This window comes from Streptomyces sp. NRRL S-646 (genome assembly GCF_000720765.1).
In the GTDB taxonomy this organism is placed as follows: domain Bacteria; phylum Actinomycetota; class Actinomycetes; order Streptomycetales; family Streptomycetaceae; genus Streptomyces.
Genome location: NZ_JODC01000029.1, coordinates 1 through 56,433, shown reverse-complemented (window position 1 = coordinate 56,433; position 56,433 = coordinate 1). Strand labels below are relative to the sequence as shown.

Below are 56,433 nucleotides of genomic sequence, written 5' to 3'. Positions count from 1 at the left end.
GTTCGCCCGCAAGAACTTCAACCTGGAGGAGATGCCGCACGACGGCCGGCACGCCTGGGTGCGGCTGACCCCGGAGAAGATCGTGTCCTGGGACTTCCGCAAGCTGGGACCCGCCTAGCCCACCTCGCGCCCCGCGTCCTGGAGCGCCTCCACCGCCGCCCGGATCGACGGGCGGCGGTCGGCGTCCGCACGCCAGACGGCGTAGATCTGGCGCCGTACCGACTGCCGCACGGGCACGGCCCGCACGCCCTCCGGGAGCGGTCCACGCCCGAGTCTCGGCGCTACGCACACTCCCAACCCCGCACCGACCAGGGCGAGTTGAGTGGGGTGTTCCTCGGCGCGGTGGGCGACGCGCGGCTCGATGCCCTTGGAGCGCAGGGTGTGGATCAGCCACTCGTGGCAGAACTCGCTCTCGCCCCAGGTGATCCAGTCGTCGTCGGCGAAGTCCTCCAGGTCGACCTCGGCCCGCTCCGCGTACCGGTGCCCGGCCGGCATCGCCACATCTGCCGTGTCGTCGAGGAGGACGGCCTTGACCAGCCCCTCGGGCGTGGGCAACGGTCTGTTGTACCAGTCCAGGACGACGGCGAGGTCGAAGTCGCCGCGCATCACGGCGAGGACGGCGGGCTCGGGCTCCGTCTCCCGGGAGGTGACGCGCAGGCCCGGATGTGCCTTGCGCAGCCGGGACAGGGCGGCCGGGAACAGGCCGCGCGCCGCGGTCGGGAACGCCGCCAGCCGCAGCTCCCCCACCACCTCCCCGCGGTGTGCCTCCAGGTCGGACTGGGCGAGCTCGACCTGCGACAGGATGCGGGCCGCGTGCTCGGCGAGCAGCCGGCCCGCGTCCGTGAGCCGCACGCCCCGCCCGTTCTTGGCGAGCAGCTGCTGGCCGACCTCCCGCTCCAGCTTGGCCAGCTGCTGGGATACGGCCGACGTCGTGACGTGCAGCCCCTCGGCGGCACCGCTGACGGAGCCGTGCCGCGCGAGGGCGTCGAGCGTGCGCAGACGCTCCAGATTCAACATATAAGCAATGCTACGAGGTACCACGCTCACATTCTCGACGTGCTACGAGGTGGGGTGCGCCCCCTCACACGTAGTTCCGGGTCGGCGATGGACCCAAGGCTCTGGCGATCGCGTCCGCCAGGAGGCCGGCCTCCTGCGGTGCCAGGGTCGCGACCGTGATGCGGATGCCCGGTGGGGCGCTCATGCGGAAGCGGGCGCCCGGCGCGACTGCCCAGCCGGCGTGGAGGAGGGCGGCCACGGCGGTGGTTTCGTCGGGGACGGGGATCCAGACGTTCAGGCCGGTGCGGCCGTGGGCCTCCACACCACGTTGCGCGAGGGCGTCGATCAGGAGGTCGCGGCGGGCGCGGTAGGCCGCGGCGACCGCGCGGGTGTCCAGTGCGTCGTCGGCCCACAGCCGTACCACCGCCCGCTGGACGAGGCGGCTGACCCAGCCGGGGCCGAGGCGGTGCCGGCCGCTCACCCGGTCGACCGTGGTCGTGTCGCCGGTGAGGACGGCCAGGCGCAGGTCGGGGCCGTACGCCTTGGCGACCGAGCGCACGAAGGCCCAGTGCCGGGTGATGCCGGCCAGGGGGTGCAGTGGGAGGTCGACGATGCCGTGACCGTGGTCGTCCTCGATCAGGAGGATCTCCGGGTGGTCGCGGAGCACGGCGCGCAGGGCACGCGCGCGCGTGGCGCTCACCGCGGCGCCGGTCGGGTTCTGGGCGCGGTCCGTGATGATCAGGGCGCGGGCGCCGGCCGTCAGGGCCTGCCGTACGTCGCCGGGGAGCGGACCCTCGTCGTCGACGCCCACCGGGGCCGTGCGCAGGCCAAGTGCCGGGACGAGGTCGAGCAGGCTGCCCCAGCCGGGGTCCTCCACGGCGACGGTGTCCCCCGGTTTGAGGTGCGCCGCAAGGACGCGCTCGATGGCGTCCAGCGAGCCGGACGCGACCGTCAGCGGTCCGTCCGGCACCCCGTCGGCCTCCAGGTCCGCGCGCGCGATCCGCTCCAGCTCCGGTTCGACCGGGGCATCTCCGTACAACACGGGCTCCCGGTCGCCCTGCTCGCCCGCCGCCGCGAAAACCTGCGCCAGCGAGGGCAGCAGCGCCGGGTCGGGGTTGCCGTTCGCCACGTCCCGCACCCCCGCGGGCACATCCATCCGGACGTAGTCGCGCCCCGTGGTGGCCGGCTTGGACCGCACCCGGCTGCCGCGACGCCCGGACGTCTCGATGACCCCGCGCTCCCGCAGAATCCGGTACGCGGACGCGACCGTGTTCGGATTCACGCTCAGCTCGATCGCCAACTCCCGCATGGGAGGCAGCAGTTGACCCGGCTCCAGCTCGCCGGACCCCACCGCACGCTCGACGCTCGCCGCAATCTCTGCTGCGCGCCGCCCTTTGATCCGATATCCTCCTAGCACAAAGAACATTATGCACTAGTGCAATACAGGAACGCAACACCGACAGCGGACGACACACAGCAATGGAGATCGCAATGCAGGGGACCCGGCAGCAGCCGACGTCGCAGCCCGCCGCCTACACGCCGACCGACCGCACCGTCCCCACCCGCGCCGCGGAGCGGGCGTCGTACGACAAGGAGCTGGTGCACGCGATACTCGACGAGGGGTACGTCTGTCATCTGGGCTTCGTGAGGGACGGGGCCCCGGTGGTGCTGCCCACGCTGTACGGGCGCGTCGGCGACCGCCTTTACGTGCACGGCTCGACTGGCTCGCGCCCGCTGCGGATGACCGGCAAGGCCGACCCCGGGCTCGCCGTGTGCCTGACCGTCACGCATGTCGACGCACTGATCCTGGCCCGCTCGGCCTTCCACCACTCGATCAACTACCGGTCCGTGGTGGTGCACGGCATCGCCCACGACGTGACGGACCCCGAGGAGAAGCGGGCCGCCCTGGACGCGCTGGTCGACCACGTCGTACCGGGCCGGGCGGCCGACTCCCGGCCCGCGAACAAGAAGGAGCTGGCCGCAACCGCGGTGATCCGCCTCGACCTGAACGAGGTCTCCGCCAAGCTCCGCACGGGCGGTGTGAACGACGAGCCCGAGGACCTGGCCCTGCCGCACTGGGCCGGCGTCGTCCCGCTGCGGAAGGGCTACGAAACCCCGGTGCCCGACGCCGACCTGGCGGCCGGCACCGCGGTCCCCGACTATCTCGCGGTGCCGTGACGGTTCCGACGGGTGCGGGGTCCGGTGACCGGGCCCCGCACCCCCGCCTCACACCCGCACCGGGTCCTCCGCCGCCGCGCCGCGTGCCTCCGCCAGTGCCAGGCCCGCCACCGAGCCCAGCATCAGCAGCGTGCCCGCCAGGGTTGCCGGAGTGAGCCGTTCGCCGAGCAGGGCGACCGCCAGGACCGCCGCGCCGACCGGTTCCAGGAGCATGATCACGGACACCGTGGCGGACCGGACGGCGGCCGCTCCCGCGAAGTAGAGGCCGTAGGCGAGGGCCGTGGGGACAGTGGCGAGGTAGGCCAGCAGCCATACGGTCCGGGCGGGATGGGCCGCGTGCGGGACGATCCCCTCGGCCAGGGCGAACGGCAGCAGGCAGAGGCTGGTGACCGCGAACGCCCCCACCGACGTGGTGGACGCGTCGACCTCACCGTCCCTCCCCCACCAGCGCGTGAGCAGGGTCAGCACGCTGTATCCGACTGCGGACAGCAGGGCGAACAGCACACCCGACAGGCGTACGGTCGCTCCGCCGCCGCCGAGGACGAGCACTCCCAGCCCTGCCAGGGCTCCGGCGACGGCGGTCAGGCCGCCGCGGCCCAGCCGCTCCCCCATCGTCAGCCGGGCGCCCAGCGCGATGAGCACAGGGCCGGTGCCGAGCGTGACGACGGTGGCAACGGCGAGGCCGGTGGTGGACACGGCCGCGAAGTAGGCGGTCTGGAACACGGCGAGCCCGACGCCCGAGACACCGAGCCGCAGCACCCTGCGCCGGAGCGGTTCGCATACGGCGGTGCGCCGGCGCGGACGCAGCAGGCGGGCGGCGAGCAGCAGGACGAGGCCGGCCGCGCAGCGCCAGAAGGAGAGCGCGGCGTAGCCCATGTCACTGGCCCGGAAGACCAGGGAGGCGGCCGCGCCCGCGGTGCCCCAGGCGGCACCGGCGACGATCAGACAGAACAGGCCTCGCCCGACGGGCAGGCCGAAAGCAGCATTCGACGACACGAATGTCTCCGCAGAAGTTTCGGAAGGGGCCCGGCATCGACCGGGCCGTGGACTTCTTCTGCGGGCAGCACCGTTCCGCCCGGCACCGGGCCGGGCGTGGATTCCGGAGGGCCCGCCTCAGGCGGCCGGAGGCGGAAGAACGAGTGCGTTCGAATGCATGATCAGCACCCTAGGCGGGGCTTTCGCGGGACGACAACTCCCTTTCCGGGCCGCCGCTCGCCACCGGCTCCGGGGAGCCCTTGGCGGGTGCCGAGGACTGGGCGATGAACGCGCCCACCAGGACGACCGCACCGCCGACGATCTGCGGCGCCGACAGATGCTCGCCCAGCAGCACCCAGGCCAGGACCGTCGCGACGACCGCTTCGAGGCAGGCCACGACGCCCGCGACCTGCGGGGAGAGCCGGCGCACCGACAGGACGCCGGTGACGTAGGCGAGGACGGTGGCGATCAGGACGATCCAGGCCAGCAGGAGGAGGGCGGCGACCGGAGTGCCGTCCAGGTGCGCGGTGCCGGTCAGCACGGACCAGTGCATGTTCCAGGGGCGGGCCACGGCGGTCAGGACGACGGCGCCGATCAGCAGGCCGTAGGCGATGACGCCGAGCGGGTCGGGTGCGTCGTCACCGGCGTCGCTGCCCTGGTCCGACAGGACGAAGTAGCCGACCTGACAGCAGGCGGCACCGAGGGCGAGCAGCAGGCCGACGGCGTCGAAGCTCAGCCCCGACCAGACCTCGACCACACAGGCGAGCCCGCAGGCCGCGAGGACCACACCGAGCGCGGCGGCCCGGGTCACCGGCCGCCGCTGCACGAACCGCACCCAGCCCAGGACCAGGGCCGGCGCGAGGTACTCGACGAGCAGCGCGACGCCGACGGGTATGCGGGAGATCGCGGCGAAGTAGCAGGCCTGCACACCGGCCACGGCCAGCAGTCCGAACCCGGCGAGCAGCGCCGGGCGGCGGCGCAGCAGCGCGCGGTGGCGCACGGCGACCGGCAGCATCACCAGCGCGGCGCCCGCGACGCGCAGCCACACCACGTGGAGCGGGTCGAGGCCCGCCTCGATCAGGGGTTTCGCCGCGACCCCGGATCCTCCGAAGGCGACCGCGGACCCGAGGGCGAGACCGAGCCCGGCACTGCTGCGGCGGCTGCCCCGGCTGCTGTCTGACGTATGCACGGGCACATGATGACAGGCGACGACATGAGCGTCACCCCCGATGACACCTGTCTCAGCGGCTGGACCACCTGGAGCGTGCCAGCCGGTTCTCGATGCGTGTCAGCACGGCGCCCGTTTCGATGCCGGCCCGGTCGAGGACCTCGACGGCCCGTGCCTGCGGGTCGACGACGATCGCCGCGAGGAGATCGATGCCGCTTGCCGGTCCGGCGCCGCGGGCGGCGGCGCGCTCGCAGGCGTGGCCCATCGCGGCCGCGGCCAGCGGCGAGAAACCCTCGGCCGCCGCGACCACGGGCACGGCGCCGGAGTCCTCGACGGAGCCCTGCCAGCGCAGGCCGTAACCGATACTGCGCTGCACCAGGTAGCCGAGCAGCCGCGCGATCTCGGGCCCGTCGTCGAAGACGGCCCGCACCTCGGGGTCCTGCTCCAGGAGCGAGTGCAGCAGATGGGCCGTGTCGATCTGCCGGTCCCCGTCGCGCACCGCCCGGCGGCGGGCGCCGGAGACCACCGCTGCCAGCTCGGCTCTGAGCCTGGCATCGTTGTCCACGCGGGGGCCGGCGGCCTGTTCGCCGACCGACTGCCGGGGGATACGGGGTTGCACAACCCCTACCCCATCAGCCTCCTCGCCTCCGGTCATCCCCGAGGGGGAGCATTTTGGCGTCCCACAGAGAGTGGACCCGGCGGGCCGGAATCTCCTCCTTACGGATGAGATCTGGCCGTTCTGCCCGCAGGGGCGCGCGCCGCCTTGCCGCGCGCCCGGCGTGCAACCACAGCGCCCCGTCGCACGTCCTGAAAATGCGTGGAGAGCAGGTGCTGGCTGGTGTCCCTGCCGGCCGTCGACGGCAAGCAGTACGTGTACCGGGTGTACGCCCCGGAGGACGCACTGCCCGCCGACCTGTTCTGGGACGCCTGGCACTGCCACGAAGAGAGCACCTTCCCGCGCGCCTGCGATCTCTTCGACGCCGCATTGATCCGCCGGGTCGGCTGACCGCCCGGGGCGCACGGAGGAACACTCACACTTCCTGACGGTTCATCAGTATTGAATGTTCCAGGCCCTGCGGCTACGTTCCGCGACACCACAGCCCGACACGAAGAGGTGGTCGCATGCCCGAAATCAACGCGGAGGCACGGATCGAGGCGCCCGCCGAGAAGGTGTGGGCACAGCTCATGGACTGGCCCGCGTACGGCGAGTGGAACGCCACCCACACCAGCTTTCCGCAGGGCGGCCCGGCGGCGCTCGAAGTGGGCGGGACCTTCCAGGAGAACATGAAGCTGATGGGCTTCCCGGCCGAGGTCGAATGGACCATCTCGGAGCTGGAACCGGCCCGGGTCTTCGCCATCAAGGGCAAGGGTCCGATGGCCGTGAGCCTGGCCACGCGCTACACCCTGACCCCTGAGGGCGACGCCACGAAGGTCCGCATCGACGGCGAGTTCACGGGCGCCGCGGTCACTTTGATGGCGGGCCGGCTGAAGGACTCGGGGACCGCCGCGTTGAACGAGTCGCTGCGCAAGCTCGCCGGGCTGGTGTCCTGACCGCCGGACACGGAAAGGCGCCCCGCGGAGCACTCCGCGGGGCGCCTTCGTCGCCGTAGGGCCGTCAGTCCTCGTCGGCGAGGATCAGATACAGCTTCTTGCGGGCTTCGTTGATGACCGTCAGCGCCTTCTCGCGCTGCTCCTTGTTGCCGGTCTTCCAGACCTGGCCGAAGGCCTCCATCAGACCGAAGCCTGCCTGGCGGATCTCACCGAGCGCCTCGAAGTCGATACCGCGGGACGCTTCCTCCCAGGGCGCGTCCGGGCCCTCGTCTGCCGCGCTGCGGCCGGACTCGGTGAGCGAGAAGAGCTTCTTGCCGCCCTCGCTCGCACTGGCGATCAGGCCCTCGTCCTCCAGCAGCTGGAGGGTGGGGTACACCGAACCGGGGCTGGGCTTCCACGCCCCGCCACTGCGCTCGGCGATCTCCTGGATCATCTCGTAACCGTGCATGGGCCGGTCCTTCAGCAGGGCCAGGATCGACGCCCGTACGTCGCCTCGCCGTGCCCTGCCCCTCGGTCCGCCGCGCCCTCGTGGCCCCCAGGGGCCCGGACCGAAGCCGGGTCCGCCGAAGCCGAAGCCGCCCGGACCACCGCCGGGGCCACCCGGCCCGAAGGGACCGAAGGCGCCGCGCAGGCCCTCGAAACCACCCCGCCCGCGAGGGCCGGGTCCACCGTGTCCACGTTCGAATCCATGGGAACGCATCGCAATCACTCCATTCCATCGTTGATCTGTCGCGATGCGTCAACGATATATCGGAACAGTTCGCATGGCAAGGCCCGCCGAGGGGACGATGTTGACCTGTGCCAGTGAACGTTGATCGATTGCCACTGAAGGACGATCGATGGCCGTCTGTGTCAGTGAAGGATGACCACTTGCAGATTCGTGTCAGCCAAGGGCAACCGTTAGTAGCTCTGTCGTCTCGCAATGGCAGGGCTCGTTAGGATCTCCTGATCATGGACGTGATGATGGGGAACGAGATGATCGCCATCCCGCCGGGGCAGGTGACGCTGTCGGACCGGCGGACACAGCGCAGTTGGTCGGTCGAGCTTGCGCCCTACCAGCTCGCGGCATTCCCGGTCACCCAGGCGTTGTACGCACAGATCACAGGCCAGCGGCCGAGTACCGCCCCTGGGGACCAGCTGCCCGTCGAGTGCGTCTCCTGGTGGGACGCGGCGCGGTTCTGCAACGCCCTGTCCCAGTGCACCGGCCTCACGCCCGCGTACCACTTCCGTGCCGAGGCCGAAGACATCGAGTGGGACGCGTCCGCCGACGGGTATCGACTGCCGACCGAAGCCGAGTGGGAGCACGCCTGCCGTGCCGGGACGACCGGGCCGCACTACGGGGATCTCGACGAGATCGGCTGGTACCGCGGTAACTCGCACGAGCGCATCCACGAGGTGGGCGGCAAACGCCCCAACTCGTGGGGGCTTTACGACATGCTCGGCAACGTCTGGGACTGGTGCTGGGATGTCTACGACGCCGAGGTCTATGGCGCCTACCGGGTGCTCCGTGGCGGTGGTTGGTTCGATGAGCACTGGAGTTGCCGGGCCTCCGCGCGGCGCCGCAGCCACCCGACTTTCCAGGTCGACGACGTGGGATTCCGCGTCGCGCGTTCCGTCGTGAGCTGATCCACGTCGTGTGCAGCCCGGCCCGCGCGGGATCGGTCGGGCGTTAGCGTGATCCTCATGACGGCTGAAGACGAGGCGCTGACCGGCGGCATGGCGAACGCGGGGGCAGTCTTCCGCCGAGGGGAGTTGGTGGAGCGACCGGCACCGCGCAACGCGCGCGCCCTCCATGCCTATCTCCTTGCGCTGAAGGAGCACGGCTTCGACGCGGCGCCGACCCCTGTCGGTCTCACCTCGGATGGCCATGAGCAGCTGACTTTCATCCCTGGCGACGTGGCTCTGCCGCCGTTCCCGGACTGGGCGATGGCAAGTTCTGCCCTCGCATCGGTGGGTAGCCTGCTGCGGCGTCTGCATGAGACCAGCGCGGCCGTCGCGGTCGACACCCGTGCCGAGTGGCCCCCGGACCTCGCCGACCCGGAGGGGGGAACGATGTTGTGTCACAACGATGTGTGCCCGGAGAACGTCGTCTTCCGCGACGGTCGTGCCGCGGCCCTGATCGATTTCGACTTGGCGGCCCCGGGCCGTGCCCTCTGGGACGTCGCCATGACCGCCCGCTATTGGGTGCCCATGCTTGATCCCAAGTCCGCGGCCGCTCTCCATCCCCCCGGACTGGATGCGGCCGCACGGCTGCGGATTCTTGCCGACGGTTACGGCCTCTCGGCGGGGGACCGCGCCGAGTTGCCCGTCGTCATCGAGCAGGCCGCGGAGGTCTGCCGGGCCTTCGTCGCCCGCCGCGTGGCCGACGGAGACCCCGTCTATCTCCAGGCGTTGGCAGAGCGTGGTGGATGGGAACGCTGGGACCGCATGCAGACCTGGCTGGTGGACCACCGTCAGACGTTCAAAGCTGCCCTGCTGAACTGACCGGCCTGGACGTTCGAGGACAGACTCACAAAAGCATCGCCTTGCGTTGGCGGTATGCCTTCTGACGGCAACGCTGGGAGCACGTCCGGCGCTGTGACCTGCTGCGTCCTTCGGGCAGGGGGCCCAAACAGACTGTGCAGGGCGGCTTTTCCAGTGACTCGTTGCGGTTCGGGGCGAGGGCGTCAGCCCTCGCCCCGACCGTGGTGGGTGAAGCCGCGGGTTCAGGCGGTGGGTCGGGGTTCGGGGACGCTGGGGCTGCTTGTTGAGTGCGGTGTTCTTCGGATGACCGGTAGGCCCGCTGGCGACACCGAGCCGAGCATGTGCGGCGTCGTGGCTGTCCGCGCCCGGGAGGCAGCGGTTGCCCGCAGACTTCGCATGTTCGGGCGGACATCAGTGTCGGGTTCCGGGGTTGGGTCGGTGGGAGATCTGGACGCGGTGGTGTCGTCCGCCAGCGATATGCCGCTTGTCGGCAGCGTTGAGAACAGGTGCGGCGCCCGCTCCTGACAGCATTCGGCGGCAGAGGAACTTCGCAGATCAGACAGGCCGGTGATGAGTCGGCCTGTGGTCCGGAAGGTGCTTCGGGTTGTGGCGTGCGTCGCTGTTGCCGTTCGAGGTAGGCGGCTCGTCGGCAGGCCGACGAACAGAGAGGGCGACGCTGTCCGATACGCATGACCATGACCTTTCGGCAGATCCGGCAGCGTTCCCGGCGCCACTGGCTGGCGGGGTGGCGCTTGCGGTATCTCTTCTGTCGGCAGGCTCTCGAACAGGTCAGCGGCTTGACGCCGAAGCTCGCTTTGGACTGTATGGGGGCCCCGCATTCCTCGCAGTTGACCGTGTTCAGGATCTGCCGGAGCTCGGCCGGTTCGCGGCCAGCGGCGGCGGCAACGCGGGGCCAGGTCGGACTGCCCCGGTGCATGGGCGGTTCTGCGAGGTATTTGCGCAGGTAGGCGGGAGGAAGGTAGTTCGCCTTGGCGAGGCGGGTGATGAACGAGGCGACTCCTTCTCCCTGTCGTGGACGAACCTTGAACGGAAGGCGGGCGACCTCGGTGTCCGGGGCCGACGACGTCATCTGTCGGTGCCGGGCTGCTTGCGGCGGGAGGCGATGTCGAGGTCGACGGCCAGCAGTCCTGCTTTGGTGATCTTTTCGGTGCCGGTGAGGATGGCGTCGACGGCGGCCCCGCGGAGCTGGTGGGACAGGGTGCCGATCATGCCGCCGGTGCGGGTGTGCAGGAACCGGTCCAGGCGGGTGAGGGTGCCGGGCTTGTGCTGGTGCAGCAGGAGGTTCGCCTCCAACTGGGCGACCAGGGCCTTCCATTCCGCGTTGTAGGGGAAGGGATGGGTGTCCACTGCCGTGAACCGGGCGGCGATCTGGTCGCCGCGGGTTCCGGTCAGGAGACTGCTGTCCTCGATGTCGATGCCCGCGTAGGCGAAGGTCGCCGGGACCCGCTCGGAGAAGTACTTGAGTGTGTCGGACGCGTCGGCTCCGGTGCGGGTCTGCAGCGAGATGTTGTGGATCTCGTCGACCAGGACGAGGCCGGTGCGGGCCTTGGTGCAGACGCCGACCACGGCTTCAGTGAGGTCGGTGATGTTGGAGCTTCGCAGCACTGGGAGGCCGAGGAAACGGGCGAACTCGGCGGCGATCATGCGAGGTGTCGCGGCGGGCGGGACGGTGATGTAGATGACCGGTATGCGCTCGTCCTGCCCGGGGTGCCGGCGGCGGTCCTGGAGTTCGTGGGCCAGGCCGAGCTGGGTCAGAGCGATCGTCTTGCCGGTGTTGGCCGGACCGGTGACGATCAGGCCGCGGCGTGCGCTGATGGCACCGCGGTTGAGGACGGTCAGGCGACGTCCGCAGGTGACGGTGCGGCGGACGGTGGAGGTGGCGACCACCTGAAGACGGGCGTGGTGGTCGAGCCGGTCCTCGTCGTAGTCGTACTTCTCCTCTTTGCTCAGGGCGTCGTACTCGTTCTTCGTCAGCATGGTCATCGTGGTGCTGGTGGTCGACGCGACGAACTGCTGCCAGCCGGGCAGGACAGTCAGGTACTGGCCGAAGTCGTCGTGCGGGCCGCTGTCGGGCATCGTCGTCATGATCTCTTCCAGGGGTCCTCGAGCGGGTCGAAGAGCCCCAGCGGGATCACCTCGGCCATGGTTTCCTCGTCCTCCGCCGGCTCGTGCAAGGCGGGCTCGTCCTGCGTGCTCGTCGGTGGCGGCGTTGTGGCTGCCGTCGGCGTGGTGGCCTTGGTGCGGGCCGCGACGCGGCGGTCCTTCTTGGCCGTTGCGACTTTCCGACTTTTCTTGGCCGTCGGCCGGGTGGGGCCGGCGTGTGCGCGGGTGAGCAGGGCAGCCACTGCTTCGGCGAGTTCTTCCTCGGTGGCCTTGGGCAGTTGGTGGCTGACGTGATCCCATGCCAGGTCGCCGAAGGGGACCGGAGCCCGGTTCAGGTACTTCCAGGTCGCCTGGACCCATTCACCGTCGCCGCGGTGATTGCGTACCCAGACGCGGGAGACGTCGTAGGGGTCGCGGTGGACCTCCCAGAGCCCGCGTTTAGCGGTGATGCCCGAGTCGCGGCGTCGCATCGGCCCGAGTTCGGGGGCGTCGTAGGTGCGGTTGTTGATCCGGATACCGTAGGAGTTGACGGCCCGCCAGGCCGCAGGCAGGAGCTCGATGTAGTCCTGGCCGCTGAGCGCGACCGGGACGTAGCCGCAGGCCTCCACCAGGGCGGCGTACTTCTGGTTGGGGGTGAACAGGCGTCCCGGGTGGTCGGGATCACGCAGCCCCTCGTGCGGGCGGTTTTGCCAGTGGGCGACGATCCACTCGTCCAGCAGGTCCTGGAGTTCAGGCAGGGACCACAGGTTCTCCTCCTCCGGGTGCCGGCCGCGGTGGTCGGTGTTGCGGCCGGTGTGGCCGGGGAGGAACTGGGCGAACATCGTCGCGACGGAGCCCAGCATCTTCTCGATGTGCCCCTTCTCGAAGGGCGAGCCCTTGTGCGTGGGCTGGAAGTCGATCTCAAGGAACCGGCAGGAAGCCCGGAAGTTGTGCGAGACGAACACCTTGCCGTGATCGCAGACGATCATCTCCGGGACGATCACCGGTTTGGCCGCGGCGTGCTCGAGGCGTTCGTCGATGGTCAGCAGGCGGCGGTGCGGCAGCACCGAGCGCGACATCTTCAGCGCGTCGACCCAGCCCGGCCGCATCAGCTCCGGAGTGACCGTGCGGGCCAGCAGCACGCTGGCGTCGACCGACTTCGTCGTGGGCCTGAGCACCGCCGCTGTCAGCGTCCTGGACGCGACGTCGATCATGCCGGTCAGTTCGACCTTGCCGACCACTCCCTCGTCGAGGCGGACCATGACGTCCAGCGGAGTGGAGTCGATCTGCATGACCTCGCCCGGAGCCGACACCGTCAGCTCTCCGAACGGGTCAGCGGCCCCGTGGGCTTTCGACCTGCGGGTGACCGCCGACCCGGTCGCGTGCGTGCCCGCCGCCATCTTGTCCAGCAGACGGTAGAGCGTCCGCCGCGACGGCAGTTCGGCCAGGTCGCCGCCGTTGTCCCGGAGGATCTCCCCGGTCCTCCAGATCAGGTAGGCCCCGTTGCGCGTCGAGGTCTCGACGCCCTCCTTGATCGCCTGCCGCATCGCCGCGACGACGGCATCCGACGCGTCACCGAACTCCTTGCGCTTGCGTCCCGGCCTGTGGTCCACAAGCCTGGCCAGTCCGACCAGGCCGTCCTCCATGTAGCGGCGTCGCCGCAGCCCCACCGCCCCGGACTTGAGCTCGTGGCCGAGGGCCGCGAGTTCGGCCGCCTTGGTCTTCTGGCGTGAGGTCACCGACGTGCCCGGTCCGTAACCCGGCCGCGGAGGTGTTCCGGGTTCGACGCCGGGCGGCAGCCCGTGCAGGACCTCGAGGATGTGCTCTTCCCACCACAGTGCCCGCTTCATGACTTCGGGATCGAAGGTCTCCAGTAGACCGGACGGCGGCAGCGGCATGCGTTCGGGCTGGAACAGGATCTCGAAGTCCGCCGTCTCGAACAGGTCGATCAGGGCCACCACTCGGTGCGGGGTCTCGGTGTCCTCCAGCACCGCCGCCTGTGCGGTGACCTCGAGAACCCCCCTGACCTGACCCTCGAACCGGACCCTCTGGCCGACCGCCAAGGCCGGCGGCCGCTTCAGACCGCCCATGAGTTTCCCTCCGTCCAGACCAGACTGTCGGTCTCCATCAGCCCTCCCACCAGGTCCGTCTTCAAGGCACCGGACCACAGCAGATGGAACAGCACCGGCAGAACCTGCAGACGGTCCCCGACCAGCCCGGCGCCGTCCCAGAGGCCCATCGGTTCACGGAAGACCTCCCGGAGCCGGTCCACCACCACCGCCGGCCGTCCGCAGCGGGCCCGCCGATACCGGGACAGCCAGCGGGCATTCGCCATGAACACCGGCTCAGGCCTGCCAGCCCACTCGAACTCCCAGCCCACGGCCCGGCAGGCATGCCCGGTCGCGTCGAACGCCTCCCGCGTCGCCTCATCCATCTCGTCCTCGGCCCGGACGTCAACGACGCGGGCGCGACCGTCAGACAGCCGGACAAAGTAGTCGGGAGCGTGCCGACGCTTGCGGGTGCCGTCGTGCCAGTGCAGCCAGAACGGCTGCGAGGCGATCGCGACCACGTGCGGATCGCGGTCCAGCAGGATCAGCCGGTCCCTCTCCAGCCACGACTCGTAGCCCACGTGATCCCGGACCGTCGTCGAGTAGTACCAGCCAGCGAACCCGTGACCGTCCTTGCGCCAGCTGAACTCCCGTACCGGATCCGCAGCTTCAAAGCGCGTGTCCCAACTCGACCCCAGCGACCGGCGCACAAGCGAGCCGTTAACGGAAAAGGCCAGGTCAAAGGCCGTCAGGGGAGCCTCGTCCGGCACACCGACAAGTGCCCCCACCACGTCCCCCGCCTGCTGTACGCCAGGTGATCATCTTTAGGTGGCACAAACTAGCGTTGATCATTCATCAGTGGCAATCGATCAGAGGTAACTGACACAGGTCAGATGTCCTGTCTCACTCAGTCGTGTCGTTTTCTCAACGAACTGAGTCGTTCGGGCTTCTGTCTCAGCGAACCTAGTCGCGCGGTTGAGCGTGGTGGGGATTGGCTCGCAGCCGTTCTGGCTGCACTGGCATGACGGCGAGGGGGAGCGTCGGCACGCCCCGGACTACGCTGCCTGCACAACAAACCCGAATCCCGCGCCCGCACCTGGCTCGACATCCCCGACCAGGCACCCCGCACGCCCCACCGGCGCCTCGCCTCCAGCCGACGCCTCTACCGCGCCCCGGACGCGACCACCACCGCGCCGGACCCCGTGCGCCACAACCGCCGCTCCCGACTCCCCCAGCGTCACGCCGACTTCCACGTCACCCTGTGGAAGACCCGAAAGCCGCGCCACCGCCGATCGCCTCCAGCACCTGGCCAACCGTCTGGTCCTGGCCACCGTCCGCATGGCCCGGCAGCACGGTCACCTGGCCGGCTGGAGCGGCGATGTCAGCATCGACGCCACCGGCCCGCCTCACCCCAGCACGCTGATAACGCCCGTCAGCATGCTTCCCCATCTGCCCACAGGCAGAAGCGCGAGCCTTGCTCACCGCAGCGCTTTCCCGCCCGCACCCAGACCTTTCGCACAGCCCAGAAACGCAGAGATCCCGTCCGATCGAGATGATCGGACGGGTACAACCGCCGGACTCTGGAAGCCCGCTGCTCGCGGCCCCGCCGGACCGGCCGCCGACGACGGCAGCCGGCCCACGCCCCGCCGGCCACACGTTCGTCGGCGTGGAACCGTCCCACCACTCCGTCGACATCGCCACCCGCGTGCCCTGGCAGTACACCGGCGGCGCGGGCGAGGTCACCAACTGCCGGGTCGGGGTGTCGCTGCACCTGGCGTCCGCCAACGCGTCGGCCGCGGTGAACCGGCGTCCGTTCCTGCCCAAAAGCGGGGATCCCACCTCGTCGAAGTCCGGCGCCCGCCCGCGCTCACAGCAGTCCGGGCCGCTGCCACTCGTCACCGAGGACGTGGTGGTCGAGGAAGTTCAGGAACGCCTCGTACCAGACCTGGCTGTGGCCCGGGGAGAGGATCCAGTGGTTCTCGTCCGGGAAGTACAGGTACTTCGCAGGCACCTCGAACCGCTGCAGATCCTGGAAGAGCGCGGCGCCCTGGCCGACCGGCACGCGGTAGTCCTTCGCGCCGTGGATGACCAGCATCGGCGTACGGATCTTCGCGGCGTCCAGGTACGGGGAGTGCGCCTCGTACCGCTCGGGCCGGGTCACCGGGTCCCCGAAGATGCACTGGAAGTACCAGGGCACGTCGGTGTCGCCCTGGAAGGACCGCAGGTCCCACAGGCCCGCGTGGCTCACGATCGCCTTGAACCGATCGGTGCTCGTGGCGACCCGGTTGGCCATGTAGCCGCCGTAGGAGCCGCCCCCGAGCGCGGTGCGCGCGGCATCGATGTCGTCACGGGCCTCGGTTGCATCGGTCAGCGCCATCACGTCCGTGTACGGGACCCCGCCCCACTGCCCCCAGCCGCGCCGGTGGCCCTGCTGACCGTAGCCGGTCGACAGGGCCGGGTCGGGCAGCAGCACCGCGTAGCCGCGGGCCGCGAACGGCCACGGGTTCCACCGCCAGGTCCAGCCGTTCCAGCTGCCCTGCGGCCCGCCGTGCACGGCGACGAGCAGCGGCGCGGGGTTCTCGGCCGACGCGCCCTCAGGCAGCACGAGCCAGCCACGCAGCCGGTACCCGTCCGCCGCGTTGGCGTGCACCTCGGTGAGGGTGCCCGGCAGCGCGTCGAACGCACCGGGGGCGGGCAGCTCGACCGGCGTCTGGTCGGCGACGCCGGCCTCGAACCTGACCGGCCGCGGCGGCGAGTCGATCGCGTTGCGCAGCGCGTACAGCGTCCGCCCGTCGGGGGCCACGCAGAGCGAGCCGTACGCGCCCGAGGCGGTGAGCCGGGTCACGGTGCCGTCCGCGTCCCGCCGGAAGACGGGCGCGTGACCCTCCACATCGGCCACGAAGAAGAGGGTGTCGTCGACCGTCGAGCAGACGGCGCCGCCAGGCCAGTTGTCGAACCCGGGCAGCAGATCGACGGCCTCGCCGCCGTCCACGCCGAGCCGGACGAGCGTCACGTCCATCGACTCGTCGTAAGTCGGCCACGTCATCCGCGAGCACACGACCGCCGAGCCGTCGTGCGTGAACACCGGCGCCTCGTAGAGGTGCTCCACATCGCCCAGGACGAAGACCTCCTCGCCGGTGGCCGCGTGTGCCACCACCACGGCGGTGCGGTTCTCGGCGGGCACCCGGCCGGGTACGAACCGGGTGTAGGCCACTCGCGTCCCGTCGGGCGACAGCGCCACGTCCCCGGGGTGCTCGAGGCCGACGCCCTGCCCGCCGGCGTCGACCACGGCGCCCTCGGCCCCCGCGCGCACGAAGGTGTGCTGGGCCTCGGGGCCGAGATCGCGGTCCCAGGCGCGGGTCGGCCCGGCCTCGTACAGGATCGCGGTGACCTTCGCGTCCTTGCGCGCCGTGCGCAGCTTGCCGTGCGCGTCGGCGTCGGCGGCCCCGGGCAGCAGCCCGGCGGTGAGGGCCAGCGCGCCGGAGTCCCGGGCGACGGTGAACGCGGTGATCCCGCCCGGGTGCCGGGCCACGACGGCGGCCTCACCACGCCCGGGCAGCGCCCACAGCGCGGCACCCTCGTGCTTGTCCTCCTCACTGTCGTCCTCGCGTTCCGACAGGAAGTACAGCACCCCGTCCGGGCCGAACGCGGGCCCGGACTCGCCCTTCCCCGACCGGGTCAGGCGCAGCGCCTCGCGCTCCCCGGCCGGATCGATCTCCCACAGCCCGGACACGAACCTGGTCCGGTCCTCCGACAGCGTCTGCACGGTGGCGACGAGACGGCCACCGTCGGCGGACAGCGCAAGGGAGTTGACGCGAGGCTGGGCGAGGAACGCGGGCAGGTCGTGGAAGGCGGTCGTGCCACCGGGGATCGCAGACATGCGGACGATTCTTGCTCGCGAAGGAGGCGGTGAACAGCGGATTACGGGCGCCGCCTTCCAGGGTCGCGGCCCGACTCCCAATTCCTGGCATGCCCTCGCCCGTTCGGTGATGAGCGTGTGCTGAGCGGCGCTGTCTGGCTCGGCCCACAGCCGTAACCTCAGCCGAGCTGTTTCAAGTTGGTGCGGCATCGACGAACACGGCGCGACGACACTCCCTGCAGTCCCTCTCGACCAACCGAGCCCACGCGTCTCACTCAATCCAGTCCATGCAGGTCAGCAGCATGCGGCCGACCAACTTCATTGAGACAGGACAGACGACAAGAACGGCTGACACCTGGGAGCCCGAAAATCTCGGTTGATCTGGACCCTGGCGTATGGAGACTGGGCGTTTCGAACTGGACCAGGGGAGGAGCCCGCGGGAATGACCATGCACGATGACCAAGTGGACGTGACCACCGACATCGTTGCGACCTTGATCCAAGAACAGTTCCCTCAGTGGAGCGGCGAGGCGATCCAACTCCTGTCGTCGACCGGGACGGTCAACGCCATCTTCCGCATCGGGAACGACCTCTCTGCGCGTTTCCCACTGCGTCCGGCCGATGCTGCCGAGGCGCTGGCGGTTCTGGAACAAGAAGCCCAGGCGAGCGCGGAGCTGGCACAGGTCTCTAGGTTCCCCGTCCCGACACCCGTCGCCCTGGGAAAGCCCGGAGCGGGTTACCCCATGCCGTGGTCGGTCCAGACATGGCTGCCGGGAACGGTCGCCTCTGATGCCGACCCGAGTGGGTCGGACGCCTTTGCCGAGGACCTTGCGGCGTTCATCGCGGCCCTGCGGGAGGCCGAGACGCGGGGGCGGCTTTTCAGTGGCGAAAATCGTGGCGGCGTTCTCGCTCACCACGACGATTGGATGGCGAAGTGCTTCGAGGAGAGTGAGGGGCTGCTCGACGTGCCCCGGCTGCGCCAGGTGTGGAGCCACTTCCGAAAGTTGCCGCGCACGGGTGCCGACGTGATGAGCCATGGTGACCTGATTCCCGGCAATGTACTGGTCGCGGGAGACCGGCTCAGCGGCGTACTCGACACCGGCGGCTTCGGCCCGGCCGACCCAGCGCTGGATCTGGTCAGTGCCTGGCACCTGCTGCAGCCCGGCCCGCGGGAAGTGCTCCGGCGGACACTGGACTGTGACGATCTGGAGTGGGAGCGCGGCAAGGCATGGGCGTTCGAACAGGCGATGGGTGTTGTCTGGTACTACGTCGAGAGCAATCCGACGATGAGCAGAATGGGGCGCCGGACACTGGACCGCATTCTGGAGTCGATGGAGTGATGTCGCCCCGATCGCAGGCCGAGACCGAGACGATCGCCTGCCGCCCCAGTGCATGAGCAGGGCCCGGCCCCAGGTCAGAGCCGGGCCTCATGCGGGTGTGCGGCGCTCAGTGGCCGCGGAACGCCTCCTCCAGCCACCAGGAACCGTGCTCGCGGGTCACCTTGGCGTCGATCAGCAGGGGTGCCGAGCGCGGCCCGGCGACCCAGTCCTGCACCGCCTTGAGGTCGGCGGGCGTGCGGACGGTGACCGCCTCGAAGCCGTAGCCGCGGGCGATGGCAGCGATGTCCGTCTCGGGGAAGGTGACCGTGTCGAGCGGGAAGCCGTCGGGGCCGAAGTGGTGCACCTCGGCCCCGTAGGCCTCGTCGTTGTGGACGACGACCACCATCGGCAGGCCGAGCCGGCGCACGGTGTCGAGTTCCACGGCGCTCATCAGCGCGCCGCCGTCGCCGAGGGCGGCCACGGGGAGCCGGCCCGGCTGGGCGAGGGCCGCGCCGATCGTGGTCGCGAGGCCCAGGCCGATCGACTGGAAGGCCTGGGTGAAGCAGAAGCCGTTGTGGTCCGGCACCGAGAGATACGCGCTCGGGTAGCCCATGAAGTTGCCCGAGTCGACGCCGACGACCCGCTCCGCAGGGAGGATGTCGTCGAGCGCGATGCTCAGTGTGCGCGGGTCGATCCGCTCGCGGGTGCCCTCGTCCTCGTACGGCATGTCCCGCCACCGGACCCGTGCGGCGAGGGCTTCGGTGACGTCGGGCGTGCGGTAGCCCGCGCGGCTCTCGCCGGCGGCCTCGCAGGACCGTCGCGCCGTGCGTTCCACGTCACCCGTCACGCCCAGGGTGATCTGCCTGTGCGCGCCGAGCGCCTCCGGGTCGTCGTCGACCTGGACGACGGTCGCGTCCGGGCCGATCAGACTGCCGTGCCGCATGGTCCACATGTTCAGGGCGCAGCCCCAGCCGACGATCAGGTCGGCGCCCCGGATCAGTTCGACCGCGAGGGGAGAGGCGAAGCCGCCGGAGACATCGAGCGAGTAGCGGCTCGCGTGGAACAGGCCGCGGGCCACGGCCGAGGTCGCCAGCAGAGCGCCGTACCGGTCGGCCAGGGCGAGGAGCGCGTCGCGGCTGCCGTTGGTGCGCGCGCCCCGGCCGGCGACGAAGACCGGACGCCGGGCGCGCTCCAGGGCCCGTACCAGCTCCGCCACCGCGGCCTCGGAGGGCTCGACCGGTTCTCGTACGGGCATGGGGTGGGCGTCCAGCAGGGCCGCGTCGGGCACGTCGAGGGCCTGCACCTCCAGCGGCAGGTTCAGCAGGACCGTGCGCCGTTCGTGCCGGGCCCGCTGGAGGGCCGCGCGGGCCTGTTCGACCGCGTCGTGCGCGGTCGTCACGCGCGCGGTGACGGCTCCGACGGAGTGCGCCAACACGGCTTGGTCGATACGGAAGTTGGAGCGCTGTGCGGTCGCCTCGGCGGCCAGCACGAGCAGCGGTGTACGGCTCTTGGCGGCCTCGGTGATGCCGGTCAGCGCGTTGGTCATGCCGGGGCCCTGGTGGACGCTGAGTGCGGCCGCCTCCCCGCTCGTGCGGGCGTACGCGTCGGCCATGGTCGCCGCGCCGCCCTCGTGCCGTGCGGCGACGAACCGTGCGCCCGCCGCCGTCATGGCGTTGGTCAGATGGAAGTTGCCCGAGCCGACCACGCCGAAGACATGGTCGATCCCCGACGCGACCAGGGCCCGCCCGACGGCTTCGGCGACCTTCACGACCGCTCCACCAGGGCGAGTACGCGTGCGGGGGATCCGGAGCCCGAGACGATGGGCAGCGGTCCCGCGATGACGACGGCGCCGGTGGGGGGCAGGGAGCCGAGGTTCTGCAGTTGGGTCAGCCCGTACTTGTCGGCGCCCAGGAAGTAGGAGTGGCAGGGGAAGGCCGGGTCGAAGGAGTGCGCCCGTCCCGCGTCCGTGCCCACCGTCTCCGTGCCGAGGCCGATCACAGGGGATTCCTCGGCCACCCAGCGGGCGCACTCCGCGGAGAGGCCGGGGGTGTGCGGTCCGTTCTCGTCGGCGTTGAGGAACGCCTCCTGCGACTGCGAGCGCACGTCCCAGCCGGTGCGCAGCAGCAGCCAACCCCCTTCGGGCAAGGGCCCGTTGTCGGCCTCCCATGCCTTGATGTGGTCCACCTCGACCAGGAAGTCGGGGTCCTTGGCGGCATGGTCGGAGAAGTCGAGTACGACCGCCGGGGCGATCAGCCGGCCCGCCGGCACCGAGGCGACGTCGGCGAGTTCCTTTCCGGTGACCCAGTGGACGGGTGCGTCGAAGTGGGTGCCGGTGTGCTCGCCGCTGCGGAAGTTGTTCCAGTACCAGGCCGGCCCCCGGTCGTCGTACCGGCTGATCTCCTCCAGTTCGAAGACCTGGGTCTGGCCGAACTGGGGCGGGAGCTGGATCACCGGTGTGGTCGACGAGAGCGGCGAAGTGAGGTCGACGACTTCGATCGATCCACCCTGCAGCCCGGCGAGCAGAGCGGCGAGCACGGACGGCTGGGACATGACGGCCTCCTGGGCAGGGCTGAACGGTCAACGACAGGGTGTCAGCCGAGGGCCGCTTCGCTAAGGCACGCAACCCGGAAATCGGTCCACCGGCCCCGAATTGGACTTGGTGGAAGACTCCACTCCGCCCTAGCGTCGAAGCCATGCGAATCCGAATCGTCGACGCCTTCACCGACCGCCCCTTCGCCGGCAACCCCGCCGGTGTCCTGCTTCTCGACGACTTCCCCGACGACGACCGGCTCCAGAAGATCGCCCTGGAGGTCAACCACGCCGAGACCGCGTTCGCGCACCGGCTGCCCGGGGGCGGGGACGCCGACTGGGCGCTGCGCTGGTTCACGCCGGCGACCGAGGTCAACATGTGCGGGCACGCCACGCTGGCCACGGCCCATGTCCTGCACACGACCGGCGCCCACGAGGGCTCGGTGCGGTTCGCGACCCGAAGCGGCGTCCTCATCGCCACGCCCCATGAGGACGGCTCGATCACCCTGGACTTCCCGACGGCGCCGCTCACGCCGGTCGAGGTCCCGGACGGCGTCGCCGAAGCGCTGGGCGCCGTGCCGCGCGCCGCCTTCGACACCGGCCCGAACGTCGGCGACCTGGTGCTGGAGCTCGCCGACGAGAAGACGGTCCACGCCCTCACCCCCGACCACAAGGCGCTCGGCGCGTACTCCGAGCGCGGCATCATCGCCACCGCCCGTGCCGAGGACCCCGCCCGGGGCTACGACTTCGTCTCCCGTTGCTTCTTCCCGAACGCCGGCATCGACGAGGACCCGGTCACCGGCAGTGCCCACACGGCGCTGGCGCCCTTCTGGTCCGAGCGGCTCGGCCGCACCGACCTCACCGGCCTGCAGGCCTCGCCCCGCTCCGGCCGCGTCCGCACGCAGCTGCGCGGCGACCGCACGCTGCTGAGCGGGCGCGCGGTCACGGTCATCGAGGGCGAGCTGCTCGCCTAGAAGCCGGGCTGCCGGCGGTTACGCCGTCGGCAGCCAGCCCACCTTCCCGGCCAGCAGCGCGTACCCCACGAACGCCCCGATGTCGAGCAGGGAATGCGCCACCACCAGGGGCCCCACCCGCCCCCAGCGCCGGTACAGGTACACGAACGCCACACCCATCACCATGTTGCCGACGAAGCCACCGATGCCCTGGTAGAGGTGGTACGAGCCGCGCAGTACGGAACTGGCCACCAGGGCGGTGCCGGGCGTCCAGCCCAACTGTCCGAGCCGGCGCAGCAGATAGCCGACGACGATGACCTCTTCGAGGATCGCGTTCTGCATCGCCGACAGGACCAGCACGGGGTACTTCCACCACACGTCGGGCAGCGCCTCCGGCACCACCGTGAGGTTGAAGCCGAGGCCGCGTGCAGCCAGGTAGAAGGCGATTCCGGTGCTGCCGATCACCGCCGCGATCCCGGCGCCACGGCCGAGGTCGGGCCAGGGCCGGGTGCGGTCGAAGCCGATGGTGCGCAGTCCCTTGCCCTCGCGCAGCAGGAGGTGAGCGACGAGCGCCACGGGCACCAGGGCCGTGGTGATCCCGAACAGCTGCCAGGCCAGATCAAGCCAGGGGCGGCCCGGCGCGGCCGAGGCGTTGAGGGTGGCCGCCTGCTCCTTGAGCCCCCCTGGTTTCGTGACCGATCCGACAAAGCTGATCAGGGCGGACACACCACTCGCACCGAGCGAAAGCCCCAGAACGAGCAGTGTCTCGTCACGGAGAATCCGTCGCGAGGGCCGCTCCGGCGGAAAGGAATCGGCCACCGGGCCCGCCTCTGCCTGCACACCTGCCTCCAGTTGAGTAATCCAGCCTCATCCCCACCGCCGCCCCGCTAGGGTCTCGAAAGAACTTACGAGGATCGTGCGCTTGGCCGTCAGGGGGGACGGACGCCGTACGGGGCGTACCTCCCCTTTTGCATGCCATACGGCCGCAGTCCGGCACGAGGTTCAACAGGGAGGGGCACCACCGTCATGGGACGTCACAGCTTGCCCGATCAGTATGGGGCGGGCGGCAGCGACCCCCGTCCGCGGGCGCGGCGCCGCACGGTGGCCGTGGCGACAGTGCTCGTCCTCGCCATCGCCGGGGGCACGGCGGGCGCGATCAAGAGCGGGCTGCTGTCGTTCGGCTCCTCCTGCCAGGACGACCCGGTGCGCCTGAGGCTCGCCGTCTCGCCGGACATCGCCCCTGCCCTCACGGCCGCGGCCAAGCAGGCCCGGCGCAGGGACATCACCTCCGACGGGCGCTGCGTCGCGGTCACGGTGACCGCGCGCGACTCGTACAAGGTCGCGGACGCGATCGCCGCGGGCAAGAAGCCGGACGCGCAGCTGTGGGTGCCGGACTCGGAGCTGTGGATCGACCGGGTCACGGCGGACAACGGCCCGATCGACGTGACTCCGGTGGGCGCGGTCGCCTCGACGCCGATCGGCGTGGCCATGGTGCCGACGGCCGCGAAGTCGCTGGGGTGGCCGAAGAAGACGTACAGCTGGGTCAACCTGGTCGGCGCCGCCATGCAGGACAAGTCGCTCAGGCTGGGCGCAGCCGACCCCGCGCGCAGCGCCACCGGGCTGCTCGCCCTCACCCAGCTCAGCACGACCGCCGCCGAGCTCAAGGGCGGCGACACCCAGGCCGCCGCGATGATGAAGACGCTGTCGCAGCGCACCGCCGACAGTGACAGCCAGGTGGTGGAGACACTGCCCCGTGACTCCTCGGGCACCGAGCTGGGCAACCCGAAGCGGAACCAGGCGCTGGTGCTGTCCGAGCAGGCGGCGTACGCGTACAACTCCTCGGCCGACAGCGGCGGCAGCGTGGACATGTTCTACCCGAAGGACGGCTCGCCGCGGCTGGACTACCCGTTCGCCACGGTCGACGAGCTGACGACCGACGAGAGCCGGGCCGCGCTGCGGTTCATCAACTACCTGCGGCAGCCGGCGCAGCTGCGGCTGCTGCAGAAGTACGGCTTCCGCACCTCCGACGAGGAGGCGCCTCAGGCGGTGGTCGCCGAGGCGGGCGGCAGCAGGCCGCAGCCGTACACCGAGCCCACGCCCCAGCCGGCCTCGGACGCCGCGCTCCAGGAGACCCTCGGCACCTGGACGATCACCGTGCAGAGCGCCCGGCTCACCACGGTCGTGGACGCCTCCTCGTCCATGTCACAGCCGGTGCCGGGGACCGCCCGGTCCCGCATGGACGTCACCAAGGGCTCCCTGCTGCAGGCCCTCGCCACCTTCACGCCCGAGGACGAGATCGGCCTGTGGGAGTTCTCCACGAAGCTGGACGGCGCCAAGGACTACCGCGTCCTGGTGCCGACCGAGCGCCTCGGCAACCAGAAGGGCAGCGGAACCCAGCGCGACCGGCTCTCGGCGGCCTTCAACGCCCTCCAGCCGGTCCCGCACGGGGCGACCGGGCTCTACGACACCACGCTCGCCGCATACAAGGCGGCGACCACGTCCTACGTCAAGGGGAAGTTCAACGCGCTGGTCGTCCTGACCGACGGCGTCAACCAGGACCCCGGCAGCATCTCCCGCTCAGAACTCATCACCCAACTGCAGAAACTCACCGACCCCGCGCGCCCCGTACCTCTCATCATGATCGCCGTGGGCCCCGACGCAGACCGCCAGGAGGCCGAACAGATCGCCGCGGCAACAGGCGGCTCGGGCCAGTCGGTCAGCAACCCGTCGCAGATCCAGTCGGTGATGTTGAAAGCAATCGTGGCGGCGGGGTCACGGGGCGACTAGGCGCTCCGCCGGAAGCACGGTGACGAACCCGCGGGCCGGTGGGGGCTTGGCGCGCCCCGCGGCGCAGCCGCATATCGAAACAGCGCCGCGCCCCCTTTGGGGCGCGGTACTCAGCCCAGTGGTACGGGCTCCGGCAGCCCCACCGGCCAGGTGTGCACCGGCTCCCCCACCCGCATCAGCTCGCTGTACCTCCGGGTCGTGGCCGCCAGCGCGGCATCCCGCGAGAGCCCCGTCTCCAGCGCTCGGTGGAAGGTCGCCGCCTGCCAGGTCGCACCGTTGACCCGGCGCCGGCAGCGCTCGTCGATGACGCCCAAGTAGAGGTCCCGGTCGGCGGGTTCGACCCCCCACGCGTCCAGGCCCGCCTCGGCGAGCGGGAGCAGTTCGTCGCGTACGAGGCTCACCGCGTCGACCTGCATGGTGCCGCCGTACCGGCCCCGTCGCGGCCACTCCAGGCGGGCGTCGATGCCGTCCTTGCAGGCGGCGTCGAAGTTCGCGGCGGCCGCCTCGAAGGGCAGCCGGGTCCACACGGGCCGCGACTCCTCGGCGAGGGCGCGGACGAGGCCGTAGTAGAAGGCCGCGTTGGCGATGACGTCGGTGACGGTGGGCCCGGCGGGCAGGACGCGGTTCTCGACGCGCAGGTGCGGAACGCCGTCGGCGATGCCGTAGACCGGGCGGTTCCACCGGTACACCGTGCCGTTGTGCAGGACGAGTTCGGCGAGCTTGGGGACGCCGCCTTCGTCGAGGACCTCCAGAGGGTCCTCGTCGTCGCAGATCGGCAGCAGGGCGGGGAAGAACCGCAGGTTCTCCTCGAACAGGTCGTACGCCGAGGTGATCCAGCGTTCCCCGAACCAGGTGCGCGGGCGCACGCCCTGCGCCTGCAGCTCCGGCGGCCGGGTGTCGGTGGACTGCTGGAACAGCGGGGGCCTGGACTCGCGCCACAGCTCACGGCCGAACAGGAAGGGCGAGTTGGCGCCGACGGCGATCTGGGCGGCGGCGACGGCCTGCGCGGCGTTCCAGACGTCGGCGAAGCGGCTCGGGGTGACCTGGAGGTGCAGCTGTACGGAGGTGCAGGCGGCCTCCGGGGCTATGGACTTCGAGGTGCAGGTGAGGCGCTCCACGCCGTCGATGTCGAGGACGAAGTCCTCGCCGCGGGCGGCCACGATCTGCTCGTTGAGCAGGGCGTAGCGGTCCACGTCGGAGAGGTTGGAGGAGACCAGGTCGTCCCGGTCGAGGGTCGGCAGAATGCCGATCATCACGATTCCCGCGTCGAGCTCTCCCGCTTTTCGGTGGGCATATGCCAGCGAGGTCCTCAGTTCCTCCGTGAGCCGGTCGAATACCCGCCCACCCAATCGATGTGGGGCAATGTTGACTTCCAGATTGAACATGGCGAGTTCTGTTTGGAAATCACGGCTTGCGATCCGCTCGAGAACCTGTGCATTGAGCATTTTCGGCATGCCGTCGCCACCGGCCAGATTCAGTTCGATCTCCAACCCCATGAGGTTCTTCGGGCGATCGAACCGCTTCTCGTCCAGGAGTCGCTCCAGCCCCGTCAGACACCTGCGGAGCTTGTCGCGGTAGTGCTGCCGATCGGACAGGTCGAACCGCCCTGCCACGACCTTCTCCCCCATCGAAGCGTCCCTCCTCGAGTGGGCGGGCCGGAGATCCGGCCGCCCGGTGTCGGGGTCACGTGGGATGATGCCCAGCCGCGGCGATCGATAACGTCCCCGCGCGGGGACGTCGCCCGCTACTCTGATGAACGTGACCGGTGGCACATTCACCGGGCATGGGGCACGGCGCAGTTTCGGGCCGTCGACGAACTCGTGAAAAACGCCGACGAGAATTGGCCGACCGTTGCCCGGGTATTTCCCGAGGTCACCGGCTCAAGGGCGGACCGGAATCGGGATGATTCCCACGTATCGCAGACCGGATGCACCCTTGCCAAGTACACCGGAAACGACTAGACGAAACATCGTCTGAACACATGTCGTATAAACTCCGCGAACAAGACAGAGGGTCGGCGCCCGCGGTCATGGAACCTGCCGTCGAGGTGACGTGCGGCAGGCCTCACCCACACGCCTCGTTCCCAGGACCCGGCCCCCGCCCCTCTGGTCCCGTGAGCAGACAGCGCCGTCCGCCCCCGCCCTCGCGCCACCGTGCCTGTCGAATGAGAGGCGACCCACCATGCCGCTGCATGTCCCCCCGGCTCCCGCGCCCGCCCTTCGCACCGTCCTGACCGCACTCGGTTCCCCCACCGCGGTCCGCGAGGCCCGAACTCCCTCGCTGCTGCACTCCCAGGGCCCCGCCACGCCCGAACTCCCTCTGCCCGTACACGTACTGGACGAACTCAGCCCCGCGGGCGCGGCCGCCACCCGGCTGGCCGGGTGGCGCTTCCTGATCCGCTGCGGCGAGCGCTCGGTGGCCGCCGCCGACACCATGCTGACCCCCGACGGCTGGGCCTTCTCGCACTTCTTCGAAGGCCCCTACATCGCCTCCACCGAGCGCGCCCTGCGCCAGGCCGAGACGATGGGCCAGCCCTACCAGCCACGCCTGCTCTCGGTACCCAGCCTGTACATGCTCACACTGTGGCTGCACGGCGACTGCACCGCGGACGGCGCGACCGGCCACCCCGCCGCCACGGACCTGCTCGTCCCGCTGGCGCCGGCGCCGCCCGGCATCGCCGCCCACCGCCCGCACCGCGTCGCCGAACTGCTCCCGGTGCTCACCCATAGGGTGACTCCCGTCCCGCTACTGGGCTCGCCCGCCTGAGCACCGCCCGTCGCCACTCCTTTCGTGGCCCGCCCCGGAATTCCGGGGCGGGCCACGACGCTTTTCCGCCGACAATTCGCTCGTACGAGCAACCAATTGCTCGTACGAGCCGAAAAAGTGGCCTGACCTGGAAGGACTAGCCCCATCCGGCCACCGAGAACCACCCGAAGTGACAGTGCGGTTGGACTGAACCGTCCGTGCGGGGGATGCGTCCTCAACCTGTGAGAAGCGGTGCTGCGAAATCCCTGCGGATTGACGCCCGTGGGGCAACACTGGGACTGGACCGACTTATCACTACGGGGGGCGGCCATGAACGGAGCTTCAAGCCGCGGGCCAGACAAGACAGCCATCTCACACATCACGACAGAGCGAAAGATCCCATCAATGTGCCAGCACCAGCCACCGTGTCCGACAGCCCACTCCGCCGACCGGGAATCCGCCCGACTTGTGGCGCACCACCCGGAGCAGGGATGGAGCCTGCTGTGCAACGGCATTCTGCTCTTCGAGGACACCGGTGAGCTCCTGCCCGACGGCCAGATCATCGCGCCGCACCGCCCGGTCGGCGCCGGCCAGGTGATGACGGCCGCCTGAGCGGCCCCCGGGCGGTGCGTCACACCACCCGGAGACTTGAGGGGCCGGTCGCAAGGACACCCTGCGAACCGGCCCCGATGCATGTGCGGAGGCGATCACTGCGCGTAGTTGCGCGATGCCGTCCAGGTCGACGAGGTGGGGATTTGGCAGCAGACGAGGCTGGGGCCAAGGCGCCGTCCGAGGTCCTCGGCAAGGTCACGATCACGGAGATCGCCCGGCAGGCCGGGGTCTCGGTGCCGACCGTGTCCCGGGTCGTCAACGGCCGCTCCGACGTCTCGCCGCAGACCCGCGCCCGGGTCGAGGACCTACTGCTGCGACACGGCCACCGCAGGCGCTCCGCCGCCTCCGCGACCGGCGCCGCCCTGCTCGACCTGGTCTTCAACGACCTCGACAGCCCCTGGGCGGTGGAGATCATCCGAGGTGTCGAGGAGGTCGCGCACACGGCCGGGGTCGGCACGGTGGTGTCGGCGATCCACGGCCGCTCCGGCGACGCCCGCGAATGGATGCGCAACCTGCGGGCCCGGGCCTCCGACGGCGTCGTCCTCGTCACCTCGGCGCTGGAACCGGTCCTGCACGAGGAGTTACGCGCCCTCGGTGTCCCGCTGGTGGTCGTCGACCCGGCGGGCTCCCCCGTCCTGGACGTCCCCACCATCGGCGCCGCCAACTGGTCGGGCGGTATGGCGGCCACCGAGCACCTGCTGTCCCTGGGCCACCGCAGGATCGGCCTCATCGCGGGCCCGCCCAGGCTGCTGTGCTCAAGGGCCCGCTTCGACGGCCATCGCGCCGCCCTGGAGGGCGCGGGCCTCACGGTCGACGAAACCCTCGTCGTCCCCGGCGACTTCCACCCCGAATCCGGCTTCACCGGCTGCAACACCCTCCTCGACCTGCCCGAACCGCCGACGGCCGTGTTCGCGGCCAGCGACCAGATGGCACTCGGCGCGATCGAGGCACTGCGCCGACGGGGCCTGCGGGTGCCGCAGGACATGAGCCTGGTCGGTTTCGACGACCTTCCGGAGGTCCGCTGGTCGGCCCCGCCGCTGACGACGGTGCGCCAGCCGCTGGCCGACATGGGCAAGCTGGCCGTCCGCACGGTGCTGCGCCTGGCCCGCGGCGAACAGCCCGTCTCACCACGGGTGGAGCTGGGCACGGAGCTGGTGGTGCGGTCGAGCACGGCACCCCCGGCGCCCTGACCGGGGGTGCCGGACCCCGGCGGTGCTCCCCAATGCACCGCCGGGGCGTTTTGGGAATCCCCTACTTGCCTCCCAGCGCCTCCCTGATCGCGAAGTACGCGGGCTTCGGCGCCAGTTGCTCGTCCCACGGGAGCGCGGCGCCCTCTCCCGGGAAGAACGCCGGGATCCACGAGTACTTGTCGGTGTAGTCCCAGACGGTGATTCCGACGCATCGCCGTACCGCCAGGCAGGCCTGGGTCAGGTTCCGGTACCACTGCGCCTGGGTCGCCAGCTTCTCCGCGTCCGCGGGAAGGATCATCCTGACGTCGACCTCGGTGAGCGCGGTGTCGAGACCCAGCCGGGAGAAACGGCGCAGATTGTCCTCCAGGCTGGTCGGATAGCCGTACTGGAGGGCCAGGTGGGCCTGGAGGCCGACGCCGTCGAGTGGGACGTGCCGGGCCTTGAGGTCCTTGGCGAGTTGGTAGTAGGCGTCGCTCTTCGGGCCGACCGCCTCGATGTTGTAGTCGTTGAGGTAGAGCTTGGCGTGCGGGTCGGCCTGGTGGGCCCAGCGCAGGGCGTCGGCGATGTAGCCGGGGCCGAGCGTCTTGTACCAGATCGTGTCGCGGTAGGTGCCGTCCTCGTTGAAGGCCTCGTTGACGACGTCCCAGGAGTAGACCTTGCCGCGGTAGTGCCGTACCTCCGTCTGGATGTGCTTCTTCAGGACGGCCCGCAGCTCGGTCGCCGTCCATTCGCGGCCGGTGAGCCAGTCGGGCAGCTGGCTGTGCCAGACGAGGGTGTGGGCGCGGACCCGCTGGTGGTTCTTACGGGCGAGGTTGACGATCTCGTCGCCGTTCGTCCAGTCGAAGACGCCCTGTTGGGGCTCGGTGGCGTACCACTTCATGCCGTTGCCGGGGGTGATCATGTCGAACTCGCTGCCGAGCATGGCCGTGTAGGCGGTGTCGGTGAGTTCGGGGTTGTCGGTGGCGCTGCCGAAGTAGCGGCCGTGGCGCTGGGCCAGTTCCGCGAGCGTCGGCTGCTTCTGGCTCGCCTGGGCCGCGGGGCCGGTGGCGATGCCGGCTGCGACCAGGGCGGCCGCGAGTGCTCCGGCGAGTCTGAGACGGGTGGTCTTGCGCATGGTGCGACTCCTCACGGTGTGTGGTGCGGGGCCGTACGTCCGCGGGCGCGCGGTCATCCCTTCGTGGCGCCGGCGGTGAGGCCGCCGACGAGCTGGCGCTCGGCGACCGAGTACAGGGCGAGGGCGGGCACCATCGCCAGGACGAGGTAGGCGAAGACGCGCGCGTATTCGGCCGAGTACTGGCCCTGGAACTGCGCGACGCCGAGGGGCAGCGTCCACCACTTGGAGTCGGTGAACACCAGCAGCGGGAGCATGAAGTTGTTCCAACTGGCGACGACGGCGAGGACCGAGACCGTGCCGAGCGCCGGCCGTGCCATCGGCAGCAGCACCCGCCAGAAGAACCCGAAGGCGCTGCACCCGTCGAGCGTGGCCGCCTCCTCCAGCTCGCCCGGGATCTGCCGGAAGAAGCCGCGCAGGATGATGATGGTCATCGGCAGCCCGAACGCGGCCTGCGGGAGGATCACGCCCAGCGGATTGTCCAGCAGGCCGAGATAGCGCAGGAGCAGGAACAGCGGCAGGGCGGCCACTGCGAAGGGGAACATCAGCCCCATCGTGAAGAAGGTGAACAGCACCTCCCGCCCACGGAAGGCGAACCGCGCGAAGGAGAAGGCCGCAAGCGCGGACACCGCGACCACCAGCACGGTCGTCGCCACCGCGACCAGGGTGCTGTTGCCCAGCAGCCGCCAGAAGTCCCCGCCGCCGAGGATGTCGGTGTAGTTCCCGGTCAGCCAGTGTTCGGGCAGCCCGAACGGGTTGCGGGAGAGCTCGGCCGTGGACTTGAAGCCGGACAGCAGGGCGTACAACAGAGGTACGATCATCACCGCGCCGACGGCGACGAGGACGACGTGCAACGGCAGTTTGCGCAGGGTCTTCACTTGCCGTCTCCCCTCATGTTCGTGGTGGCCCCTTCGAGGTCGCGGCGGAGCACGAACCGCTGGTAGGCGAGGGCGAAGACGAGGCAGATGCCGAACATGACCACGCTGATCGCGCTGGCGTAGCCGACCTGGTAGCGCTTGAAGCCGTACTGGAACATGGTCACGGCCATCGTCTCGGAGTGGTGGTCGGGACCGCCCTGGGTGATCACCCACACCAGGTCGAACAGCTGGATCGCCCCGATGACGGAGAGGAAGACGCTGATGCGCAGGGTGGGCGCGAGCAGCGGCAGGGTGACATTGCGGAAGCGCTGCCAGGGCCCGGCGCCGTCGATCAGCGCCGCCTCCGTCAACTCGGCCGGGATGGACTGGAGTCCGGCCAGGTAGAGCATCATGTGGAAGCCGAAGTACTTCCACGTCATGACCAGGAACAGCGTCGCCATGACGTAGTTGGGATCGGCGAACCACTCCCCGCCCAGGCCGTCCAGGCCGATGGCGCCCAGGACGTGGTCGGCGAGCCCGTCGTCCGGGGCGAACACCATGCTGAACAGCACGCCGGTGATGGCCTCGGACAGGACGTACGGCGCGAAGAACAGCATCCGGTACACGGCCCGGCCGCGCAGCCGCTGGTTGAGCGCCACGGCCATGGCGAGCGCGAACGGCAGCTGCAGCACGAGCGACAGCACGACCAGGACCAGACAGCGCCACAGGTCACCCAGGAAGACGTCGTCCTGGAAGAGCCGGGTGAAGTTGTCGGTGCCCGCGTAGTCGGAGGGCATCCCGAAGCCGCCCCAGCGGAAGAAGGCGGCGCACAGCGCGAACAGCATCGGCAGCAGGACAAGACCGATGAACAGCACCAGCGCGGGCACCTGGAAGCCGACCGCGGTGAGCCAGTTCAGCAGGCGCCGCCGGGCCCGACCCCGCGCGAAGTCCGCGGCGGGGGGCGGGAGTTCGACGCCCGGGCCGCTCCGCTTGTCCGGAAGGAACGTGGAGGACGTGGAGGACGTGGAGGTCATCGCCGGCTACTGCTCTTCCTTCGCGGTCTTCGTGATCGACTGCGTGACCTGCTCGGGGGACTTGGAGCCGGCGATGAGCGCGGCGACGCTGTCGTTGACCTCCTGGCCGACGGCGGGGGCGTACGCCTGGTCGAGGAAGAGCTGGAAGCCGGTGGCGGCCTTCAGCTGTGCCTGTACGGCTTCGGGGTTGGGGTCGGACATGGCGCTCTCCGCGCCCTGGACGACCGGGAGGGTGCCGGTCTTCTTGACCAGTTCCATGTCGGTGGCCTTGGAGGCGAAGAACTTCAGGAAGTCGACGGCCGCCTGCGGTGCGCCCTTGCGCAGGGCGTGTCCGCCGCCTCCGCCGAACACCTCGGTGATGGCGCCCTTTCCGCCCTCGACCGCGGGGAACGGGAAGAAGCCGAGGTTCTTGCCGAGCCCCTTGCCGGCGTCGGCCTGCACGCTCGGGGCCCACTGGCCCATCAGCTCCATGGCCGCCTTGCCGTTGCCGACGGTCGCGGCCTCTCCGGTGGGCGTGGAGTAGGCGGCGCCGAGGAAGCCCTTCTGGAACGGCTGGAGTTGGACCAGGTCCTTGAGGTGCTGCCCCGCCTGGACGAACCCGGGGGCGGTGAAGTCCTTGTCGTCGCTGGCCTTCTGCAGCGCGTCGATGCCCGCGGTGCGCATCGAGAGATAGGCCCAGTAGTACATGCCGGGCCACTTCTCCTTGCCCGCGAGGGCGAGCGGCGTGATGCCCTTGGCCTTCAACTTCCGCACGGCGTCGAGGAAGCCGTTCCAGGTGGTCGGGGGCGTGCTGATGCCGGCCTGCTTGAAGAGCGCCTTGTTGTACCAGAAGCCGACCATGCCGATGTCGAACGGGATCGCGTACGTCTTGTCGTCGAGGATGTACGGCTTCTTGGCGACCGGCAGCAGGGCGTCGGCCCACGGCTTGGTCCTGTCGGAGAGGTCCTCGACGAGCCCGGCGTCGACCTGCTGCTTGAGGACCCCGCCGCCCCATGTGTGGAAGATGTCGGGGAGCTTCCCGGAGGCGGTCAGCGCCGTCATCTTCGACTTGTAGGCGTCGTTCTCCAGCTGGACGATCTTTATCTTCACCTTGGGGTTCTGGGCCTCGAACTTCTTGGCCAGACCGGCCCATACGGTCTTGGCGGGTTCGGTGGTGGAGATGTTCCACCACTCGACGGTGGTCGTCCCGTCCGACGACCCTCCGTCCGAGTCTCCGCCGCATCCGCTCAGTGCCGTCATGCCCACACCGGCCGCGGCGGAGGCCGCCAGGAAGCCGCGGCGGGACAGTGCCCGGTCGCCCATAATGCGCTCCTTGGGTAGGGACGGCGCGTCCACGACCGTCCGCTGGACCGAAAGTTTCGGAGATGATCCAGAAAGCTGCGTTGTTGCCGCACCCTAGAGACAGCTCCCAAACGGTGGCAACCCCTTGTACGCGGTGAATCTGCGGAGAACGTGCACGCCATCGCGGCTCGTTGCTCTCAACCACATACGCTTCACACCAAGCAGGGTGCGAAACATTCGGCGGAACGGGCGAACATTACGAAACAACCAGGACCGTTCAGTGCCCGGTTCACACCGTTCGGCGATACGCGCGTCCACCGGCCGCAAAAAGGAACGCGGAGGTGGGCACACCAGCTTCGAACCCCGACACGATCGCCGCCCCCGGCCCGCTCGGTCTCGGCGCCTTCGCCATGACGACGTTCGCCCTCAGTGTCTTCAACGCAGACCTGATCATCGACAAGAAACTGGTCGCGGTGGTCCTCCCCCTCGCATCGCACTCTTCTACGGCGGACTTGCTCAACTGCTGGCCGGCATGTGGAGGTTCGCAAGGGCAACACCTTCGGCGCGACCGCGTTCTCCTCCTTCGGAGCCCTCTGGCTCGCGTACGCCGCCTACGCGAAGTTCGTCGCGGGCACCCTGACGGCGCATCACCGCACAGCGCTCAGCCGCAGTTACTGCCGCCGGTCCGCGGAACGCGGCCGTACCCCCGTCATCAGGATGTCAAGGCCGCGCCGCGTCGTCGCCAGGACGACACGGTCGCCCGGCCGCAGGATCCGCCCCTGCGCGGGACGCCAGTCGAAGCCCGTCCGGCCGGGATGCAGCCCGGTGAGGCCGTCCTCGGCCTCCGACGCGGGGAGCGGCCCGGCGGCGGCCCCGACGGCCAGCACACGCCATTCGTTCTCCCGGAACGCCTCGTGCACGGAGCGCCCCTCCAGCTCAGGATGCCCGGCCACGTCCACGCAGGTGAACAGCAGCGAGCCCCGCTCCACCGGCATCACCCCCAGCACATGGCGGCCCATCATCGCGGCGGCGAACGAGGGCGCAGCCAGCGCGGAAACGCTTCTGCTCCGGGTGAGGGCGTCCGGGTAGGAGGCGCGCAGCGTGCGCTGGACGGTGGCTGCGAACGCGTCGTCGTACAGGCGCGTCACCACCCGCACGGCGGGGTTGGTCTCCCGCACGGCCATGACGATGTCGAGGTTCTGGCCGTCGTCGCGGGTGAGGACGAGCAGCGAGCCGCTCTGCCGGACGCGGGCCAGTTCGAGCACACCGGGGGCCGTGGCGTCCTCCAGGATCAGCGGAGTGCCGAGCTGGCGGGCGAGGGCGACGCCGCGGGCGTGCGGGTCGCGTTCGATGGCCACCACCTGGTGGTCGGTGGCGCGCAGCCGGTCCAGCACCCGGGTGCCGACCATCCCCAGCCCGACCAGCACGATGTGGCCGTTCACGCCGTCGTCGGGCGGATGACTCGCCGAGGCGGTGCGGAAGGCCTCGGTGGCGTTCATGGTCGCGGCGACCACGAGCGGGAGTACGGCCAACCCCACGAAACCGGCCAGGAGTTGGAGGACTCGCCGGGCCACCGACTCCTCGGTGGCCGGGTCGCCCATGGTGAAGATGTCCAGCAGCGGCAGATAGAAGTTCTTCCACCACGGATGCTCGTCGGCGAAGAGCGCGGTGGCGGTCGCCAGCGCGAGGACAACCGCCGTCAACGCCCCGTAGACGGCCGCGAGTTGGTGGGACAGGAAGACCTTCCACGGCAGGTGTGCGAGCCGTGCCCGAAGCCACCGTCGGGGGTGCGGGCGCCGCGCGCGGGCGGTCGCTTCGGACGCGTGGTGGGTCACCTCCTCCAGCATCAGCCGGCCGTGCGTGAACTGCCGGTGGTGGGCGGTCCGGGTGTCGGGCAGCAGCTGGGTGCCCTCCTCGCCGGGCGTCTCCGCGCTGTCCTGGCTGGCCGGGTCGTCCTGGTGGGCGCCGGACAGGACGGCCAGAGTGGCCAGGTCGGTGACGTTCGACGGGGACCCTGCGGGCCGTACGACACCGCGGAACACCTTGCCCTCGACCTGGAGGGTGTGGCCGTGGCCCAGAGCGGCGGCCGCCACGAGCTCCGGTACGGCGGTGTCGGCATCGGAGAGCACCGTGGTGGAGGTGTCCTGGGCGAGGTCGTCGCACAGTCCCGCCGCCCGGTCCAGCAGCCGCTCCAGATGGCGGCCGCGTTCGCGGTTGAACATACGGACGACCAGCCGCACCGAGGGGTTGATGGTCCGGGCGAGCAGCGCCGCGGTCATGTTGACCTGGTCGTCCCGGTAGGTCAGGGCGAGCGCGGCGGCCCGCTCGACACCCGCCGCCCGCAGGGCCCGCTCGTCGGGCCGGACGGAGACGTGCAGCTCGACCGGGGAGTGCGGGTCCTCGTGCAGCGCGGCGATCTCCGCGCCGCGCTCGTCGCTGGCGGACGGCAGCACGACGGTGACGATCTCCCCGCACACGGCGTCCAGTTCGACGGCGAGCCGGTGCGCGAGAGCGTCGTCGCCGCAGATCACCATGTGCTGCGATCTCTGGCCGGGGGGTATGCGGATGGGGAGAGTCGATGTCACATCAGGCAGAACGCCGCAGCTCGCGAGGGCAGTTCCGGCGGGAGGCCGCCCGGGATCCAAGAGTTTGCCAAGAACATGCCAACAACATCCGCCCCCGACGCCGCACCGACCCGGGTCAGCCGCCACGGTCCAGGTCAGCCGCCACAGCCCACGTCAAGAGCGTTGACACTGCCTTGACGTGCGCGGGGCGGACAGGCTGAAAGCGGTGTGCCGGGAAGTCTGGTCGGCCGGGAGCCACGCTGGCTCCCGTGAAAGCCCCAGGGGGAAGGCATGCGCAGCGTCGGCACGGTACTCGCACTGGTCGTACTGGCCACCGTGGTGGCCACCTTCGCGCACCGTCGGCGCATCCCCGCACCGTCCCTGCCGGTCGTCGCCGGCCTCGCCGTGGCCCTGTTGCCGGGCACCCCCGAGATCGAGACCAGCCCCGAGATCATCGGCCTGGTCGTACTGCCCCCGCTGCTGTACGCGAGCGCGGAGGATTTGTCCTGGCGGCATCCGTCCCATGAACTGGCGGGTCCCGATGGTGCTGACCTGGGCGGGCACCCGGGGCGTCGTCCCCCTGGCCGCGGCGGTCTCCATCCCGGAGACCACGAAAAGTGGCGCGGCGCCCGCGGACCGCCCCCCGGTACTGGTCCTGACCACCTCGGTCGTGGTCGTCACCCTCGTCGTCCAGGGCTTCACCCTGGCCCCCGTGGTCCGGCGCTCCGGCATCGCCCTCGAACCCGACCACACGGAGCGCGAGGAGGCCGCGGCCCGCTGCCGCCTCGCCGACGCGGGCATCCGGCGCCTGACGGAACTCTCCGAGCTGGAGGCCGTCCCCGAGGTCGTTCTCGACCGCCTCCGCCGCGGCCTCACCGCCCGCCTCGACGACGCCCGCGACCGCCTCACAGACCCCACCGGCCAAAGCGCCCCCGCCGACCTGGTCTACCGCCAGCTGCGCCGCGACCTCATCGCCTTCGAGGCAGTGGAGCTGCAGCGCCTGTACGACGAACACGCCATCAGCAACACGACGCGCAGGAGGCTCCAGCAGTCGTTGGATCTGGAGGAAGTCCGCCTCACGGACATCTGAGCCACGACGGCCCCACCCATGACCAGCACCCCACCCACCACCGACCGTTCCTCCCGCACCGAGTCCGCGAACTGCCGCCGATTGATGTCCGTCGCCTCCACACGCGCCATGACGCTGGGTATCCGGTCGCGATCGTCAGGCCTCCTCCCTCAGAAGGCCCAATCGACCGCCAACTGTCCCATAAGGCCCCTTCCTGGGCGCCACTCCAGCCGAGCAGCGAGTCTTAACGGAAGCTTGACGCCGTCACCCCCCTCATCCGTGGGCCCATGCGTCACTCTCCGCTTACGCTGGTGCCGCCGTCCGCGTGATGGCCGGAATCCACACGCTGAGCCGCACATCAGGAGCACGCCGATGGCCACGACCGAGCACCCGCCTCCCAGTCGCCTGCGCGCCTGGATGCTGGAGGGCCTGTCCGACATGGGCAAGGGCGTCCAGCAGGCGCCGCACGCCCAGCCGGAGCCCGCACACAAGGGGCAGCGCTGGTACCGCGTGATGTGCCTGACCGGCGTCGACTACTTCTCGACACTCGGCTACCAGCCCGGTATCGCCGCCCTGGCCGCCGGCCTGCTGTCACCGGTGGCGACCGTCGTCCTCGTGATCGTGACGCTCGCCGGCGCGCTGCCGGTCTACCGCCGGGTGGCCGAGGAGAGCCCGCGCGGCGAAGGTTCGATCGCGATGCTGGAGCGGCTGCTGTCCTTCTGGAAGGGCAAGCTGTTCGTCCTGACCCTGCTCGGTTTCGCCGCCACCGACTTCCTGATCACCATCACGCTGTCGGCGGCGGACGCGTCGACCCACCTGGTCGAGAACCCGCATCTGCAGAACACGCTGCACGGCCAGCAGATGTTGATCACCCTGATCCTGGTGGCACTGCTGGGGGCGGTGTTCCTCAAGGGCTTCCTGGAGGCGATCGGAGTCGCGGTCGCCCTGGTGGTGGTCTATCTCGGGCTCAACGTGGTCGTCGTGGCCGTCGGCTTCTGGCACGTCCTCACCGCGGGCCACCTGGTCACCGACTGGACCAGCGCCCTGACCACGGAACACGGCAACATCTTCGCCATGATCGGCGTCTCCCTGCTGGTCTTCCCCAAGCTCGCGCTCGGCCTCTCCGGCTTCGAGACCGGCGTCGCGGTCATGCCACACGTCCAGGGCGACCCGGACGACACCGATGAGAATCCCAAGGGCCGCATCCGCGACACTAAGAAGCTCCTCACGGCCGCCGCCCTGATCATGAGCGTGTTCCTGATCGCGACGAGCTTCATCACCACCGTGCTGATCCCGGAGAAGGAGTTCAAGTCCGGCGGCCAGGCCAACGGACGCGCCCTCGCCTACCTCTCGCACGAATACCTGGGCAACGCCTTCGGCACGGTCTACGACGTCTCGACCATCGCGATCCTGTGGTTCGCCGGCGCCTCCGCCATGGCCGGCCTGCTCAACCTGATGCCCCGCTATCTGCCCCGCTACGGCATGGCACCGCACTGGGCCCGTGCCGTGCGCCCGATGGTGATCGTCTTCACCCTGATCGGCTTCCTGGTCACCTGGATCTTCGACGCCGACGTCGACGCCCAGGGCGGCGCGTACGCCACCGGCGTCCTGGTCCTGATGTCCTCGGCCGCGATCGCGGTGACCATCGCCGCCCGCCGCGCGCAGCAACGGAACTGGACCATCGGCTTCGCCACCGTCTCGGCGGTCCTGCTCTACGTCACCGTGGCAAACGTCATCGAGCGCCCGGACGGCGTCAAGATCGGCGCCTGCTTCATCGCCGGCATCATCCTGGTCTCCCTGCTGTCCCGACTGGCCCGGGCCTTCGAGCTGCGCGTGACCAGCGTGAGCCTGGACGACATGGCGGAACGTTTCATCCGCGATATGTCCAGCCGCAAGATCCGCTTCATCGCCAACGAACCCGACAAACGGGACAAGGCCGAGTACCGCGACAAGATCGAGCAGATCCAGAACGACAACGACATCCCCGGCGAGGACTTCGTCTTCGTCGAGGTCACGGTCATCGACCCCTCCGAGTTCGAGGCGGGCCTGACGGTGCGCGGCGAGGTCCTGCACAACCGCTACCGGGTGCTGACCCTGGAGTCCTCCTCCATCCCGAACGCGCTGGCTGCCCTGCTCCTGCACGTCCGCGACTCCACCAAGTGCACCCCGCACATCTACTTCGAGTGGACCGAGGGAAACCCCTTCGCCAACTTCCTGCGCTTCTTCCTCTTCGGCCAGGGCGAGGTCGCCCCGGTCACCCGAGAGGTCCTGCGCGAGGCAGAACCTGACCGGGCCCGCAGGCCACGCGTCCACACGGGCTGAACAAGGCTTCCCTGTACAGCTCCGCCGCGGAGGCGCCCTGAAGGGGCGCGGGGCTGTATCGATGTGCGGCTCCGCCGCGGGGCGCGCCCAGCCACGACGGCACGGCAGACGATCGACGGCTGATCGAGGCAGATCGAGCCCGCGGCGGAGCCGCACATCGGCGCACCCCCGGAGCACACCGACGAACGGACGCCCTCGTCGCCGTGCTCCAACGAACTCTCGGCCACCGCATCGAGGACGAGACCGCACAGGCGGTGCTCAGGGCTTCGGGGCTCTCCTGAGGAAACCGCGCCGCTGCGGACGTACCACCAGTTGACCGAAGTTCATACGGCCGTGAATCTCGACGCGCAGTTCCACGGGCACGCCCGGGCCGGCCGCCGAACGGTTCTTGACGCCCCCGTACTTGAGCACCAAGCAGTCGGTGTCCACCACGACGCCCGGCCGGGTCAGCAGCTTCAGTGCGCCTCCGCGCAGGTCCACTTCGATGTGCAGGGTGTCGTGCGCAATCACCGCGTCGGTGAAGTCGAGCGTCACCTCGCCCCACTCCGAGTCGATCTCCAGCCGCCGCGGCACCACCCAGCCGTCACCGCGCCGGGCGGAAGCGCCGCGTTGCTCGATGCGGTCGACATCCTTGCCGGCGACCTCCGAGGCCGATTCCGGCAGGTCCACCGTGAGAACGGCGAGTTCGCCCAGCGTGCGGGCGGTCAAGGCCGCCTCCACCCGCTCGTCCAGCTCCTCCGCGGTCAGCCGACCGTCCCCGGCCGCGACGCGCAGCACCTCCACGACCCGGTCCCGGTCCGCATGCGAGGCCCTCAGATCGAGCGGCACCCCACCACTGCGTGAAAGCTCAGCCGACATACCCACACCCCCGAATCCGCGACACCGGACTAACGCTATATCGCGTTATACCCAACGCTCAACCCCACGTCCGCCAGGGCTCGTTCCCGGCCCTATCGTGACCGCATGCAGAGCTACACCATCGGCCAGGCAGCACGACTGCTCGGCGTGAGCCCCGACACCGCACGCCGCTGGGCGGACGCCGGCCGGGTCGCGACCCATCGCGACGAGGGCGGCCGACGGCTGATCGACGGCCGGGACCTGGCCGCCTTCTCCGTCGAACTCGCCAAGGCGGGCAGCGCCGAGGAGGAGACCCCCTACACCTCGGTCCGCAACGCCTTCCCCGGCATCGTCACCGCGATCAAACTCGGCGACGTGGCGGCCCAGGTCGAGATCCAGGCAGGCCCCCACCGCCTGGTCTCACTGCTGACCCGGGAGGCCGTGGAGGAGCTCGGCCTCGAGGTCGGCATGGAGGCCACCGCACGCGTGAAGTCGACCAACGTGCACATCGACCGCACCTGACCCCGAACGACTCCCGCACGGCGCCGTTCCGGCGCATCGGACCCGCAGGCCCTGCAGGCAGCCGGTGCAGCATCCGCAGCGCTGCCGGCCCTGACCGCACCGTGACCGTCTTTGCCGCGGCACGAAGGCAACCTTCAGCTTCCGCGGCACAGACAGCCTCGCCGCGGGCATCACCGGCGGCGACAAGGCCTCCTCCCGGACAACCGCCCTACGCACCCTCGCCGGCCTCACTCCACTCACCGACGGCCACCCTCCACCTACGGCACCGAGTTGGCCCGTACACCCCGCGAGTCGCGTCCCTTCGGCGTCGTCTTCCAGGACCACCTGCCCTTTCCTCACCTCACCGCTCTGGGCAACGTGGTCTCGGCCCCGCTGCCGGGAGCCACGAAGGCCGAATCCCCAACCGCGGCCGCCGAGTGGCTGACCCGCGTGGGCCTCGCCGACCACGCCGTCGCCAAGCCCCGCCACCTCTCCGGCGGCCAGTCCCAGCGCGTCGCCCTCGCCCGCGCCCCGGCGGCCAACCCCCGCTTCGACGTACGGGCCCGACTCCGCCGCCACCTGGCCTAGTTCGAGGGAGTCGCGCTCCTCGTCACACACCATCCACTAGACGCCATGGCGCCGGCCGACCGCCTGGTAGGCATCGAGGACGGTGTGGCCTTCCGCCTGGCCCTTGTCCCGGTTGAGGCCGACCGGCTGGGCGATATAGGCCGTACGGGGGGGTGGCGGGCGATGTTGGAGGGGGTGCCCTCCAGGACGACACGGCCCGGCGTTCGCGGCGTACCCGCCGAGCGGGTGCCAAGGTGACGCAGAAACGCGCATACCCGTCATAACACCCCACTGGGTCTACGGTGGGCCCGGGCACGAAGCCCTCAATCCCCCACCCCCTGCGAGGCGTTCCCCATGAGCCCCATGAGCCTGAGCATCCGCAACCAGATCCCTGGGACGGTCACCGCCATCACCCCGGGCGAGGTCATGGCCACCGTCAAGGTCCGCCTCACCGGCGGCCAGGACATCACCGCGGCGATCACCCTCGAGTCCGTCGAGGAACTCGGCCTGGCCGCGGGCACCGCCGTACGCGCCCTGGTGAAGTCGACGGAGGTCTCCCTGGCCACCGCCCCGGTCGAGGGCCTGTCCATCCGCAACCAGCTGCCGGGCACGGTCACCGAGGTGACCACGGGCGGCGCGATGGCCTCCGTGAAGGTCGCCGTGGACGGCGGCGAACTGACCTCGGCGATCACCAGGGACGCCGTCACGGACCTCGCCCTGAGCAGCGGCACACCCGTCGTAGCCCTGATCAAGTCGACGGAGATCTCACTCGCGACGGCGTAACGGGAAAGGGCCCCGCCGAAGCGGGGCCCTCCTCGTCGACCACTGCCTCAGTCGTCGTACGCGTCCAGCGGCGGGCACGAGCACACCAGGTTCCGGTCACCGAAGGCCTGGTCGATCCGGCGCACCGGCGGCCAGTACTTGTCGGCGGCCGACACCCCGGCCGGGAAGACGGCCTCCTCACGCGAGTACGCGTGCTCCCACTCCCCACCGAGCGCGGATGCGGTGTGCGGCGCGCCGCGGAGCGGGTTGTCCTCGGCCGGCCACTCGCCCGCCCCGACCCTCTCGATCTCCGCACGGATGGCGATCATCGCCTCGCAGAACCGGTCCAGCTCGATCAGGTCCTCGGACTCGGTCGGCTCGATCATCAGCGTGCCGGCCACCGGGAAGGACATCGTCGGCGCGTGGAAGCCGTAGTCGATGAGCCGCTTGGCGACGTCGTCGACGCTCACGCCGGTCGCCTTGGTCAGCGGTCGCAGATCGATGATGCACTCGTGCGCGACGAGCCCGCCCGGACCGGTGTAGAGCACGGGGTAGTGCGGCTCCAGCCGCTTGGCGATGTAGTTGGCGCTCAGCACGGCCACCTGCGTGGCCCGCTTCAGCCCCTCGCCGCCCATGAGCCGGACGTACGCCCAGGAGATCGGCAGGATGCCCGCGGAACCCCAGGGAGCCGCAGAGATCGGCCCGACCCCCGTCGCCGGTCCAGCGGCCGGCTGCATCGGGTGGTTCGGCAGATACGGCGCCAGGTGCGCCCGCACACCGACCGGCCCGACACCCGGCCCGCCGCCGCCGTGCGGGATGCAGAACGTCTTGTGCAGGTTGAGGTGCGAGACGTCACCGCCGAAATGCCCGGGCTTGGCCAGCCCCACCAGGGCGTTGAGGTTGGCGCCGTCGACGTACACCTGCCCGCCCGCCTCGTGCACCTGCGCGCAGATGTCGGCGACATGCTCCTCGAACACACCGTGCGTGGAGGGGTACGTGATCATCAGCACCGCCAGCTCCTCGCGGTACTGCTCGATCTTCGCCCGCAGGTCCTCGACGTCGATCTCGCCGTCCTCGGCGGTCTTCACGACGACGACCTTCATCCCGGCCATCACGGCACTGGCGGCGTTCGTACCGTGCGCGGACGACGGAATCAGACACACGGTCCGCTGCTCGTCCCCGTTGGCCCGGTGATATCCGCGTACGGCGAGCAGTCCGGCCAGCTCGCCCTGCGATCCGGCGTTGGGCTGCAGGGACACCTTGTCGTAGCCGGTGACCTCGGCGAGCCGCTCCTCCAGCTCACGGATGAGAGTGAGATAGCCCTGCGCCTGCTCGGCGGGCGCGAAGGGGTGCAGCTGCCCGAACTCCGGCCAGGTGACCGGCTCCATCTCGGTGGTCGCGTTGAGCTTCATGGTGCAGGAGCCCAGCGGGATCATGCCCCGGTCGAGCGCGTAGTCACGATCGGCGAGCCTGCGCAGATAGCGCAGCATCGCAGTCTCGGAGCGGTGCTCCTGGAAGACCGGGTGGGTCAGGTAGTCGTCGGTGCGCAGCAGACCGGCGGGCAGGGAGTCCTCGGTCGCCGCGTCCAGCGCCTCGATGTCGCCCTCGACCCCGAACGCGGTCCACACGGCGCCCAGTTGGGCCCGCGCGGTGGTCTCGTCACAGGCGATCGACACATGGTCGGCGTCGACGAGGTGAAGGTTGACGCCGTTCTCCCGCGCGGCGGCCACCGCGTCGGCGGCGCGGCCCGGCACCCGCACGGTGACCGTGTCGAAGTAGGAGCCGTGCACGACCTCGACACCACCGGCCTCGAGCCCCGCGGCAAGGATCGTGGCGTACCGGTGGGTGCGCCGCGCGATCGCCTTGAGCCCCTCCGGCCCGTGGTACACGGCGTACATCCCCGCCATGACGGCGAGCAGCACCTGGGCCGTGCAGATGTTGCTGGTGGCCTTCTCCCGCCGGATGTGCTGCTCACGGGTCTGCAGCGCGAGCCGGTAGGCCTTGTGCCCGTCGGCATCCACGGACACACCCACGAGCCGTCCGGGCAGGCTGCGCGCGAACTTCTCGTGCACCGCCATGTAGCCCGCGTGCGGCCCGCCGAAGCCCATCGGCACACCGAAGCGCTGGGTGGTCCCGACCGCGATGTCCGCGCCGAGCTCCCCGGGCGACTTCAGCAGCGTCAGCGCGAGCAGATCGGCGGCGACGGTGACGAGCGCACCGAGCTCGTGCGCCTGGTCGATGAGCGGCTTGATGTCGCGTACGACGCCGGAGGCGCCGGGGTACTGGACGAGCACGCCGTTGATCTCACGCCCGGCGACCTCGGCCGGAATGCCGTCGCTGAGGTCGGCGACCACGACCTCCACACCGGTCGGCTCGGCACGGGTCTGGATCACGGCGATCGTCTGCGGCAGCACGTCCGCGTCGATCAGGAACAAGCCCTTCTTGTTCCTGCCCATGCGCCGGGACAGCGCCATGGCCTCGGCGGCGGCCGTTCCCTCGTCGAGCAGCGAGGCCCCGGAGGTGGGCAGCCCGGTCAGATCGGCGACCATGGTCTGGAAATTGAGCAGGGCCTCGAGCCGCCCCTGCGAGATCTCGGGCTGGTAGGGCGTGTAGGCCGTGTACCAGGCGGGATTCTCCATCACATTGCGCAGGATGACGGGCGGGGTGAAGGTCCCGTAGTACCCGAGACCGATCATGGAGTCGAGCACCTGGTTCCGGTCGGCGAGCGACCGCAGCTCGGCCAGCACCTCGGCCTCGGTGCGCGCACCCGGGAGCTCCAGCGCATCCGAGTTCTTGATCACATCCGGCACCGCGGCGGCCGTGAGCTCGTCCAGCGAGCCGTATCCGACTTGCGCGAGCATCTTGGCCCGTGCCTCGTGATCGGGCCCGATATGGCGCTGCTCGAACGGGATCCCCTGTTCGAGCTCGGAGAGCGGAATGCGATGGGCGGTCATTGCGGAGGCCTCCTGGTCTGACACGACCTTCGAGGGGCACCACGGCGCGGGTACCCGGACGGCCTCCCCCTCTGTCATCTCAACCTGAGAGCTTCACCGGACATCCCGAGGGCGCCCGGCTTTCACCGTCGGTGAGAGCGGAAGCCGTTGACACCCGCCCTGCTTTCCAGAGTGACCTCGTCCGCGCGGTACGTGAGCCTGAGAGATTCCGGGGAGGATTTGCTCCTTCGGCGCCTCCGATGGTGTCTGGAGGACTCTCCCGCACGGGGTCAGCAGCCGCTGTCAGCCTACCAGCGAGCACAACGACCGATCCTTCGAGTGGCCGCCATCTCCAATGTGCTCTTTTGTAGTGCTTACGAATGAGTTGCGACCAAGTGGAGGGCCCGTGCAGACCGACATCGATCCGCGCAACCTGATCGGCCGCAAGGCGTTCGACCGCAACGGCACCAAGCTCGGCACCATCGACGAGGTCTACCTCGACGACGCGACCGGTGTGCCGGAGTGGGCGGCCATACGAACCGGCCTGTTCTCCCGGGACGCGTTTGTTCCCCTGGAGCCCAGCGAACTGATCGAGGGCACTCTCCACGTCCCCTTCGACCGGTCCCTCATCAAGGACGCCCCCGACTTCGGCGTCGGCCGCCACCTCTCCCCCGAACAGGAACTCCAGCTCTACCACCACTACGGTCTCGACATCGCCGCTCCCCCCTCCTTCCCGGACCACGACTTCGGCAAGCTCGCGGGCACGGAGGACGCGGACGCCTAGCCCACCCGCCGCACCGCGCCCGGCCCCCGCGCGGACCGGCACCGTCCCGGGTCAGGCGCCGACCCCATGCACGGGAGCCCCGGGTCTCCCTGCCACCAGCGGCAACGGATCCGCCGGCTCCAGCTCAGGGTCATCGGTCCGAAACGTGCGCACCCGCCCCGGCTCCGAATCCGGTGTCTCGAACCGCACGGTCACCCGCCCGAGCCCACTTCCCTGCACCCACCCGTGCCCGAACTCGGCATGCCGCACATCGTGCCCCGCGGGCCACCGCCGCTCGACAACCACCTGCTGCTCGTCCACGGGCTCCTCGTCCGCCTCGTCCGCCGAATGTTCCGCGCCTTCCCCCGCCGCCTGCGCGAACAGATCTTCCTGCGTGTAGTCGGCCAGCCCGCTCACCCCGACCCCCAGCAGCCGCACACCCCCCGTCGTGTCCACCGAATCCAGCAGCCGGGCGGCAGCCTCCCGCACCACCGCCGGATCGTCCGTGGGCCCGCGCAGCGTCTCGGAACGAGTCAGCGTCGAGAAGTCGTAGCGCCGCACCTTCAGCACGATGGTCCGCCCCGAAAGACCCGCCCCCCGCAACCGCCGCACACACCGGTCGGCCAACCGCTGCACCTCCAGCCCCACCCTCACCCGGTCGTGAATGTCCACGTCGTACGTGTCCTCCACCGACACCGACTTGGCCTCCCGCTCTGCCACCACAGGCCGGTCGTCGTGCACCAGCGCCATGGCGTACAAGGCGTGCCCATGGGCCTTGCCCAGCAGCCGGACGAGCTCGTCCTCACCGGCTTCGGCGATCTCATCGACCGTGGTGATGCCGGCCCGCCGCAGATGGTCCCCCGTGGCCGGCCCCACCCCTGGCAGCATCCGCACCGACATCGGTCCGAGCTTGGCCCGCTCCGTCCCGGGCTGGATCAGCACCAGCCCGTTCGGCTTGGCCTCCTCGGAGGCGATCTTCGCGAGCATCTTGCAGGCGGCAAGCCCCACGGACCCGGTGAGCCCCGTATCCGCCCGTATGTCGGCGCGCAGCTTCTCCCCCACCAGCCGCGCCGACGCGGCGTCCCAGGCCGCCTCCCCGGCCTCCAGGTCCACGAACGCCTCATCCAGGCTCAACGGCTCCACCAGCGGCGACAGCGAGTGCAGCAGCTCCATGACCTGCTCGCTGATCGACCGGTAGAACCCGAAGCGCGGCACCAGATACGCGGCGTTCGGTGCCAGCCGCCGCGCCTGCGCCATCGGCATCGCCGACCGCACCCCGAAGACCCGCGCCTCGTACGAAGCGGTGGCGACCACCCCGCGCGGCCCGAGCCCGCCCACGATCACGGCTTTCCCGCGCAGACTCGGCTTGGATGCCTGCTCCGCCGAGGCGTAGAAGGCATCCATGTCGAGATGCAGGATCGTGGGCGCGTTTCTCACATCTCCGATGCTGCCCTACGCCACTGACAATGCCGTCCTGAGATCGCCGAAGCGCTCTGAGAGGCCGCAGGGGACGGGGTCAGACGGCCCGGTTCCGCCGTCGCGCCAGCTCGTCCGCCGGGTTGTGCCCGACCAGGGTCTCGCCGGTGTCGATCCGCTCGCCGTGCAGCTGCGAGAGCGCACTGTCGACGTCCCGCCACACCACACCGACGGCGATCCCGAAGATCCCCTGGCCGCCCTGGAGCAGCGCGTGGACCTCGTCGGGCGAGGTGCACTCGTAGACCGTGGCACCGTCGCTCATCAGCGTCATGCGCTCCAGGTCCCGGAAGCCCTGCTCACGCAGGTGCACCACCGCGGTACGGATGTTCTGCAGCGAGACACCGGTGTCCAGGAACCGCTTGACGATCTTGAGGACCACGACGTCCCGGAAGCTGTACAGCCGCTGCGTGCCCGACCCGTAGGCGGGCCGCACGCTCGGCTCGACGAGCCCGGTACGGGCCCAGTAGTCCAGTTGCCGGTAGGTGATGCCGGCGGCCGCGCAGGCCGTCGGGCCGCGATAGCCGATCTGCTCGGACGCCATGGACGCCGCCCCTCCGCTGCTCGGCACGGCCGTCGGTCGCTGCGGAGCGTGATCGGCCGCGCTGCCGTGAAGCGGGTACGGACCGCTCTCCCCCGGACTGCGTTCGGGGGCACCCCCAGCCGTACCGTCGCCGCTGCTTCTCACGCCGACCTCCGTCCTTGACCTGCCATCTCGACGGTAGGCAGTCACCAGGGGTGCGTCAACGATCGCCACACTCGGCACGCCGAGTGATAATCACCCTAAGAGTGGTTTCCCGCACCCCACCGCGGGGAAAGGCTAGCCGAATGCGCTCGGAGGGGGCCGCAGGACGCTCTCACTCGCCGTTGGCATTTGCCGGCATTCGAGCCGTGACGGGCCGCGAACCGGCCCGCTGCGGAGTCCGACTCCGCCGGGCCGCCCACGCCTCACTGACTGCTTGTCCCGAAGTCCTCCGGCGAGATCTGGTCGAGGAACTCGCGGAACTTCTCCACCTCGTCCTCCTGCTCATCCGGAATCGCGATGCCTGCGTCGTCGAGCACCCCGTCGCTGCCGTAGATCGGCGTTCCGGTGCGCAGGGCCAGCGCTATGGCGTCGGAAGGACGGGCACTGACTTCGACCCCGCTGGCGAAGACCAGCTCCGCATAGAAGACGCCCTCACGCAGATCCGTGATGCGTACTTCGGTCAGCTCCTGACCGACGGCCTCCAGCACGTCCTTGAACAGGTCGTGGGTCAGCGGTCGTGCGGGGGCCATGCCCTGCTGGGCGAAGGCAATGGCAGTCGCCTCCCCGGGCCCGATCCAGATGGGGAGGTAACGGTCGCCTCCCACTTCACGCAGGAGCACGATCGGTTGGTTGGAGGGCATTTCGACCCGGACACCTACGACATCGAGCTCGTTCACACAGCAACCCTAGGACCTGCCCGGGACGTTTGGGTAGTCGAGCCGAGAACGGGAGGCCGATCCGGCCGCCGCGGACGCGCCGGAGTCAGGGCAGCCGCACACCGAGCGCGGTCTGCACGAGGGCGGCGTGCAGCTTCACCGTGAGCGCCGCCAGCTCCTTCGTACGCGCCTGGGCATGCGCCCTGGTCTGCGGATTGCGGTGGCGCTTCAGCGGGGCCACCACCTGGTCCACGAGCCCGGCCTCACGGTCGGCGGCGGCCTTCATGGCCCTCAGGTGCCGCGGCTCGATCCCGAACCGCCCGAGCTCAACGACGAGCGACGCCACCGTCACCGTCTCCGCGTCGTATGCCCCGTCCGGCAGCGGCGCGACCAGGCCGTACGACTCCCACTCCTCGAGTTCCTGCTCGCCGATCCCGGCGGCCGCGAGCAGCTCGGCCCGCCCGATCCGAGCCGCGGTGGGCCCCTCCGACGCCTCGAGGAGAGCCTCGCCGTCCCGCTGGCGTCCCACGACGGGCAGTGGGACGGCCTCACCGCGCTCCATGGCGTCCAGATGCTCGCGGATCACCTTGAGGGGCAAATAGTGGTCCCGCTGCATCCTCAGCACGTGGCCGAGGCGCTCGACGTCGCCCGCGCTGAACTTGCGATACCCCGACGGGGTGCGCTGCGGCTCGATGAGCCCCTCCGACTCCAGGAAACGGATCTTGGAGATGGTGACTTCGGGGAACTCGTCGCGCAGCACGTTCAGCACGGTGCCAATGCTCATCAGACCGCTGTCCGTGCCGGCGGTGCCGTGCCCGGCACCGCCGCCCGGTGTTCGAAGCATGGACATTCCCTTGGGGTCCCCCCGGACGGGGTCTGGGGGAAGGGTCAGTAGCCCCGCTGGCTTGCGTAGAAGACCAGCCGGTACTTTCCGATCTGCACCTCGTCACCGTTGTTCAGAGCGACCTGGTCGATCCGCTCGCGGTTGACGTACGTGCCGTTCAGACTGCCCACGTCGGCCACCGTGAACGAGCCGTCCGCACCACGGCGGAACTCCACGTGCCGGCGCGAGACCGTCACGTCGTCCAGGAAGATGTCGCTCTGCGGATGACGCCCTGCCGTGGTCAGGTCGCCGTCCAGCAGAAAGCGGCTGCCCGAGTTCGGCCCGCGGCGCACGACCAGGAGCGCGGAGCCCAGTGGCAGCGCGTCGACGGCCGCCTGGGCCTCGGGAGAGAGCGCCGGCATCTGCGTCTGACCGGTGACCTCGGCGTCATAGGCCTCGAGGCCGGAAATCGAGATCGTGGACGTCGTCTCGGACGGTCGCTCGGGCGCGCCGCCAGCCCGCAGCGGGGCGCCACAGTTGGAGCAGAAGCGGCTGTTCTCCGCGTTGCGGTTACCGCACCTCGTACACACCAGGGCCGACATAGGGGAAAACCCTCCACCCGTACTTGAGGTTGACGGTTGCCCGAAACCTATGCCGCCGGACTGCGCAGGGTCAACAGACGGCGCGCCCTGACCTCCGGGAATGTCACCACCCGGACCAGGGACCTGGTCCCGGAACAGCGGGCGCTGACCCTCTGCGTCGGGCTGTGCGCGATGACGAGCGGTCGCGTTGTCGCTACCCTCTCGCGCGCTCTTGCCGAACAACTTCGCAAACAACTTCACGGGCGATTCCCCTTGACCGAAACAGACCCGCCCGTGGGGCAGGACGAACCCTGATTGCATACACCGGCCGACCCGGACATCCTCACAACGTCCGTATCCACCAGACAGTTTCCACCACGCACCACCCATTCGGTGCGCCGACCCCCCGCAACCTCATGCCCCCGCCGGACGTCCCCCATGCACCGCCTGTTCACTGGGAGGGCGACCGAGCGTAGTCAGGCCGCTTCGCCGCTCGCAAGGCGTCCACGACGATCTTGTTCGACCGCTCGACGGCAGCGGTGGCCTGCTCCTTCTCAAGAGTCTGCACCACGCCTCCCGGGATGTTGAGCGCCGGTTCGAGGTCCGCCGGCTTGCCGATGACCTTGAAACGGAAGGGCGCGTTGATCTTGTTCCCGTCGACGCTCACGCTCTTGCCGGAGTCGGTGAAGTAGGTGTTGGCGACGACACGCACATCGTTCACCTGGATCGCCTCCGCTCCTGCCGCACGCAGCTCCTGGATCGCATCGAGCAGCATGTCCGCCTGGACCGTCCCCTTCGTGTCCTCGATGGTCATCGTGATGCCGGGCCCCTGCGCGGCCACCGTGCCCGCCAGAATGCCGAGTTGCTTCTCCTTCTCGACGGTCTGCTTGCGGGCCTCCTCGGCCTGGTTGGAGCTGTTCTCCAGCTCGTCGCGCTGCTTCTCCAGTCCCTGCTTCTCGTCCTCAAGACGCTGTGTACGGTCGTCGAGTTCATCCAGGATGCGAACGAGATCTTCCTGACGCGCGCCGCGCAGAGCGCTGTCGCTGTTGCTGTTGGAAGCCACCTGGACGGCCAGGCCGAAGCCGAGGCCGAACAGCAGGACGGCGACGATGAGTTGGGCGCGGGTGATGCGCGGCGGCCAGAGGCCCTTCACCAGCCGCTGCCGCCCCGTGAGAGAGGGCTGCTTCTCCTCGGGAGCTGCCGTCACGTCGGGAGCTGCCGTCACGTCGGGCTCCGTCGCGGGAACCTCCTCCGGAAGTTCCTTGCGCAGCCTGTTCTCCGGCGTCTCTTCGTTGTCGCTCATCGGCCTCACGCCCGGAACACGTGCCGGCGGATCGCCGCGGCGTTGGAGAAGATGCGGATCCCGAGGACCACGACGACACCGGTGGACAGCTGGGCGCCCACACCCAACTTGTCGCCCAGGAACACGATCAACGCGGCCACGACCACGTTGGACAGGAACGACACCACGAAGACCTTGTCGTCGAAGATCCCGTCGAGCATGGCCCGCAGACCACCGAAGACGGCGTCGAGCGCCGCGACGACGGCGATCGGCAGGTAAGGCTCGACGACCGCCGGAACCTCAGGCCGGACCAACAGGCCGGCCACGACTCCCACGACGAGGCCCAGTACGGCGATCACGATGTGCCCTTCTCAGTCTTCTCGGTCTTCGGCTGTGCTGTACGTACGATCACACTCGGTGCGGCAGGCAGCCGGAGGTCGCCCTCCACGGAGATGCTGGCCCGGATGCCGTAGGTCTCCTGCAGGGCGTGCAGATAGAGCCCGTCGGCGCTGTCCTGGAACCTGCTGCTCAACTGCTTGCCGTTCCCCACGGCCAGCACCGTATAGGGAGGAACCAGCGGCTTGTTGTCGACCAGTATCGCGTCCCCCGCGGCCCTGATCGCCGAAAGCGCCGTCAACCGCTGGCCATTGATCGAAACGGCCTCGGCCCCCGACGCCCACAGCCCATTGACCACACGCTGCATGTCGCGGTCCCGCACTCGACCGGTGTCGGAGAAGTCCGAGGTCTCGCGCGGATTGCCGTTGCCGCCGCTGGTGGCTTCCTTGGCGTCGTTCACGACCAGTTTCACGCCCGGGCCGTGTACTGCGACGGCACCCGACAAAATCCCCACCAGCTCCGACTGATCTCCACTGCCGCTCTTCTCGAGGGCCTCCCGCTGGCGCGCGCTCACATCGTCGCGCAGCTTGTCGACGGAGCCCTCCAGTTTGTCCGCCGCCGTGGTCTCCCGGTCGATGCGGTTGATCAGTTCCTCGCGCTCCTTGGCGACGACAGGAGCCGCCACTCGAGCCTGTGCCGCTCCGACGGTCACGACGAGAGCCGCGAGCACCAGCCCGGCGGCCAGGCCGAGCCTGGCCTGAAGGGTCTTCGGGAGACCACCGTCACCCGCGGCCTCCTTCCTGGCGGCCGCCTCGGCGTAACCGTCGTCCAGGCTGTGATCCATGACGTTGGTGAGCAGCGACATGGAAGCATCCGGACGCGAGGGTCGCGTGGGTGTGCTCCGAACGGGGGGCTGCTGCGGCATGCCGCACATCGTCGCATGTCGCGACCACTACCTCCGAATGGCCCCACCGGCGTGCCGGACGGGCCCCCTTGGGGACACCTGTCCGACACGCGCGCGTGCTGCGTCTTTCAGCGGCCGGCGCTGTCCACGACCGCCGACCACTCGTCGAGCAGGGCCTGGGCGGAGGCGTCGTCCGGCCCCTCCGCCCACAGGTGGGTGACCGCCTCAGCCGGGTCGGGCAGCACCATCACCCAGCGCCCGTCGGTCTCCACCACCCGCACGCCGTCCGTGGTGTCCACGAAGCGGTCTCCTGCCGCCTCGACCACTCGCCGCATCACGAGTCCCTTGACGGCCCAGGGAGTCGCAAGATCCCGCTTGAGGACGTGTGCCCGCGGAATCCGGGCATCGATCTGGCTGAGCGTGAGCTGTGTCCGCGCCACCAGTCCGATCAGCCGTACGAAGGCCGCCGTACCGTCGAAGACACTGCTGAACTCGGGGACGATGAAGCCGCCCTTGCCGTCACCGCCGAAGATGGTCGAGTCGTCGCCCCCGACCCTAGTCAGGTCGTCGGGCGAAGTCGTCGTCCACTCCACCTGCGTCCCGTGGTACGCCGCGACCTGTTCGGCGATCCTCGTCGTGGTCACCGGCAGCGCCACCCGCCCACTGCGCCGCTCCGCGGCCACCAGATCCAGCATGACCAGTAGCGCGCGGTCGTCCTCGACGATCCGCCCCTTCTCGTCGACCAGCGACAAGCGCTCGCCAACCGGGTCGAACCGCACTCCGAAGGCGGCCCGCGACGACGCCACGATCTCACCGAGCCGCACCAGCCCCGAGCGCCGCACATCGGCGGACTCCGTGGGGCGCGACTCGTCGAGCCCGGGATTGATGGTCAGCGAGTCCACACCGAGCTTGCCCAACAGGCTGGGCAGGACCAGACCGGCACTGCCGTTCGACGCGTCGACGACGACCTTCAACCCGGAGTCGGTGATCCCGGTCGTGTCGACATTGCGCAACAACGAGCCGGTGTACGAATCGAAGACGCTGGCAGGAAAGTGCAGGTCGCCGATCTCCCCGGGGAACGCACGCCGGTACTCCTGTCGTGCGAACACGCGGTCCAGCTTTCGCTGGCTTCCCTGCGACAGATCGGCGCCGTTCCCGTCGAAGAACATGATGTCCACGGAGTCCGGCACCCCGGGCGTGGTCCGGATCATGATCCCGCCGGCGCTGCCCCGTGCCGTCTGCTGCCGGGCAACGGGCAGCGGTACGTTCTCCAGGTCCCGTACGTCGATGGCGCTGGCCTGCAGGGCGGAGATGACCGCCCGCTTCAGCGCACGGGCGCCCCGGGAGTGGTCGCGGGCGGTGGTGACAGTGGAGCCCTTCTTCAGAGTCGTGGCATAGGCGCCGGCCAGGCGCACGGCAAGCTCGGGCGTGATCTCCACGTTCAGGATGCCGGACACCCCACGCGCGCCGAAGAGATGCGCCTGGCCCCTGGACTCCCAGATGACCGAGGTGTTGACGAAGGCGCCGGCCTCGATGGTCTTGAACGGGTAGACCCGCACATTGCCCTGAACGATCGATTCTTCACCGATGAGACACTCATCGCCGATGACCGCACCGTCCTCGATCCGCGCGGCACGCATGATGTCGGTGTTCTTTCCGACGACGCATCCACGCAGATTGCTGTGCTGCCCCACGTACACGTTGTCGTGCACAACGGCCTTGTGCAGAAACGCACCGCTCTTCACAACGACGTTCGAGCCCACGACTGTGTGTTCACGAATTTCCGCACCGGCTTCGACCTTGGCGTAGTCGCCGATGTAGAGCGGGCCGCGCAGCACGGCGTCGGGATGCACCTCGGCACCTTCGGCCACCCACACGCCCGGGGACATCTCGAAGCCGTCGATCTCGACGTCGACCCTGCCCTCCAGGACATCGGCCTGCGCCTTCACGTAACTCTCGTGCGTACCGACGTCCTCCCAGTACCCCTCCGCGACATAGCCGTAGATCGGCTTGCCTTCCTTCATCAGCTGAGGAAAGACGTCCCCGGACCAGTCCACGGGCACATCCGGCTCGACATAGTCGAAGACCTCGGGCTCCATCACGTAGATGCCCGTGTTGACAGTGTCGGAGAAGACCTGCCCCCAGGTGGGCTTCTCGAGGAAGCGCTCGACCTTTCCTTCTTCATCGACGATCGTGATACCGAACTCCAGCGGATTCGGCACACGTGTCAGACAGACAGTGACGAGCGCACCCTTTTCCTTGTGGAAATTGATCAGCTCGGTGAGGTCGAAGTCGGTCAGGGCATCACCAGAGATGACGAGGAAGGCATCGTCCTTCAACGCCTCTTCGGCGTTCTTGACGCTCCCTGCGGTACCGAGTGGCTTCTCCTCATTGGCATAGGAGAGCTCCATTCCGAGCTCTTCGCCGTCACCGAAGTAGTTCTTGACCAATGAGGCCAGGAACTGGACAGTTACGACGGTCTCGTTCAGCCCATGCCTTTTGAGCAGCCGTAGCACGTGCTCCATGATCGGGCGGTTGACCACGGGCAGGAGCGGCTTGGGCATGCTTGAGGTCATGGGGCGAAGGCGTGTGCCTTCACCTCCGGCCATCACGACGGCCTTCATGTCGGAAGCGTCCTCCTCAAAGAGACGACGGTCTAGCCGACTTCACCCGCCCAGATTGTCCCGCACTTTTCCGCCGAGGGCCATCCGGCCGCTACGGCCGCGGCGCAATCGGCGAGGTCAATCGGCCATGGCGTCCGCACGGACGAGGCGGCGGACTTGTACTACGTAGAGGACTCCTGCCCACCAGTAGAGCGTTGTACCCCATCCGGCGAACGCCCATCCGAAAATAGCAGCGAGTGACGAGATCCATCCAGTTCCGTCACTGAGCAGGAGCAAGGGGAAGGCGTACATCAAGTTGAAGGTGGCCGCCTTCCCCAGGAAGTTCACCTGCGGCGGCGGATAGCCGTGCCTCCGGAGGATGCCCACCATCACCAGCAGTACGAGCTCGCGCGCCAGAAGTACAGCGGTCAACCAGATTGGCAGAATCTCGCGCCAGGTGAGGCCGACCAGCGTCGAGAGAATGTAGAGCCGGTCGGCCGCGGGGTCGAGCAGCCGGCCAAGACTACTGATCTGGTTCCAACGGCGCGCGAGCTTGCCGTCCAGATAGTCGCTGACGCCACTCAGAGCGAGCACCAGCAGCGCCCACGTGTCACTCTTCGGGCCTCCGAACTCAGGCCTGAGGATCAGCCACAGAAAGACCGGCACGCCGACGAGACGCGCCATGCTGAGGATGTTGGGGATGGTGAGGACCCGGTCCGTCTGGACGCGGGTCTCCTGGACCTCCACCCGGGGGCCTCCTGTGGGAAACGTGCCAACGATGCTCCCTGACCTTACCTCAACGCAAAAAAGCTCTGACTCTTGGGCTGTTGCCCAAGAGTCAGAGCTCTAAAAGGAGTTCGGCGGCGTCCTACTCTCCCACAGGGTCCCCCCTGCAGTACCATCGGCGCTGTAAGGCTTAGCTTCCGGGTTCGGAATGTAACCGGGCGTTTCCCT

48 protein-coding genes, 1 rRNA gene, 3 pseudogenes and 1 riboswitch (1 of these 53 only partly in view) are annotated in these 56,433 nt (G+C 69.7%); of the genes and pseudogenes, 19 read left to right on the top strand and 33 right to left on the bottom strand.

All coding sequences use genetic code 11. From position 1 onward, the window contains the following. Positions 1–118, top strand: partial view of a pyridoxamine 5'-phosphate oxidase family protein gene (locus IH68_RS0144565; RefSeq protein WP_030948271.1) — the 3' end only. Its footprint begins 350 nt before the window's first position; the window shows 118 of its 468 coding nt (coding positions 351–468); its start codon lies beyond the left edge, outside the window; its stop codon occupies positions 116–118. On the opposite strand, the gene IH68_RS0144560 is transcribed toward IH68_RS0144565, so the two are convergent. Together IH68_RS0144560 and IH68_RS0144555 are read right to left on the bottom strand one after the other, a co-directional pair. Beyond that, complete coding sequence (locus IH68_RS0144560; protein WP_030948268.1) at positions 115–1,017, bottom strand: LysR family transcriptional regulator; 903 nt, start codon at positions 1,015–1,017, stop codon at positions 115–117. The genes IH68_RS0144565 and IH68_RS0144560 overlap by 4 nt on opposite strands. 64 nt (positions 1,018–1,081) lie before the next feature. Further along, complete coding sequence (locus IH68_RS0144555; RefSeq protein WP_030948266.1) at positions 1,082–2,413, bottom strand: aminotransferase class I/II-fold pyridoxal phosphate-dependent enzyme; 1,332 nt, start codon at positions 2,411–2,413, stop codon at positions 1,082–1,084. 74 nt (positions 2,414–2,487) lie between these two features. On the opposite strand from IH68_RS0144555, the gene IH68_RS0144550 reads away from it, so the two are divergent. After that, on the top strand, positions 2,488–3,174 hold the full coding sequence (locus IH68_RS0144550) for a pyridoxamine 5'-phosphate oxidase family protein (RefSeq protein WP_030948263.1): 687 nt from the start codon (positions 2,488–2,490) through the stop codon (positions 3,172–3,174). Positions 3,175–3,222: 48 nt separating this feature from the next. Here the strand turns inward: IH68_RS0144550 and IH68_RS0144545 are convergent, their stop codons facing one another. From IH68_RS0144545 to IH68_RS0144535, 3 genes are all read right to left on the bottom strand, one after another. Beyond that, a complete protein-coding gene (locus IH68_RS0144545; RefSeq protein ID WP_030948261.1) occupies positions 3,223–4,170 on the bottom strand; it encodes a DMT family transporter in 948 nt (315 codons plus the stop codon). A 169-nt stretch (positions 4,171–4,339) separates the two neighbouring features. Further along, positions 4,340–5,344: an EamA family transporter gene (locus tag IH68_RS0144540; RefSeq protein WP_030948258.1), complete on the bottom strand. Its 1,005-nt coding sequence runs from the start codon at positions 5,342–5,344 to the stop codon at positions 4,340–4,342. Between the two features lie 46 nt (positions 5,345–5,390). Then, a complete protein-coding gene (locus tag IH68_RS0144535; RefSeq protein ID WP_037886300.1) occupies positions 5,391–5,936 on the bottom strand; it encodes a Clp protease N-terminal domain-containing protein in 546 nt (181 codons plus the stop codon). A 219-nt stretch (positions 5,937–6,155) separates the two neighbouring features. On the opposite strand from IH68_RS0144535, the gene IH68_RS57485 reads away from it, so the two are divergent. Continuing rightward, positions 6,156–6,323, top strand: a complete 168-nt coding sequence (locus IH68_RS57485) for a hypothetical protein (protein ID WP_199931997.1) — start codon at positions 6,156–6,158, stop codon at positions 6,321–6,323. Positions 6,324–6,439: 116 nt separating this feature from the next. Then, positions 6,440–6,868, top strand: a complete 429-nt coding sequence (locus IH68_RS0144525; protein ID WP_030948253.1) for an SRPBCC family protein — start codon at positions 6,440–6,442, stop codon at positions 6,866–6,868. Between the two features lie 64 nt (positions 6,869–6,932). Here the strand turns inward: IH68_RS0144525 and IH68_RS54470 are convergent, their stop codons facing one another. Beyond that, on the bottom strand, positions 6,933–7,568 hold the full coding sequence (locus tag IH68_RS54470) for a PadR family transcriptional regulator (RefSeq protein ID WP_078912894.1): 636 nt from the start codon (positions 7,566–7,568) through the stop codon (positions 6,933–6,935). Between the two features lie 251 nt (positions 7,569–7,819). Between IH68_RS54470 and IH68_RS0144515 the strand changes: the two genes are divergently transcribed. Further along, a complete protein-coding gene (locus IH68_RS0144515; RefSeq protein ID WP_030948249.1) occupies positions 7,820–8,494 on the top strand; it encodes a formylglycine-generating enzyme family protein in 675 nt (224 codons plus the stop codon). A gap of 57 nt (positions 8,495–8,551) precedes the next feature. Continuing rightward, positions 8,552–9,352 (top strand): aminoglycoside phosphotransferase family protein, encoded by an 801-nt coding sequence (locus IH68_RS0144510; protein ID WP_030948247.1) that lies wholly within the window; start codon positions 8,552–8,554, stop codon positions 9,350–9,352. 1,065 nt (positions 9,353–10,417) lie between these two features. On the opposite strand, the gene IH68_RS0144500 is transcribed toward IH68_RS0144510, so the two are convergent. The 4 genes from IH68_RS0144500 to IH68_RS0144480 form a co-directional block, all read right to left on the bottom strand. Further along, positions 10,418–11,437, bottom strand: coding sequence for an ATP-binding protein (locus tag IH68_RS0144500; RefSeq protein WP_030948243.1), 1,020 nt, complete (start codon positions 11,435–11,437; stop codon positions 10,418–10,420). Continuing rightward, positions 11,434–13,524, bottom strand: a complete 2,091-nt coding sequence (locus IH68_RS0144495; RefSeq protein WP_030948241.1) for a Mu transposase C-terminal domain-containing protein — start codon at positions 13,522–13,524, stop codon at positions 11,434–11,436. The genes IH68_RS0144500 and IH68_RS0144495 overlap by 4 nt, the downstream gene beginning before the upstream one ends. Further along, positions 13,512–14,252 (bottom strand): TnsA-like heteromeric transposase endonuclease subunit, encoded by a 741-nt coding sequence (locus tag IH68_RS0144490; RefSeq protein ID WP_199931996.1) that lies wholly within the window; start codon positions 14,250–14,252, stop codon positions 13,512–13,514. The genes IH68_RS0144495 and IH68_RS0144490 overlap by 13 nt, the downstream gene beginning before the upstream one ends. Positions 14,253–15,349: 1,097 nt before the next feature. Continuing rightward, on the bottom strand, positions 15,350–17,362 hold the full coding sequence (locus IH68_RS0144480) for an alpha/beta hydrolase family protein (RefSeq protein ID WP_030948234.1): 2,013 nt from the start codon (positions 17,360–17,362) through the stop codon (positions 15,350–15,352). 421 nt (positions 17,363–17,783) lie between these two features. Here IH68_RS0144480 and IH68_RS0144475 point away from each other — a divergent pair, with 421 nt between their 5' ends. Next, on the top strand, positions 17,784–18,680 hold the full coding sequence (locus IH68_RS0144475; protein ID WP_030948231.1) for an aminoglycoside phosphotransferase family protein: 897 nt from the start codon (positions 17,784–17,786) through the stop codon (positions 18,678–18,680). A gap of 106 nt (positions 18,681–18,786) precedes the next feature. Here IH68_RS0144475 and IH68_RS0144470 read toward each other — a convergent pair whose 3' ends face one another. Both IH68_RS0144470 and IH68_RS0144465 read right to left on the bottom strand, forming a co-directional pair. After that, a complete protein-coding gene (locus IH68_RS0144470) occupies positions 18,787–20,427 on the bottom strand; it encodes a thiamine pyrophosphate-binding protein (protein ID WP_030948228.1) in 1,641 nt (546 codons plus the stop codon). After that, a complete protein-coding gene (locus IH68_RS0144465; RefSeq protein ID WP_030948225.1) occupies positions 20,424–21,209 on the bottom strand; it encodes a cyclase family protein in 786 nt (261 codons plus the stop codon). Before IH68_RS0144465 ends, IH68_RS0144470 begins: the two co-directional genes overlap by 4 nt. A 143-nt stretch (positions 21,210–21,352) precedes the next feature. On the opposite strand from IH68_RS0144465, the gene IH68_RS0144460 reads away from it, so the two are divergent. Continuing rightward, positions 21,353–22,162, top strand: a complete 810-nt coding sequence (locus IH68_RS0144460; RefSeq protein ID WP_030948222.1) for a PhzF family phenazine biosynthesis protein — start codon at positions 21,353–21,355, stop codon at positions 22,160–22,162. A gap of 18 nt (positions 22,163–22,180) precedes the next feature. On the opposite strand, the gene IH68_RS0144455 is transcribed toward IH68_RS0144460, so the two are convergent. Beyond that, positions 22,181–22,981: a CPBP family intramembrane glutamic endopeptidase gene (locus IH68_RS0144455; RefSeq protein WP_030948220.1), complete on the bottom strand. Its 801-nt coding sequence runs from the start codon at positions 22,979–22,981 to the stop codon at positions 22,181–22,183. Between the two features lie 186 nt (positions 22,982–23,167). Between IH68_RS0144455 and IH68_RS0144450 the strand changes: the two genes are divergently transcribed. Continuing rightward, a complete protein-coding gene (locus IH68_RS0144450) occupies positions 23,168–24,928 on the top strand; it encodes a substrate-binding and VWA domain-containing protein (RefSeq protein WP_030948217.1) in 1,761 nt (586 codons plus the stop codon). Between the two features lie 110 nt (positions 24,929–25,038). Here IH68_RS0144450 and IH68_RS0144445 read toward each other — a convergent pair whose 3' ends face one another. Continuing rightward, positions 25,039–26,556 carry a glutamate-cysteine ligase family protein gene (locus IH68_RS0144445; protein ID WP_030948214.1) on the bottom strand — a complete coding sequence of 506 codons (1,518 nt, stop codon included), beginning with the start codon at positions 26,554–26,556 and terminating at the stop codon, positions 25,039–25,041. A 553-nt stretch (positions 26,557–27,109) separates the two neighbouring features. Between IH68_RS0144445 and IH68_RS0144440 the strand changes: the two genes are divergently transcribed. The 3 genes from IH68_RS0144440 to IH68_RS0144430 all read left to right on the top strand — a co-directional run bounded on the left by IH68_RS0144440 (position 27,110) and on the right by IH68_RS0144430 (position 29,475). After that, the gene (locus IH68_RS0144440; protein ID WP_030948210.1) at positions 27,110–27,694 is read left to right on the top strand and encodes a hypothetical protein; all 585 of its coding nucleotides are present in this window, start codon (positions 27,110–27,112) and stop codon (positions 27,692–27,694) included. Between the two features lie 384 nt (positions 27,695–28,078). Further along, positions 28,079–28,285, top strand: coding sequence for a DUF5999 family protein (locus tag IH68_RS0144435; RefSeq protein WP_030948207.1), 207 nt, complete (start codon positions 28,079–28,081; stop codon positions 28,283–28,285). Positions 28,286–28,428: 143 nt separating this feature from the next. Further along, positions 28,429–29,475, top strand: a complete 1,047-nt coding sequence (locus IH68_RS0144430) for a LacI family DNA-binding transcriptional regulator (protein WP_030948204.1) — start codon at positions 28,429–28,431, stop codon at positions 29,473–29,475. A 61-nt stretch (positions 29,476–29,536) separates the two neighbouring features. Here IH68_RS0144430 and IH68_RS0144425 read toward each other — a convergent pair whose 3' ends face one another. The 4 genes from IH68_RS0144425 to IH68_RS0144410 are packed head-to-tail and all read right to left on the bottom strand — an operon-like array spanning position 29,537 to position 33,779. Then, positions 29,537–30,589, bottom strand: coding sequence for an endo-1,4-beta-xylanase (locus IH68_RS0144425; protein WP_030948202.1), 1,053 nt, complete (start codon positions 30,587–30,589; stop codon positions 29,537–29,539). Between the two features lie 53 nt (positions 30,590–30,642). Beyond that, a complete protein-coding gene (locus tag IH68_RS0144420; protein WP_234341795.1) occupies positions 30,643–31,407 on the bottom strand; it encodes a carbohydrate ABC transporter permease in 765 nt (254 codons plus the stop codon). 53 nt (positions 31,408–31,460) lie between these two features. Next, positions 31,461–32,477 carry a carbohydrate ABC transporter permease gene (locus IH68_RS0144415; protein ID WP_030948197.1) on the bottom strand — a complete coding sequence of 339 codons (1,017 nt, stop codon included), beginning with the start codon at positions 32,475–32,477 and terminating at the stop codon, positions 31,461–31,463. Positions 32,478–32,483: 6 nt separating this feature from the next. Further along, positions 32,484–33,779, bottom strand: a complete 1,296-nt coding sequence (locus tag IH68_RS0144410; RefSeq protein ID WP_030948194.1) for an extracellular solute-binding protein — start codon at positions 33,777–33,779, stop codon at positions 32,484–32,486. Between the two features lie 513 nt (positions 33,780–34,292). Here IH68_RS0144410 and IH68_RS59295 point away from each other — a divergent pair. Continuing rightward, a pseudogene (locus IH68_RS59295) lies at positions 34,293–34,352 on the top strand (hypothetical protein); the annotation flags it as partial. 77 nt (positions 34,353–34,429) lie between these two features. Here the strand turns inward: IH68_RS59295 and IH68_RS0144405 are convergent. Continuing rightward, positions 34,430–36,292 (bottom strand): NAD-binding protein, encoded by a 1,863-nt coding sequence (locus IH68_RS0144405; RefSeq protein WP_051834041.1) that lies wholly within the window; start codon positions 36,290–36,292, stop codon positions 34,430–34,432. A gap of 553 nt (positions 36,293–36,845) precedes the next feature. On the opposite strand from IH68_RS0144405, the gene IH68_RS50875 reads away from it, so the two are divergent. Together IH68_RS50875 and IH68_RS0144395 are read left to right on the top strand one after the other, a co-directional pair. Beyond that, entirely contained in the window at positions 36,846–37,412 is a 567-nt protein-coding gene (locus IH68_RS50875; RefSeq protein ID WP_051834040.1) for a cation:proton antiporter, read from the top strand. A 351-nt stretch (positions 37,413–37,763) separates the two neighbouring features. After that, positions 37,764–39,713 carry an APC family permease gene (locus IH68_RS0144395; protein ID WP_030948188.1) on the top strand — a complete coding sequence of 650 codons (1,950 nt, stop codon included), beginning with the start codon at positions 37,764–37,766 and terminating at the stop codon, positions 39,711–39,713. Between the two features lie 258 nt (positions 39,714–39,971). Here the strand turns inward: IH68_RS0144395 and IH68_RS0144390 are convergent, their stop codons facing one another. After that, positions 39,972–40,571 (bottom strand): DUF1707 SHOCT-like domain-containing protein, encoded by a 600-nt coding sequence (locus IH68_RS0144390; protein WP_030948186.1) that lies wholly within the window; start codon positions 40,569–40,571, stop codon positions 39,972–39,974. A 105-nt stretch (positions 40,572–40,676) separates the two neighbouring features. Here IH68_RS0144390 and IH68_RS0144385 point away from each other — a divergent pair, with 105 nt between their 5' ends. Both IH68_RS0144385 and IH68_RS59595 read left to right on the top strand, forming a co-directional pair. Next, positions 40,677–41,072 carry a TOBE domain-containing protein gene (locus IH68_RS0144385; protein ID WP_030948183.1) on the top strand — a complete coding sequence of 132 codons (396 nt, stop codon included), beginning with the start codon at positions 40,677–40,679 and terminating at the stop codon, positions 41,070–41,072. Positions 41,073–41,250: 178 nt separating this feature from the next. After that, positions 41,251–41,723, top strand: a pseudogene (locus IH68_RS59595) (ATP-binding cassette domain-containing protein); the annotation flags it as partial. Here the strand turns inward: IH68_RS59595 and IH68_RS58760 are convergent. Continuing rightward, positions 41,718–41,836 (bottom strand): annotated as a pseudogene (locus IH68_RS58760) (ABC transporter ATP-binding protein); the annotation flags it as partial. The pseudogenes IH68_RS59595 and IH68_RS58760 overlap by 6 nt on opposite strands. 145 nt (positions 41,837–41,981) lie before the next feature. On the opposite strand from IH68_RS58760, the gene IH68_RS0144375 reads away from it, so the two are divergent. Beyond that, the gene (locus IH68_RS0144375) at positions 41,982–42,401 is read left to right on the top strand and encodes a TOBE domain-containing protein (RefSeq protein ID WP_030948181.1); all 420 of its coding nucleotides are present in this window, start codon (positions 41,982–41,984) and stop codon (positions 42,399–42,401) included. A gap of 47 nt (positions 42,402–42,448) precedes the next feature. Here IH68_RS0144375 and gcvP read toward each other — a convergent pair whose 3' ends face one another. Next, positions 42,449–45,334: an aminomethyl-transferring glycine dehydrogenase gene (gene gcvP, locus IH68_RS0144370; protein ID WP_030948178.1), complete on the bottom strand. Its 2,886-nt coding sequence runs from the start codon at positions 45,332–45,334 to the stop codon at positions 42,449–42,451. Positions 45,335–45,510: 176 nt separating this feature from the next. Further along, a riboswitch (glycine riboswitch) is annotated at positions 45,511–45,606 on the bottom strand. A gap of 113 nt (positions 45,607–45,719) precedes the next feature. On the opposite strand from gcvP, the gene IH68_RS0144365 reads away from it, so the two are divergent. Then, complete coding sequence (locus IH68_RS0144365; RefSeq protein ID WP_030948175.1) at positions 45,720–46,097, top strand: PRC-barrel domain-containing protein; 378 nt, start codon at positions 45,720–45,722, stop codon at positions 46,095–46,097. A gap of 51 nt (positions 46,098–46,148) precedes the next feature. On the opposite strand, the gene IH68_RS0144360 is transcribed toward IH68_RS0144365, so the two are convergent. From IH68_RS0144360 to rrf, 11 genes are all read right to left on the bottom strand, one after another. Next, positions 46,149–47,513 (bottom strand): DNA polymerase IV, encoded by a 1,365-nt coding sequence (locus IH68_RS0144360; RefSeq protein ID WP_030948173.1) that lies wholly within the window; start codon positions 47,511–47,513, stop codon positions 46,149–46,151. Between the two features lie 79 nt (positions 47,514–47,592). After that, positions 47,593–48,237, bottom strand: a complete 645-nt coding sequence (locus IH68_RS0144355) for a MerR family transcriptional regulator (RefSeq protein ID WP_078912891.1) — start codon at positions 48,235–48,237, stop codon at positions 47,593–47,595. A 260-nt stretch (positions 48,238–48,497) separates the two neighbouring features. Next, the gene (locus IH68_RS0144350) at positions 48,498–48,971 is read right to left on the bottom strand and encodes a bifunctional nuclease family protein (RefSeq protein WP_004002801.1); all 474 of its coding nucleotides are present in this window, start codon (positions 48,969–48,971) and stop codon (positions 48,498–48,500) included. An 85-nt stretch (positions 48,972–49,056) separates the two neighbouring features. After that, on the bottom strand, positions 49,057–49,794 hold the full coding sequence (locus tag IH68_RS0144345) for a MerR family transcriptional regulator (RefSeq protein WP_030948170.1): 738 nt from the start codon (positions 49,792–49,794) through the stop codon (positions 49,057–49,059). Between the two features lie 44 nt (positions 49,795–49,838). Next, positions 49,839–50,744 carry an FHA domain-containing protein gene (locus IH68_RS54450; protein ID WP_078912890.1) on the bottom strand — a complete coding sequence of 302 codons (906 nt, stop codon included), beginning with the start codon at positions 50,742–50,744 and terminating at the stop codon, positions 49,839–49,841. A gap of 61 nt (positions 50,745–50,805) precedes the next feature. Further along, on the bottom strand, positions 50,806–51,657 hold the full coding sequence (locus IH68_RS0144335) for a DUF881 domain-containing protein (protein WP_030948163.1): 852 nt from the start codon (positions 51,655–51,657) through the stop codon (positions 50,806–50,808). Between the two features lie 5 nt (positions 51,658–51,662). Further along, a complete protein-coding gene (locus IH68_RS0144330) occupies positions 51,663–51,995 on the bottom strand; it encodes a small basic family protein (RefSeq protein ID WP_003988855.1) in 333 nt (110 codons plus the stop codon). Next, complete coding sequence (locus tag IH68_RS0144325) at positions 51,992–52,897, bottom strand: DUF881 domain-containing protein (protein ID WP_199931995.1); 906 nt, start codon at positions 52,895–52,897, stop codon at positions 51,992–51,994. Before IH68_RS0144325 ends, IH68_RS0144330 begins: the two co-directional genes overlap by 4 nt. A gap of 107 nt (positions 52,898–53,004) precedes the next feature. After that, the gene (locus IH68_RS0144320) at positions 53,005–55,500 is read right to left on the bottom strand and encodes a mannose-1-phosphate guanyltransferase (RefSeq protein ID WP_030948157.1); all 2,496 of its coding nucleotides are present in this window, start codon (positions 55,498–55,500) and stop codon (positions 53,005–53,007) included. Positions 55,501–55,617: 117 nt separating this feature from the next. Next, positions 55,618–56,226, bottom strand: a complete 609-nt coding sequence (locus IH68_RS0144315) for a CDP-alcohol phosphatidyltransferase family protein (RefSeq protein ID WP_030948155.1) — start codon at positions 56,224–56,226, stop codon at positions 55,618–55,620. Between the two features lie 108 nt (positions 56,227–56,334). Then, positions 56,335–56,433, bottom strand: a 5S ribosomal RNA gene (gene rrf / locus IH68_RS52155); the annotation flags it as partial.

What these genes read in the sequence shown, in the direction of transcription:
- IH68_RS0144560 (WP_030948268.1), bottom strand. Translation starts at nt 1,017, where the DNA reads ATGTTGAATCTGGAGCGTCTGCGCACGCTCGACGCCCTCGCGCGGCAC.
- IH68_RS0144550 (WP_030948263.1), top strand. Translation starts at nt 2,488, where the DNA reads ATGCAGGGGACCCGGCAGCAGCCGACGTCGCAGCCCGCCGCCTACACG.
- IH68_RS0144525 (WP_030948253.1), top strand. Translation starts at nt 6,440, where the DNA reads ATGCCCGAAATCAACGCGGAGGCACGGATCGAGGCGCCCGCCGAGAAG.
- IH68_RS54470 (WP_078912894.1), bottom strand. Translation starts at nt 7,568, where the DNA reads ATGCGTTCCCATGGATTCGAACGTGGACACGGTGGACCCGGCCCTCGC.
- IH68_RS0144515 (WP_030948249.1), top strand. Translation starts at nt 7,820, where the DNA reads ATGGACGTGATGATGGGGAACGAGATGATCGCCATCCCGCCGGGGCAG.
- IH68_RS0144510 (WP_030948247.1), top strand. Translation starts at nt 8,552, where the DNA reads ATGACGGCTGAAGACGAGGCGCTGACCGGCGGCATGGCGAACGCGGGG.
- IH68_RS0144500 (WP_030948243.1), bottom strand. Translation starts at nt 11,437, where the DNA reads ATGACGACGATGCCCGACAGCGGCCCGCACGACGACTTCGGCCAGTAC.
- IH68_RS0144495 (WP_030948241.1), bottom strand. Translation starts at nt 13,524, where the DNA reads ATGGGCGGTCTGAAGCGGCCGCCGGCCTTGGCGGTCGGCCAGAGGGTC.
- IH68_RS0144480 (WP_030948234.1), bottom strand. Translation starts at nt 17,362, where the DNA reads ATGTCTGCGATCCCCGGTGGCACGACCGCCTTCCACGACCTGCCCGCG.
- IH68_RS0144475 (WP_030948231.1), top strand. Translation starts at nt 17,784, where the DNA reads ATGACCATGCACGATGACCAAGTGGACGTGACCACCGACATCGTTGCG.
- IH68_RS0144465 (WP_030948225.1), bottom strand. Translation starts at nt 21,209, where the DNA reads ATGTCCCAGCCGTCCGTGCTCGCCGCTCTGCTCGCCGGGCTGCAGGGT.
- IH68_RS0144460 (WP_030948222.1), top strand. Translation starts at nt 21,353, where the DNA reads ATGCGAATCCGAATCGTCGACGCCTTCACCGACCGCCCCTTCGCCGGC.
- IH68_RS0144450 (WP_030948217.1), top strand. Translation starts at nt 23,168, where the DNA reads ATGGGACGTCACAGCTTGCCCGATCAGTATGGGGCGGGCGGCAGCGAC.
- IH68_RS0144445 (WP_030948214.1), bottom strand. Translation starts at nt 26,556, where the DNA reads ATGGGGGAGAAGGTCGTGGCAGGGCGGTTCGACCTGTCCGATCGGCAG.
- IH68_RS0144440 (WP_030948210.1), top strand. Translation starts at nt 27,110, where the DNA reads ATGCCGCTGCATGTCCCCCCGGCTCCCGCGCCCGCCCTTCGCACCGTC.
- IH68_RS0144435 (WP_030948207.1), top strand. Translation starts at nt 28,079, where the DNA reads ATGTGCCAGCACCAGCCACCGTGTCCGACAGCCCACTCCGCCGACCGG.
- IH68_RS0144425 (WP_030948202.1), bottom strand. Translation starts at nt 30,589, where the DNA reads ATGCGCAAGACCACCCGTCTCAGACTCGCCGGAGCACTCGCGGCCGCC.
- IH68_RS0144420 (WP_234341795.1), bottom strand. Translation starts at nt 31,407, where the DNA reads ATGATCGTACCTCTGTTGTACGCCCTGCTGTCCGGCTTCAAGTCCACG.
- IH68_RS0144415 (WP_030948197.1), bottom strand. Translation starts at nt 32,477, where the DNA reads ATGACCTCCACGTCCTCCACGTCCTCCACGTTCCTTCCGGACAAGCGG.
- IH68_RS0144410 (WP_030948194.1), bottom strand. Translation starts at nt 33,779, where the DNA reads ATGGGCGACCGGGCACTGTCCCGCCGCGGCTTCCTGGCGGCCTCCGCC.
- IH68_RS0144405 (WP_051834041.1), bottom strand. Translation starts at nt 36,292, where the DNA reads ATGGTGATCTGCGGCGACGACGCTCTCGCGCACCGGCTCGCCGTCGAA.
- IH68_RS50875 (WP_051834040.1), top strand. Translation starts at nt 36,846, where the DNA reads ATGAACTGGCGGGTCCCGATGGTGCTGACCTGGGCGGGCACCCGGGGC.
- IH68_RS0144395 (WP_030948188.1), top strand. Translation starts at nt 37,764, where the DNA reads ATGGCCACGACCGAGCACCCGCCTCCCAGTCGCCTGCGCGCCTGGATG.
- IH68_RS0144390 (WP_030948186.1), bottom strand. Translation starts at nt 40,571, where the DNA reads ATGTCGGCTGAGCTTTCACGCAGTGGTGGGGTGCCGCTCGATCTGAGG.
- IH68_RS0144385 (WP_030948183.1), top strand. Translation starts at nt 40,677, where the DNA reads ATGCAGAGCTACACCATCGGCCAGGCAGCACGACTGCTCGGCGTGAGC.
- IH68_RS0144375 (WP_030948181.1), top strand. Translation starts at nt 41,982, where the DNA reads ATGAGCCTGAGCATCCGCAACCAGATCCCTGGGACGGTCACCGCCATC.
- gcvP (WP_030948178.1), bottom strand. Translation starts at nt 45,334, where the DNA reads ATGACCGCCCATCGCATTCCGCTCTCCGAGCTCGAACAGGGGATCCCG.
- IH68_RS0144345 (WP_030948170.1), bottom strand. Translation starts at nt 49,794, where the DNA reads ATGCTTCGAACACCGGGCGGCGGTGCCGGGCACGGCACCGCCGGCACG.
- IH68_RS54450 (WP_078912890.1), bottom strand. Translation starts at nt 50,744, where the DNA reads ATGGGTGGTGCGTGGTGGAAACTGTCTGGTGGATACGGACGTTGTGAG.
- IH68_RS0144335 (WP_030948163.1), bottom strand. Translation starts at nt 51,657, where the DNA reads ATGAGCGACAACGAAGAGACGCCGGAGAACAGGCTGCGCAAGGAACTT.
- IH68_RS0144325 (WP_199931995.1), bottom strand. Translation starts at nt 52,897, where the DNA reads ATGCCGCAGCAGCCCCCCGTTCGGAGCACACCCACGCGACCCTCGCGT.
- IH68_RS0144320 (WP_030948157.1), bottom strand. Translation starts at nt 55,500, where the DNA reads ATGAAGGCCGTCGTGATGGCCGGAGGTGAAGGCACACGCCTTCGCCCC.